A 51551-nucleotide genomic window follows, 5' to 3' on the forward strand; every position below is an offset into this window, starting at 1 on the left:
CCATGCCCTCATCCAACTGCACCAGCTTCTTCGACAGTTCGATCTGCGCGCGCTTTTCGATCAAGGTCTGACGGCGTTTGGGCTGCTTGATCTCTTCGGCCCGGTCCAGCAACACCTCGAGTGACCCGAATTCGTTGATCAGCAACGCCGCCGTCTTGATCCCGATCCCCGGCGCGCCCGGCACGTTATCGACGCTGTCGCCCGCCAAAGCCTGCACGTCCACCACACGCTCGGGTCCGACACCGAATTTCTCGATCACGCCCTCGCGGTCGATCAGCTTGTTCTTCATCGGGTCGAGCATCTCGACCCCGTCGCCCACCAACTGCATCAGGTCCTTGTCCGAGGACAGGATCGTCACCCGCCCCCCGGCCTCGCGCGCCTGACAGGCCAGCGTCGCCATGATGTCGTCGGCCTCGAAACCCTCGATCTCCTTGCAGGCGATGTTGAAGGCCTCGGTCGCCTCGCGCGTCAACGGGATCTGCGGGCGCAGGTCCTCTGGCATGGCCTCGCGATTGGCCTTGTACTGGTCATACAGATCGTTGCGGAAGGTGTGCGAGCCTTTGTCAAAGATCACCGCCACATGGGTCACATCGCCCCCGGCATTGCCCTCGACATAGCGTTGCAGCATGTTGCAAAACCCCGACACGGCGCCAATCGGCAACCCGTCGGATTTGCGCGTCAGCGGCGGCAGGGCATGGAACGCCCGAAAGATGAAGGCCGAGCCGTCGATCAGATGCAGATGGCATCCCTTGCCAAAGTTCCCCGCCATGTCCGGCCTCCCGCGCGTGTCGTTTCGCAACTATGTGCCACGATCCTGCGGCGCGTGCCAGTCGCAGTCTGTCAGCTTGAGTGATGGATGAGACGCGACACCGTCACCGCGTAGGGGGTTGGCGTCCACCTGCCAAAGCGCAGCCCCGCCGCGCGCAGGACCTCGGCCACCCAGACATTGCAGGTGCGCAAAAGATGAAACCGCCCCTCGGCCTCGAAAAACGCATCCCATTCTGAAAACCCTGCCCCCGGAATCGGCGTCGGATCGGGGGCGGTGGACAAGATCGCGGCACGCAACGCGCGATATTCCTGTGCGGTCAGGCTCAGCTGACGGTCGACATGCCCTGTCACGTCACCGGCGACAGACACGTGCAAGACAGACCGATCCCCGGTCGCAGGCCTCCAAACGGTTCCAAGGCTCAGGTCGCTGTAACCGCCGGTCGCCGTGTAAAAGGCCCGCGAGCCCCAGCCGACGACAACCCAATCCACGCCCGGCGCGTCCAATGGCACATGACCTTTCGCAAAGTGGAAGGCTTCAAGGGTTTCCGCATCGGCAGGCAGCAGGAAATCATAATGGATCGGGCCTGCGACGAGATACACCGTCACCTCTCCCGCCCCACCGCCAGTTTCGCCGTTGGGCCAGAGGGCGCCGATCAAGGCCGCGATCAAATAGGCGATGATCGCGCCGGGCAAAAGCCAAGCGGCACGCCAGACCGACCGGCGCAGATCCTCAGACCTTGCCTTCGAAATCCTTGTGCACGTATTTGGCGTCGCAATAGCCGCACTCGACGAACCCCTCGTCATGCGGAATGGCCAGCCAGACGCGCGGATGTCCCAACGCCCCCTCGCCGCCATCACAGGCGACGCGCCAGGTGTTGACGATCTTGGTCTCGGGGGCTTCGATGGTCATGGGATCATTCCCTTTTTGTGGCTGACGTCCTATGTGCCTTATGAGGCAAGCAACGGCACAGGGCAAGAGACGGCATGACACAGGACGCGATCCGCATCAACGGGCTGAAGAAAACCTACGAGGGTGGCAAACAGGCCCTCAAGGGGATCGACCTCTCCGTCCCCGCTGGATCGATCTTTGGCCTGCTCGGCCCCAATGGCGCGGGCAAGTCGACCCTGATCAACATCCTCGCCGGTCTGGTGACCAAGACCCACGGCAAGGTGCAGATCTGGGGCTGGGATCAGGACGAGAACCCCCGCCAAAGCCGCGCCGCCATCGGCGTCATGCCGCAGGAGCTGAACCTCGACCCGTTCTTCACCCCGCGCGGCGCGCTGGAGGTGCAGGCCGGTCTGTACGGCGTGCCGAAATCCCAGCGCCGCACGGCGGATATCCTTGAAATGGTGGGCCTCTCCGACAAGGCCGAGGCCTATGCCCGCACCCTCTCGGGTGGCATGCGCCGCCGCCTGCTGCTGGCCAAGGCGCTGGTCCATCACCCGCAGGTCCTCGTCCTCGACGAGCCCACCGCAGGCGTCGATATCGAACTCCGCCAGATGCTCTGGCGCAATGTCCGCCGCCTCAACGAGGAACGCGGCATGACGATCATCCTGACCACCCATTACCTCGAAGAGGCCGAGGAAATGTGCGACGAGATCGCCATCATCAACCACGGCGAACTGGTCGCTCACGACACCAAGACCAACCTGCTGGGCCAGATCACCGCGAAAACGATGGTCATCACCCCCGACAGTGCGCCCGCCTCGCTCCCGGATCAGCCGGGAATCACCGTCGAGCAGCGCCGCGACGGCACGCTGGCCTTCACCTACAACGCCTCCGACACCTCTGCCGAACAGGTGCTCGACCTTGCCAAGACAACCGGCTTGACCATCCGCGACGTCCGCACCGAACAGGCCGACCTTCAAGAAGTCTTCCTGTCTCTCACAAGTTCGCGCTGATCCCGGCTTCTTCGGTCCTCAAATACCTCGGGGTGAGGCCGCAGGCCGAGGGGCAGAGCCCCTGAAGGGGGTCCGGGGCACAGCCCCGGCGCACGCGGCGCGCAGCCGCAAACCAACCTGCGCGGCGCAGCCGCCCCGGCAGGTCAGGCGCGGGCCAGCATCCGGCCCAGTCCACGGCCCGCAAGGATGTGCACATGCAGATGCGGCACTTCCTGCACGCCGTCGCGCCCCGCATTGGCGATCAGACGAAACCCGTCCGCCTCCAGCCCGTTCAACTTGCAGACCTCGCCCACCGCGCGCACGTAATCGACGATTTCCGCATCCGATGCCTCCTGCGCGAAATGGTCGAAACACACATACGGCCCCTTGGGGATCACCAGCACATGCACCGGCGCCTGCGGCTGGATGTCCTCGAAAGCCAGCGTGTGCTCGGTCTCCAGCACGGTCTTGTTGGGAATCTCGCCGCGCAGGATCTTGGCGAAGATGTTCTGATCGTCGTAAGCGTAGGCCATGTCACTCTCCGAAAGGTCTTTGACGCCTGTTGTCACCCAATCCGCGCACAGGCTCAATCGGCAAAGAGATGATCCAGCGCCACGATCTCGCGCGCCTTCTCCTCCGGCACGGTCAGGAATTGCGACACCGCCCGCGCGTTGATCTCGACCCCGTCGATCTCGCGCATGTGCAGGTGATTGTCGAAATCCGCATCCCGGATGCGGTCGCTCTCATGGACCATGTCATTGCGCACCGTCGGCAACAGCCGCATCAGCGTCTCATACGGGGTGCGGTCCCCGGCCAGCCCGACGCGCATGGCGTGGCCGATCAGGTAGTCGTCCGAGAACTGGCACTCGATCTCCAAGATCCGCGTCAAGGACCGGTCATTGCCGAAATCCTCCAACAGGTCGAGGTTCGCAGGGTCCATGCAGACCACCAGCCGGTCGGTGTCGTAATAATCGAACAACATCCGCATCAGCGCCCGCCGATGCCGGTGCCGCTTGCCCATCGTCGACTGGATGCCGCCCAGATCAGGCAGGAAACAGCTTTCCTCGTTGAACAGGTACTCGATACACGGGATGTTGGTCATCGTGCGAATGCGATCCACCAACCGCTTGGCCACGTGCCATTTCTTGCACACCACGATCAGCAATTCGCGTTCGCGCCCGAGCGAGCTTTCCTTTTCCCAGAACCGCGGGGCAAAGCGCCGCCCGATCCGGCCCTTGGTCGACAGGAACTTGTACAGCGACCGCCCCTCGTTCGAGATCTGGAACTTCGTTCCGTCCGATGCGTATAGCACGCCCAGCCGCCGTTTCAGATCGGCCGCCTCGGGGCTGATCTTGCGCGCGAACAGGAAATCCTGAGACAGCAGCAAGTCATAGTGATCGTTGTAGAACGTCACCGGCAGGCCATAATCCGTGAACATCAGGAAGGTCAGCGTGCGCGACTGAATCTCATGCTCTGGCACCAGATGGCGCACCAAGGTCTGAAAGAACGTCTCGTCGGGAATCCATGTGGTCGCGAAGAACCGCATCACGTCGCGGCGCTGCTTGATGAAGTCGAGAATCCATTCGATCGTCCGCCGCCGCAGGCACCACCATTGGCTGCCGATCATCACCTCGATGTCCTGCGGGATCTCGCGGGTCAGGCCCAGCCGTTTCTGGATCTCGAACATCGCGTAAAACCGGCGTTTCTGCGTGCGTTCGTTGAACCAGTGGCGATAGATCAGCCGCTCTTCCTTCCAGCCGGTCTTGATCCAGTCGGACTGGAAATAGTCAAAGCTTTCAACATAGTCGCAATCGCGCCGGTCGAGGAACTCATGCGCGTATTCCGCCGACTTGATCGCCATGCAATCGCCCGAGAGCATGTAGAAATGCGTGGCGCGCGGGAAGGCCTCGACCGCCGATTGCACCGCGTAGATCGTCGCCTCGACCAGCGACCATTCCCCCCAGCCGCATTTGATGCGTTTATGGGCAAAGGTCACGTTGGGGTTGTCGTCCAGCGCGTTGCGGATCTTGCGATAGGCCTCGGGTTTGGCGCGCGCGTCGAAATGGATCGAAATGTAATCACCGACAGCCGTCAGGCTCTGCGCCTGCTTGATGATGGCGTCAGGGTCCTTATGACACAGCAGTATGAAGGCGATTTTTGCCATTCAGGAAACACGATCCCCAGAATTTTCCCGATTGTTTACCGTGATAAGCATGAACGAGCGTTGAATAAACCTGCTTTCTTTGGTTTTTTGTAACGAGTAAAGCGCCAAAAAGAACAAAGGCGCAGCAAGCCGGAGGCAACGGGCATGGGTTTTCCAGGCACTTGGATGACCGAGAGTGAGAGTATGGTGTATCGGGTCGTGCCGAAATGCGCCTGTTCGACCATCGGCCAGATCATGTATTACAGCGATCATGGCGAATTCTTCGACGGCGACATTCACGACGCCACGGGGGGCCTGCACAAGTGGGCGCGCGAGGAAAGCCAAGCCGCGATCAAGGCCAACGTCAAGACGCGCACCTCGTACACCTTCACCTGCGTGCGCAATCCCTACACGCGCATCCTGTCATCCTTCTTCGACAAGATCTGCGGCATCCAGCGCAACGGCCGGCGCTATCGCGGCAACCTCGTGCCGCTTCTGATCCAGAAATACGGGATCGAGGTCGGCGGCGATGACGGCAAGCAGGAGTTCGACCAGATCCGCAGTTTCCGCCGATTCCTGCTGTTCACCCGCGACACCATCCGCTGGCGCCGCCCGATGGAGCCCGACATTCACTGGTCGGCCATGGCGGGCCATGTCTCGACCTTCATCGTCAATGGCGGGCGCTACAACAACATCTTCTGGACGGAGAAGTTCAACGAGGGCATGCAAAGCGTGCTCGACCATGTGAACACGCCCCAGACCATCGACTTGGCCAGCATCCCGCGCTTCAACGAATCCGAGGGGCACGGGCCGAAACGCGCCCACCCGGTCGAGGATTACTTTGACGACCTGTCGATGCACCTGATGAAGGAAATCTATCATCGGGATTTCGCGCTGTTCAAATACGACTTCGACGATCCGTCCAACAAGATGCCGATCGGCGAGATCGACTTGGACGAGGTCCACGCCAAGCTGGGCGATTAGGCCTTGCGCGTGTGCCGCTCGACAAGGCGGCGCACGTTTGGCGCGACGATCAGGACCGTCGGAAAGGCGATCAGCCAGCTCGACGCCCATGCGCTCATCCACAGGCCAAAGACGCCGTCGACCAGACCGACCGCGCGCACGGTCGCCACGCCGGACACGACAAGCGACATCAACCCGGACAGAAGCAGGCCGAAAACGACAGGGGCAAATCGGGGTGGAATCATCTTGGGGCTCCGGTTCAGCGCCCCTTAACTGCACCGATCACGTCACCCGGGCAACTCATCCGACGGAATGATCCGAAAGAATGCGCCCTGCGACCACAGCCCGAACCAACCATCGTGATGCGCACCGATCTCGACCAGCCGGTAAAAGGACTTGCGGTCGATCAACGCCTCCAGCCCGGCGCGCACATGCACATAGGGCGACGGCTCGCCGGTCTCGGGGTCACGCTCGACGCGAATGGGGTTGTCCGGCCCGGCCACGGTCTCGTCGCCCACATGGGTGGTGAAGGTCAGCACCTGCGCCGTGCCTTCGCCGCTCGCCGTGAAATCCACGGCGACGAACGGCGCGTCGTCCACGGTGATCCCGACCTTTTCGACCGGCGTGACAAGGAAATACTTGCCGTCTTCCATCTTGAGGATGGATGAGAACAGCTTGACCAGTTCGAACCGTCCAATCGGTGTGCCAAGGTAGAACCACGTCCCGTCCCTAGCGATGCGCATATCGAGGTCGCCGCAGAACGGCGGATTCCACAAATGCACAGGCGGCAGGCCCTTGCCCTTTTTCGCGGCACGGGCCGAGGCGGCGAGGCCTTCGGCGTCAACAGTCACATTCTTTTGTTCGGACATAGTTCTTTTGCCATTTCGACTCTGGGCGATACACTCCTACCTAATCACCTAGGGTGCAAACGGAGAAATGACATGGCCGAAGACCTGATTGCCGAGATCGAAGCGTTGGAAGACAAGCTGGCAAGTGCCAGAAAGTCGATCGAGGCGAGGTTCATCGGTCAGGAACGCGTCGTCGAGCTGGTGCTGGCGTCTTTGCTGTGCGGCGGGCACGCGCTGCTGATCGGCCTGCCCGGTCTGGGCAAGACACGACTGGTGGAAACGCTGAGCACCGTGATGGGGCTGAAGGGCAATCGCGTGCAGTTCACGCCCGACCTGATGCCCGCCGATATCCTCGGCTCCGAAGTGCTGGAAACCGGCGCGGACGGGCAGCGCACGTTCAAGTTCATCGGCGGCCCGATCTTCTGCCAATTGCTGATGGCGGACGAGATCAACCGCGCCTCGCCCCGGACTCAGTCGGCGCTGTTGCAGGCGATGCAGGAAAAGCAGGTGACCGTGGCCGGGGAAACCCGCGGTCTGGAGGCGCCGTTCCACGTTCTGGCCACCCAGAACCCGATCGAGCAGGAGGGCACTTACCCCCTGCCCGAGGCGCAGCTTGACCGCTTCCTTGTGCAGATCAACGTCGACTATCCCGACCGCGACACCGAACGCGCGATCATCATGGCCACCACCGGCACCGAAGAGGCCGAAAGCCACGGTGTCTTTACCGGCCACGAACTGATCGCCGCGCAACGCCTGCTGCGCCGGATGCCGGTGGGCGAGGCGGTGGTCGAACAGATTCTCGACCTTGTCCGCGCCTTCCGCCCCGACGATCCCAGCGCGCCGGATGCCGTGCGCGACATGGTCGCGTGGGGTCCCGGTCCGCGTGCCGCGCAGGCCCTGATGCTGACCGTGCGGGCACGGGCGCTGCTGCAAGGGCGGCTCGCGCCCTCGCCCGAGGACGTGCTGAACATGGCGAAGCCCGTACTGGTGCACCGCATGGCGCTGACCTTCTCGGCGCGCGCCCGGGGTGAGGATCTGGGCAAGCTGATCGATCAGGTCGCCGCGACGCTGAATACCCGCGAAGCCGCGGCATGAGCGACGTCGCCCAGCTTCGCGCCCGCGCTCAGGAGGAAGCCAGCCGGTTTCCCGCGCTGCTGGCCCGCGCCGAACAATTGGCCGGGACGGTGCTGCTGGGCGATCACGGGCGGCGCAGGGCGGGCTTGGGCGACGATTTCTGGCAATACCGTCCGCTGCGCGCGGGCGACAGCTATCGCCAGATCGACTGGCGCAGGTCCGCGCGCGGGGATGAGCAGTTCGTGCGCGAACGCGAATGGCAGATCGCGCAAAGCGTGCAGGTCTGGCTCGACCCCGGCGCCTCCATGCGGTTCGCCTCGCACAAGGACCTGCCCACCAAGGCCGACCGCGCCCGGCTGGTGACGCTGGCCACCGCGATCCTGCTGATCCGGGGCGGCGAGCGTGTCGGCCTGACCGGCTGGGCTTTGCCCCCGCGCCGGGGCGAGGAACAGATGCTTCGACTGGCCGAGACCTTTTCGACCGATGGCGAGGACGACTATGCCGAACCCGAGGCGCGCGGGATGCTGCCCCATGCCCGCGCGCTGTTCGTCTCGGATTTCCTTGGCGACATCGCGCCGGTCGAGGCCGCGCTGACCAAGGCTGCCGACCGGGGCGTGCGCGGCGTGCTTTTGCAGGTGCTCGACCCGTCCGAGGAAAGCTTCCCCTTCACCGGTCGCACCATCTTCGAAAGCGTCGGCGGCACGCTGCGTCACGAGACCTTGAAAGCCGGTGAGCTAAAAGAGCGCTACCTGCACCGTCTGGCCGAGCGCAAGGACCGGCTGGAGCAGCTGTCGCGATTGACCGGCTGGCAACACCTTGTGCATCACACCGATCACAGCGCGCAAAGCGCCCTTCTATGGGTCTATCGCGCGCTGGATGGAGGACATGGATGACCCTGTTTGGCGGTCTGCTTGGATTCACCGCGCCTTGGCTTTTGCTGGGGCTCTTGGCGCTGCCCGTATTGTGGGTGATCCTGCGCGCCGTGCCCCCTGCCCCGATCCGCCGGATGTTCCCGGGCGTGGCGCTGCTTCTGGGCCTCAAGGATGAGGAACAGGTCACCGACCGCACCCCGTGGTGGTTGCTGCTGTTGCGGATGCTGGCGGTGGCGGCGGTCATCATCGGCCTTGCCGGGCCGATCCTGAACCCGCGCGATCAGGACGAGGCGGAGGGCAACGGCCCGCTGTTGGTCGTCATGGATGCCAGCTGGGCCTCGGCCAGCGACTGGCGGTCGCGGATCACCGCGCTGGACGGCATTCTGGCTGAAGCGGGCCGCGATGGCCGCCCTGCCGCGATCCTGCGCCTGACCGAGCCGGAGCCGGTGCAATTCCTGTCGGCGGACGTGCTGCGCACCCGCCTGAGCGGGCTTGAACCGATGCCATGGCAACCCGAAGCGCTCGACCCGGCGATGCTGCCCGACGGCAATTTCGACAGCTACTGGATGAGCGACGGGTTGCAGCGGGACAGCCGCGCCGACCTGCTGGCCGAGTTGGACAGCCGGGGCGCTGTGACCGTGTTCGAAGCCCCGCGCATGCTGTATGCCCTCGCGCCTGCCCGTGTCGAGGATGGCAACCTGACCCTGCCCGCTCGCCGTCTGCGCGGCGGGGGCGAAACCGAACTGAGCCTCGCCGCCCAAGGCAAGGACCCGGCGGGCAACCCTGCCACCCTGCTGCGCGCGCCGCTGCGCTTTGCCAGCGGCGAGACCGAGGCCGAGGTCGAAATCGCCATGCCCGCCGAGTTGCGCGCCCGCGTCGAACGCTTTGAAATCGAGGGCCAGCGCAGCGCCGGCACCGTGACGCTCCCCGATGACAGCCTGCGCCGCCGCGAGGTCGCCCTGATTGCCGGGGCCACCGACCGCGAGGGGCTCGAACTGCTCTCGCCCCTGCACTACCTGCACAAGGCGTTGGAGCCGTCGGCGGATATCCTTGACGGCGCTTTGACCGATGTGCTGCCCGCGAACCCCGATGTGATCGTTCTGGCGGACGTCGCGACGCTTTCGGCGGCGGAGGCCGACGCAGTGACCGACTGGCTGGAAAACGGCGGGATGCTTTTGCGCTTTGCCGGGCCGCGCCTCGCCGCGTCCGACATTTCGCGGCGGGAGGAAGACCCGCTGATGCCCGTGCGCCTGCGCGCCGGGGGCCGCACCGTGGGCGGTGCCATGAGCTGGGGGGAACCCAAGGCGCTGGCCCCCTTCCCCGAGGAAAGCCCCTTTGCCGGGCTGCCGATCCCGGACGATGTGACGGTGAATTCCCAAGTCATGGCCCAACCCGATCCGAACCTTGCCGACCGCGTGATCGCGCAGCTGACCGATGGCACGCCGCTGGTCACGCGCAAGCGCGTCGGCCAGGGTCAGATCGTGCTGTTCCACGTCACGGCGAATGCCGAATGGTCGACCCTGCCGATCTCTGGCCTGTTCGTGCAGATGCTGGAACGTCTCGCGGTGTCCTCGACCATGGCCGCCCCCGAGATCGAGGATATGGAAGGCACAGTCTGGCAGCCGCTGATGGTGCTGGACGGCTTTGGCCGGTTGCGCGACGGCGACACCTTGCCCGGCATCGACGGCCCCGCGCTGATCGGTAACGCGCTCGGGCCGGACCTGCGCCCCGGTCTGTATCAGGGCGAGGACCGGACCTTGGCGCGCAACGTGATCCTCACCGATACCGAGTTGACCCCGGTCGCATGGCCCCAAGGCACCGTCGTCGAGGGCTTGACCCAGCCGCAGGAACGCCCCTTGGCCGGGTGGCTGCTGGCCGGGGCCTTGGCGCTGCTGGCGGCGGATGTGATCGCCTCGCTGGCGCTGTCGGGGCGGCTGGTCGGCGCGCGCGCGGCCTCCGTCCTGCTCGCGCTCGCCCTGATCCCGCGCGAAGGTTACGCGCAGGACGAGGATGCGCTGGCCATCGCCGCGACGTCGGAGGTCGTGCTGGCTCATGTCCTGACCGGGGACGAGGAACTCGACCGCATGGCTGCCGCAGGTCTGCGCGGGCTGTCAGATACGCTGTTCTTCCGCACCTCGGTCGAACCGGCGCAACCGATCGGCGTCGATCTGGAGACGGACGAACTGGCCTTCTACCCAATGCTCTATTGGCCCATCACGCCGGATCAGCCGACACCGTCCGCACAGGCTTATGCCAAGCTGAACACCTATCTGCGTACTGGCGGGATGATCCTGTTCGACACGCGCGATGCCGATATCGCCGGGTTCGGATCGAACACTGCCAACGGGCGCAAGCTGCAGGCGCTGGCCGCGCCGCTGGACATTCCGCCGCTGGAACCCGTGCCGCAGGACCACGTGCTGACCCGCACCTTCTACCTGCTTCAGGACTTCCCCGGGCGCTATGTCGGCCAGCAAGTCTGGGTCGAGGCCGCGCCGCCGGATGCGCAACTGATCGAGGGCATGCCGTTTCGCGACCTCAACGACAACGTCACACCCGTGGTGATCGGCGGCAATGACTGGGCGGCGGCTTGGGCTGTGGACCAGAACGGCAATCCGCTGGTGCCGCTGGGGCGCGGGTTCACCGGCGAACGGCAGCGCGAGATCGCCTATCGCTTTGGCGTGAACCTCGTGATGCATGTGCTGACGGGCAATTACAAAAGCGATCAGGTCCACGTGCCTGCATTGCTGGACAGGCTGGGCCAATGACCGGAGATATCGTTTTCGATCCCCTGCTGCCGTGGGGCTTGATCGTCGCGCTGGCGGTGCTTGCTGTGGCAGGCGTGGGGCTTGCGCTGTGGCGTGGCCTGTCGGGCTGGGCATTGCGCGGGCTGGCGGCCGTGGTGCTGCTGGCGGCGCTGGCGCAACCCTCGTGGCAAGTCGAGGACCGCGCGCCGCTGTCCGACATCGTTCTGATGGTCGTGGACCAAAGCGCCAGCCAACGGCTGGCCGAGCGCGCAGGCGTCACCGAAGACGCCGCTACTGAACTGGAGGCGATGATCAACGCCCGCCCCAACACGGAAATCCGCCGGATCGAGGTTGGCGATGCCGAGGGCGACGCGGGCACGCAACTGATGACCGCGCTGTCCGCCGCGATGGCCGAGGAACCGCGCGGGCGCATCGCGGGCATGTTCCTGCTGTCGGACGGGCGCTTGCACGATCTGGAACAGGCCCCCGACCTGCCCGCGCCCCTGCACCTGCTGATGACCGGGCAGGAGGACGACTGGGACCGCCGCCTGATCGTCCAGAACGCCCCGGCCTTTGCGATCCTTGGCGAGGAAGTCGAACTGACCCTGCGCATCGAGGATGACGGCGCGGCCCCCGGCGACACGCAGACCGAGATTCTGATTTCCGTCGATGGCGAGGAACCGCAAACCTTCGACGTCCCGATTGGCGAGGATCTGAGCCTGCCGATCACCCTGCCCCATGGCGGGCTGAACGTGATCCAGTTCACCGTGCCCGAAGCGACCGGCGAATTGACCGACCGCAACAACACCGCGCTGGTGCAGATCAACGGCGTGCGCGACCGGCTGCGCGTGCTGCTGGTCTCGGGCGAACCACATGCGGGCGGGCGGACTTGGCGGAACCTGCTGAAATCGGATTCCAGCGTCGATCTGGTGCATTTCACCATCCTCCGCCCCCCGGAAAAGCAAGACGGCGTGCCGGTGAACGAGCTGTCTCTGATCGCCTTTCCCACGCGCGAGCTGTTTCTTGAAAAGATCGACGATTTCGACCTGATCATCTTTGACCGTTACAAGCGCCGGGGCATCTTGCCGTCGATCTACCTCGACAACGTGCGCAATTATGTCGAACAGGGCGGCGCGGTGCTGGTCGCTGCCGGGCCGGATTTTGCCAGTGCAGATTCGATCTATCGCTCGCCCCTGTCGGAAATCCTGCCCGCCGAGCCGACTGCGCGGGTGCTGGACGAGGGCTATCAGCCCGTGGTCACCGATCTGGGCGAACGTCACCCGGTCACCGCCGGATTGACCGGGCCGGAGGCGTGGGGCCGCTGGCTGCGCCAGATCGAGGTCGAGCCCTTGCAGGGCGACGTGGTCATGTCCGGCATCGACGACCGCCCCCTGCTGGTGCTGGACCGTGTGGGCGAGGGGCGCGTGGCGCTGCTGGCCTCGGATCAGGCATGGCTGTGGTCGCGCGGGTTCGAGGGGGGCGGCCCGCAGCTGGAGCTGCTGCGCAGGCTGGCGCATTGGATGATGAAGGAACCGGAACTGGAGGAAGAGGCGCTTTGGGCGGAACCCACCGGCCAGACCATGCGGATCATCCGCCGCTCGCTGACGGATGATGTCGGCAGCGTCACGGTGACCGGGCCGCTGGGCGAAGAGGTGGAGGTGCCGCTGGAGGAGGTCACGCCGGGCCGGTTCGAAGGGGTCTACGAGGGGCCGGAAATCGGGCTCTATCGGCTGGAAGAGGGTGACCTGAACGCGGTCGTGGGCCTTGGCCCTGCGGCCCCGCGCGAGTTCGTCCAGACGATTGCGAGCGGCGATGCGCTGTCGCCGCTGATCGAAGGCACCCGTGGCGGCGTGATGCGGCTGCAAGACGGGGTGCCGGGGATTCGCGAAGTCCGCGCGGGCCGCCCTGCCGCCGGGCGTGGCTGGATCGGGATCACGCCGCGCGAGGCCTATGAGACGCTGGATGTGCGCCAGACTGCGCTCTTGCCGGCGTGGGCCGTGTTGCTGCTGGCGGCATCGCTGATCGTGGGTGCTTGGCTGCGCGAAGGGCGAAACTGAGGTAGGATGGGTGATCACCCATCCTACTTGAGGTCGACACCAAAGCTGTGCGCGTTCCAACCGTCCACGATGCACCGCGCACGAATGTGCACCTCTTCCACGTCTGACGGGATCGCGACACCGGAGAGCGATCGCGTGAACGGCTGTTCCTGCACGTGTGGGTGTACCAACTCCCGCGTGCCCAACACCGTCCCATCCGGCAGTTCCACGCGCCATCCATCGGCGTAGTGATCCCATCCCGTATCAGGATGCGACAGCGTCACGGACAGGCGCCACGTGTCGCCTGTGCGGGTCATCTCGACCCCTTCGATCACAGGCGCATCGGCAAAGGCGGGCGGGGCCAGAAAAAGCAGGACAATCCATCTCATGGGTCACAGCTTAGCGCAGCATGGCGGCGACCTGCCTCACGTCTGTGTGCGGTCCGTTGCCTCCATCAGGACCGCCCTCGAATTCGAGGCGAATTCCCGGCGCAGGATCACCCCCGTCGTAAACACGACCGCCACGATCAACGCCCACGCCCCCGCCAGCCAAGCCGCCGCTGCGATGCCGAAATACACGGAGCGCAACCCCCGGTTATAGCCGCGCGCGCCGGTGATGTTGATCTCGGCCGCCTTCATGGCGCGCGGCAGCGCCACCGGGTCCTCGGGATCGTTCGGCACCGCCGCCATCAGCACCGAGCAATAGCCGAACAGCCGGTGCGACCAGACAAATTTCAGGAACGCGTTCGCCGCAAAGAGCAGCATGACGATCACCTTGATCTCCCAGACGATCAGCGGCTCTGTCGTCTGGGTCAGGTCCTCGGCCACGACACGCAGCCGGTCCGTGTTGCCCAACAGCGCCAGCCCACCGCCGATGGCAATCATCGAGGCCGACGTGAAAAACGCCGTGCCCTGCCGCAGCTGAGAAATGATCTGGCTGTCGAAGATACGCGGCTGGCGCGTCAGGAACTGAACCATCCACATCCGCCGATACTGCGCCATCAGCCGAGAGGTCGAGGGCCAGCGCGCAGGGGCATGTTCGATCAGCAGGGTCGAGCCAATCCAGCACACCACCAAAAGCCCCAGCGCCGCGAAATCCATCGGCGCGAAGGCTCGCAGGATCTCGGCCCCGGTCATCAGAACGGCTGCACGACCACGGCCCAGAGCACCGCGATGGTCGCGATCACGCTGACCTCGTTGAAGATGCGCAGCCACAGGTCGCTTTCACGGAACTCGCCGCGCTGCGCCCGCCGCACCAGCACGCCCGTCCACAGGTAGTGCACGGCCAAGGCAGCAACCAGCGTCGCCTTCAGATGCAGCCATGCGGGCCAGCCCAGCCACGTGCCGTACCAGATGCCGGTGGCGATGCCGATCACGCCCAACCCGAAGGAGAATCGGTACAGCCGAAAGGTCAGATCGCCCAGCGGCCCGTTCTCTCCGGTCCTTGCAAAGTCGCGCTTCCAGTAGATCAGCGCGCGCGGCACCGCGAAAATGGAGGTCATCCACCCCATGACGCAGAGAATGTGTATGATCTTGACCCATGCCATGGGCGCAGATGGCCCAAGGCGGCGAGGATTTGCAAGATGTGACAGGATTGCCCCTCGCTTTATGGCGCGATTGGTTATATGACTTGACCAATTCGCCCGTTCTTGGAACACCGCCGGAGGACCCGACATGCAGATGCCCCAACCGAACCCCGTCATTCTGGCGAAGAAGGCGCGCATCGTCGAACGCCTGCTGTCGGTCCTGCCCGCCGACGCGGTGGTGCATGAACTGGCCGAAACGCGCGCCTATGAATGCGATGCGCTGACCGCCTATCGCTGCCCGCCGCTGGCCGCCGTGCTGCCCTCGACCACGCAAGAAGTTTCGGACGTGCTGCGCATCTGCTTTGAAGAGGGCGTGCCGGTGGTGCCGCGCGGGTCGGGCACCTCGCTGGCCGGGGGCGCTTTGCCGACCGGGGATTCGGTGATCCTTGGGGTGGCGCGGATGAACGCGGTGCTGGAAACCGACTATGACAACCGGTTCATCCGGGTGCAGAGCGGACGCACCAACCTGAGCGTCACAGGCGCGGTCGAGGAGACGGATTTTTTCTACGCGCCCGATCCGTCCAGCCAGCTGGCCTGCGCGATTGCTGGCAATATCGCGATGAATTCCGGCGGGGCGCATTGTCTGAAATATGGCGTGACGACCAACAACCTGCTGGGCGTGACGATGGTGCTGATGGACGGCACCGTGGTCGAACTGGGCGGCGCGCATCTGGATGCGGGCGGGCTTGACCTGCTGGGCGTAGTCTGCGGGTCCGAAGGTCAACTGGGCGTCGTGACCGAAGCGACCCTGCGCATCCTGCGCAAGCCCGAAGGCGCGCGGCCCGTGCTGATCGGCTATGACAGCAACGAGGTCGCCGGGGCCTGTGTCAGCGACATCATCAAGGCCGGGGTTCTGCCCGTAGCGATCGAGTTCATGGACGCCCCCTGCATCCGCGCAACGGATGACTTCAGCGGGGCCGGTTATCCGAAATGCGAGGCGCTGCTGATCGTCGAGGTCGAAGGCTCGGAGACCGAGATCGCCGAGCAGCTGGCCAAGATCACCGAGATCGCCCGCCGCCACAACCCCGTCGAATTGCGCGAGGCACAGAACGCCGACGAGGCCGCCCGCATCTGGCTGGGCCGCAAATCCGCCTTTGGCGCGATGGGCAATATCAACGATTACATGTGCCTCGACGGCACGATCCCGGTGACGGAACTGCCCTATGTGCTCAAACGCATCGGCGAGATGTCCAAGGAATACGGGCTGGAGGTCGCCAATGTCTTTCACGCGGGCGACGGCAACATGCACCCGCTGATCCTGTTCAACGCCAATCAGGACGGCCAGCTGGAGCTGTGCGAGGCGTTGGGTGCCGACATTCTGAAACTCTGCGTCGAGGTCGGCGGCTGCCTGACCGGCGAGCATGGCGTCGGGATCGAGAAACGCGACCTGATGAGCCACCAATACGCGCCTGCCGACCTTGAGGCGCAGATGGCGGTGAAGGATGTGTTCGACCCGGGCTGGCTGTTGAACCCGGCGAAGGTGTTCCCCTTGGGCGCGTCGGAAGGGCGGCGGAGCGCGGCGCTTGCGGCGGAGTGAGGGGGCTCTGCCCCCTCGGCGCTGGCGCGCCTCACCCCCGAGGTATTTTTGGACCAAAGAAGCATGGACGGTGGAATGAGACCTGAGAGCGAAGCGGAACTGGCCGAGGCCGTGGCGGGCGCGCAAGGGCCTTTGACCGTTCGTGGCGGTGGCACGCGCGGCGTGGTTTCGCAGGGCGATATGCTGGAAACCGGCGGTCTGTCTGGCATCACGCTCTACGAGCCCGGCGCGCTGACCATGGTGGCGCAGGCGGGCACGCCGCTGGCGGAGGTCGAGACGGCGCTGGAGGCCGAGGGGCAGCGGATGGCCTTTGAGCCGATGGATCATCGCGGGCTGTTGGGCACCACTGGAGAGCCGACCATTGGCGGGGTGTTCGCCGCCAATGTCTCTGGCCCGCGCCGGGTGCAGGCGGGCGCCGCGCGTGATTTCCTGCTGGGCGTGCGCTTTGTCGATGGCACGGGGGCCGTGGTCAAGAATGGTGGACGGGTTATGAAGAACGTCACCGGCTATGATCTGGTCAAGCTGATGGCGGGCGCGCATGGCACGCTGGGCGTTCTGAGCGAGGTCAGCCTAAAGGTCCTGCCACAGCCAGAGGCCGCTGCCTGTATCGTGATCAACGGGTTGTCCGATGAACAGGCCGTGGCGGCCATGGCGCGCGCGTTGGGCTCGCCCTTTGACGTGACGGGTGCGGCGCATGCGCCGGTTGGGGTCGACGGGCATCCGGTGACGATGATCCGGATCGAGGGCTTTGACGGGTCGGTCGCCTATCGCGCCGAGAAATTGCGCGCCCTGTTCGAGGGCGATGTCAGCATCGAGCGTGATCCGGCGCGGTTGCGGGCAGGCTGGGCTTGGGTCCGGGATGTCGAGATCATGCACGGCCAGCCGGGCGACATCTGGCGGCTGTCCTGCAAGCCCTCTGACGCGCCAAATCTGGTGGCAAAGGCCGGTGCCGCACAGGTCCTGTACGATTGGGGCGGCGGGCTTGTCTGGCTGCGCCTGACCGAGGGCACGGACCTGCGCGCGCGGCTGGGGGCGTTTGACGGGCACGCGACCTGCCTGCGCGGGGCGTTCCCGCGCTTTCACCCCGAAGCGGCGCCCGTCGCGGCGCTGACCCGTGGCATCCGCGCGAAATTCGACCCGAAGGGTATTCTGAACACGGGCCTGATGCCGTGACCGGGCCGACGCTGATCGCCTTTGTCCTGAGCTTCGTCGCGGGACCGCTGCTGTGCGCGGCGGCGTTGCGCCTGCCGGAAAGGGTCAGCACCGTCGCGGTGCTGGCGCTGGCGATGATCGGCATCACCGCCTTCGGACTGACCCGCCAAGGCGCGAACCCGGCGCTGTCGCTGACGGCGATGTGGCTGGGTTGGGTGCTGGCCGTCGCCATGGTCGCGCTCGCCCTGCGCCGCCGGATCCGCGACAGGCGGGCCCGGCGCCTGATCCTGATCCTTGCCCTACTGGCCACCACCCTGCCGTGGTTCGGGCTGGCCACCGCCCGGCTGATCGCCGGCTGAGACCTTTTGCGAAAGCGAGACGATGCAGACGAATTTCACCGAACAGCAGTTGCAAGACCCCGGCACCGAGCGCGCCAACCAGATCCTGCGCGCCTGCGTGCATTGCGGGTTCTGCACCGCCACCTGCCCCACCTATCAGGTTCTTGGCGACGAGTTGGACAGCCCCCGTGGCCGCATCTACCTGATCAAGGACATGCTCGAAAACGAGCGGGTGCCGGATGAGAAGACCGTCAAGCATATCGACCGCTGCCTGTCCTGCCTTGCTTGCATGACGACCTGCCCGTCGGGTGTGCATTACATGCACCTTGTCGATCATGCCCGCGAGTATATCGAAAAACACTATGACCGCCCGTGGTCGGACCGCGCGCTGCGCTGGCTGCTGGCGCGAATCCTGCCCTATCCCGGACGCTTCCGATTGGCGCTGCTCGGCGCCAAGCTCGGGCGTCCGCTGGCCCGGCTGATGCCCGATCCCCGCCTGCGTGCGATGCTGGAGATGGCGCCGAAACAGGTGCCGCCGGTGTCGCGCAACGACGATCCGCAAAGCTTTGCCCCCACCGGCCAGCGCCGCATGCGCGTGGCGCTGATGACCGGCTGTGCGCAAAAGGCGCTCAACACCGATATCAACGACGCCACCATCCGCCTGCTGCGCCGTCTGGGCTGCGAGGTCGTCGTGGCCAAGGGGGCGGGCTGCTGCGGGGCGCTGACCCATCACATGGGCAAAGCCGATGAAAGCCATGCCAGCGCCGGGGCCAACATCAAGGCATGGGTGGCAGAGATGGATGGCGACGGGCTGGATGCCATCGTCATCAACACCAGCGGTTGCGGCACCACCGTCAAGGATTACGGGCACATGTTCCGCAATGACGCCTTGGCCGATGACGCCGCGCGGGTGTCGGGCTTGGCGATGGACGTATCCGAACTGCTGACGAAACTGGAGATCCCCGAAGGCGCAGCGCAGGGCATCAAGGTTGCCTATCACGCCGCGTGTTCCCTGCAGCATGGGCAAAAGGTCAAGACCCTGCCCAAGGACCTGCTGAAACGCGCGGGCTTCGAGGTGGTGGAACCAGCGGATTCGCATCTGTGCTGTGGCTCTGCGGGCACCTACAACCTGATGCAGCCCGAGATTTCGGCACAGCTGAAGGCCCGCAAGGTGCGCACGCTGGAGGCAAAGCAGCCCGATGTGATCGCGGCGGGCAATATCGGCTGCATGATGCAAATCGGGTCTGGCACCGGCGTGCCCGTCGTCCATACGGTCGAACTGCTGGACTGGGCAACCGGCGGGCCGAAACCGACTGCGCTGACCCCTGCCGATTGACTGTGTCCCGGAAATGAGACACGCTCTCTGCCGTATTTCTGCCTTAATCTGATTTTACTCAGACGGCACTCTCGGGGGAGTTGCGTCTTGCGCTGCATTCTGGCGATCATTCTGACCATGCTCTGCGCACCTGTGTCTGCGCAGGGGCTGTTTTCGCTCAATTCGAACGAAGACGGACGAAAATGGGAGGCCGTGGGCCGGTTGGAAATCGCCGGAACCGCGTTCTGCACCGGCGCACTGATCGCGCCGGACCTCGTGCTGACCGCCGGGCATTGCCTCTATGACCCCGAGACGAAGTCTCGCGTTCCCGTCGACGAAATCCAGTTCCTCGCGGGTTGGCGCAATGGCCGGGCCGCCGCCTATCGACGGGTGCGCCGCGCCATCGCCCATCCCGACTACGATTATACCAGCCCCGTCGGCCCGGACCGGGTGCGCAACGACCTCGCGCTGGTGCAATTGCAGCACCCGGTCCGCAACACCACGATCGAACCGTTCGAAACGGACACCCGCCCGGCCAAGGGTGACCGCGTCGGGCTGGTGTCCTACGCCCATAACCGGTCCGAGGCGCCGTCCCTTCAGGAACTGTGCGGGGTTCTTGCGGTCCAAGACGGGATGCTGGTGCTGTCCTGCGAGGTCGATTTCGGCGCGTCGGGCTCGCCTGTCTTTACCTTTGGCGCGGATGGCACGCCACGCATCGTCTCGGTGGTGTCGGCCAAGGCGGAGGCGGACGGCGAAAAGGTGTCGCTTGCGACAGACCTTGCCGCGCCGCTGGAAACTCTGCGCGCGCTGATGGGCAGCGCCGAGAATGCCGGCGTCGGGCTGGAGCGCATGTCCGCCGGGCAACGACGCCAGACCGGCGCGAAATTCATCAAGCCCTGAGAGGGCTTGAAACCGCAAAAAGCGATACACACATCTCCTTCACCGGGGCGCCTGTGACAGGGCTCCGGCATGCAAAGACGCCTGTCCCGGACGGGAAGGCGCCGCCAAACAGGATCGCTTCGAAGGAGGATTCCATGCGACAGTTCGACTTTGCCCCCCTGTATCGTTCCACCGTGGGCTTTGACCAGATTGCCCAGATGCTGGACCGTGCGCTGACCAGCGACACGCCGCAGGCGGGCTACCCCCCGTACAATATCGAAAAGACCGCCGACGATGCCTATCGCATCTCGATCGCCGTGGCCGGTTTCTCGGATGACGACCTTTCGGTCGAGGTCAAGGAAGGCGCGCTGGTCGTGTCGGCCCGCAAGGCCGAAGAGGACGAAAACCGCACCTATCTGCATCGCGGCATTGCCACCCGCGCGTTCGAGCGGCGTTTCCAGCTGGCCGATCATGTGCGTGTGACCGGCGCCGTGCACGAGGACGGCATGCTGCATATCGACCTTGTGCGTGAGATCCCCGAGGCGCTGAAACCGCGCCGGATCGAGATCGCCAAGCCGCAGACCCGGCAGATCGCCAAGGATGTCGTCGACGCCGAAAGCGTCAACTGACCCTGAACCGGGCCGGGGTTCACCCCCGGCCTGCACAGTGTCGCGCGCGGCTCAGGCGGCCGCCTTGTGGCTGGTGCCGCGCGCGATTTCGACGATGACCGTTCCGGCGCTGTGGCGGGCTTCGACATGGGCATGCGCCTCGGCAATGCGGTCAAAGGGCCAGCGGCTGTCGATCACGGCGCGCACCTCGCCCTTGCCAATCATGTCGGTCAGGGCGCGCAGGTCATCCGCAGTGTCACCGCTGACCGCCAGCTTCACGCGGGTCTTGTCGAACCGCGCGCGGAGCGCGTGCAGCATGTCCTTTCCGGTGAAGTTCAACGGCACGAACAGCCCTCCCGGTTTCAGCGCCCTGCGCATCTCGGGCCACGTCGTAGCCCCGACCGTGTCCAACACGACATCATAGGCCTGCCGTGCGGCGGCGGGGTTTTCCTCGCGATAGTTCACGATCCGATCCGCGCCGAGCCCGCCCAGCAGGGTCTCGCGACCGGGGCCCGCCACGGCGGTGACCCTTGCCCCCAGCGCCTTGGCGATCTGCGTGGCATAGGCGCCGACGCCGCCGCTTGCACCCACGATCAGCACGTCCTGTCCCGGCTGGACCTGCGCCACATCGCGCAGAAAGACCAGCGCCGACAGCGCGCCAAAGGGCAGCGCAGCGGCCTCGGCATCCGTCAGGGCTTCCGGCGTTTCGACCAAGGCCCCGTCCTCGTCCACCGCGACGTATTCGGCGTGCGCGCCAGAACCGACAAAGCCAAAGACGCGCTGGCCGGTGCGGAACCGGGTGACCTGCGCGCCGGTGGCGACGATCTCGCCCGCCATGGACGTGCCCAGCACCGGCTGCTTGGGCTTGAACAGCCCGGTCATCAAGCGTCCGGGCAGCCAGAGGATGCCCGGATAGGCGGCGGCGCGCATGCGCCAATCCGCCGTGGTGACAGAGGCGGCGTGAACACGGACGAGCACTTGGCCCGGTCCGGGGGCGGGGGTCGGATGTTCGGCCAGATGGACGGTATCGGCGGACCCGTATCGGGTGTAGATGGCGGCTTTCATGGTGTCTCCTTTCGTTTGAAAGCAGATTACCCCATGCGGATGAATACGCATATTGACAGAATCCGGATAGTATCCATGCATATTCGCATGGATTGGACGTCTTTGAGATTCGACTGGAATCACGCGCGCGCGTTTCTCGTCACCGCCGAGGAAGGGTCGCTGTCTGCGGCCGCGCGGGCGCTTGGGATGACGCAACCGACGCTTGGCCGACAGGTCAGCGCTTTGGAAACCGAGCTGGGCGTGACCCTGTTCGAGCGGGTGGGGCGCGGACTAGTGCTGACCCAAGCCGGGACGCGCCTGCTGGAGCATATGCGCGCCATGGGCGAGGCGGCGGCGGCGGCGGGTCTGACGGCCAGCGGCCAGCAGCAGGACCTGACCGGGCATGTCGCCATCACCGCGTCGGAAATCTATTCGGCATGGCTTCTACCGCCGGTGCTGGCCCGCTTGCGCGAGACAGCGCCGGGCCTGTCCGTCGAACTGGTGGCGAGTAACGCGATCCGCGACCTGAAGCGCCGGGAGGCCGACATTGCCATCCGGAACGCCCGCCCGGATCAGCCCGACCTGATCGCGCGGCAGGTGGCCGAGGATGCGGGGACGTTTTATGGCACGCATGCCTATCTCGACGCGCTGGGGCCGATCGACGCCGCCGGTCTGGCGCGCGCGCGCATCATCGGCCTCGATGGGGCCGACGGGATGATCCAGGCGTTGAATGCTAAGGGCGTGCCTGTCACGCAGGACAATTTCGTGAACACAACCAACTCTCATGCGGTGCACTGGGCGTTGGGCTGCGCTGGCTTGGGCATATGTGTGGGACCCTGCGGGCTTGGCGATGCCGAGCCCCGCCTGCGACGCGCCGTGCCCGACCTGCTGTTCCGCTATCCGGTTTGGCTGGTCGCGCATCGCGAATTGCACACGAGCCCGCGTATCCGCCTTGTCTGGGACACGCTCGCCGAGATGATGCCGAAACTGCTGAAGTCCTAGCGGTCCTCTGGCAACCAAGACGCCGCCCAGCGCACCCGCGACATGAGGATGTGACGCGCGACCGGTGTGCCCCGGTCCAGTGCCACCAGCGACAGGTACAGCCGGTCCATGTGCAACCACGCAAACCCCAGCATCAGCGCCAGAAAGGGCAGGCCCATCGCCAGCGGCAAAAGCAGGCCCGCCGCCACGGCAAGACCCGTCAGAAGAGCGACCTGAAGCACCTGCGCCTCGGCCCGGTAGCGGGTGGCGAGCAACGCCGGATCGATCTGGTTCGGGTCCAGTCCCGGACGCAGCCCGAACAGCCGCCACGCCCAAACCTGCCGCCGCTTGACGGAATTGACGTAGCTGCCGGGCAGTGCCTTTGCGTCGACGAGATCGTTGGCGACGTTGTCATCGACCCAACCCAACCGGATCATCGCCACCATTCCGATCAACGCCAGCAAAGCCGGAGGCAGGTTCAGGGCAAAGAGCCCGGCGATCGCCATGGGCAGCGCCGCCCCCAAAACACATCCGAGATCACGTTCCATCATCGCATCCTCCGCTTTGACTCCAACGACGATACGGCTCAGAGGTTGCAAAAAGGTTGGCACGGGCAGCAAGGTTCCGCCCGCACCCCCTGATCACGCCGTCAGGATGTCGCCTGCGCGTTCACCGATGATGACACAGGGCGCCATGGTGTTGCCAGTGGTCACGCGCGGCATGATCGAGGCATCGGCGATGGTCAGCCCTTCGACACCGTATACGTTCAGGTTGGCATCCACGACCGACATGTCGTCCTGCCCCATCTTGCAGGTGCAGCTTTCGTGGAAATACGTCCCGGCGGCATTCTTCGCGAAATCGCGCATCTCGTCGGCGGACAGCGCACCGGGCATGACCTCGCGCTTGACGAAATCGCTCAGCGGCGCGGAATTGCCGATCTCGCGGCATTTCTCGATGCTGCGGATCACCGCCGTAAGGTCGTCCTCGTGGCTGAGGAACTGCGCGTCGACCTTGGCCATCGCCATGGGATCGTTGCTGGTCAGGTAGACGCGGCCACGCGATTTGGGTCGGACAAGGCCGGGCGAGATCGTCCACGCCGCAGCGGGCGGGTTGAACTGCGGACCGGTGACTTCGGTCGCATAGGGCACCTCGATCTGGAAGGGCTGGGTGTCCGGGCTGTCGAGATCGGGCGAGGATTTCCAGAAATAGGTCGCCTCGGCCAAGCTGTTTCTGGGCGCCTGTGGTTCATTGTACTCCCAGATGCAGCCCGCGACCAAAACGTGATCCTGAAAGCCCTGACCGACGCCCGGACGATCCACCACGGTTTCGACATTGATCCGGTCCAGTTCGGCCTTGGGGCCGATGCCCGACAGCATCAGGATTTTCGGCGTGTTGATCGCGCCCGCGGACAGCACGACACGACCCGCACTGACGGAGTGCGCCGCGCCATCCTTGACGAAGTCGACCCCGGTGACGCGGGTGCCCTCCAACGTCAGGCGGGTCACATGCGCGCCGGTCAGCAGGGTGACATTGCCTTGCCGCAGCACGGGATAGAGGTAGGTCTGAGCGATGTTCACCCGCCGCCCGTCCTTGATCCGGACGTTCGCCAAAGCCGCGCCACCGTCGCCTTCCATCATTTCGCCATTCATGTCGGCATAGGCCTTGATGCCTACGCTTTCACAGGCGTCGAGCATCGCGGGGGCGATGGGGCACGGGTTCTGGACCTGCTCGACCCAGACCTTGCCGCCGGTGCCACGGCGGGCGGCGTCGGGCGCGCCCTGCCAATCCTCGATCCGCTTGTAGATTTCCAGCACAGAGTCGTAATTCCACGCGTCGTCGCCAGCCTCGGCGGCCCACATGTCAAAGTCGCTTTTGTGCCCACGCGCCCAGATCTGGACATTGACCGATGAGCCACCGCCCACGACCTTGCCCATCGGCAGGATCAGGGAACGCCCGTTGACGCTGTCGGCGGGGTCGGCGGTGTGGCCCCAGTCGCGTTCGCTGCGCAGGTTGGTGGGCCACATGGCGGGGTTCAGCACGGCCTCGACCTGATCGGTCTCGCCCGCCTCCAGCACCAGCACCTGCGCGCCCGCCTCGGCCAGACGGGCTGCGACGACCGCGCCAGACGTCCCCGAGCCCACGACGATGGCATCGTAACTGTCCTTCAGAGCCTGCGCATTATAAAGCTGGGTGATCGCCGCATCGCCGCCCTCTTGCGCCATCGCGCGGACGGCAGACAGCGACGCCCCGGCCGCCAGAGCCAGTTGCATGAAGCGCCGCCGCCCGATCTTGCCGCGATAGAGCGCGGCCTCCAACGCGTTGACGATATCCCCCGCGGCAAGCGGGTGGTGCTGTTTGGTGAACATGTCTTTCCTCCCAAGAATGTCCGCCACGCGGGCTCCTCTTCCCGGTCTCGTGGCGAAGAGATGCAAAATAATGCGCCTCTCTTGGGAATTTTTGACGGATTCGGCATTTCGATCAAGAAAAGCCTGCGACATTTTGCACCAAAATGCACAGCCGCAGACTACAGGGACGGGGTGGAGGCCCCGGGTCAAGCCCGGGGCGCGTGGATTACCGTTGCAGGCTTTCCGCCAGACGCATCAGGGTGATTGCCTCTTGGCGATAGCCGTAGGGGTCGCTCCCCTTGGAGGCCTGCGCCAAGGCAATCGCATCACCCATCGACCAGTCGCCGATCACGTCAGAGCCTTGCAACAGTTGCCCGAAGCCCGCAATCGCGGTCGCCCAGTTCGCCTCGGCCAGCGGCGCGGCATCGGACAGGATCGGCGTTTCGATCAGCTGGCTGACCTCCTCACCGGGGGCCTTGTAGCGCAGGCGGAGGAAGCCGAGTTCGTCACTGTCGGACGCCACCGGGTTGGCACCATAGCGCAGAGGGTCGGTCATGCGGGCGTCGGACCCGACCGGGGTGATCTCGTAGATCGCGGTCACCTGATGGCCTGCGCCGATCTCGCCCGCATCGACCTTGTCGTTGTTGAAGTCCTCGCGGTTCAGCGCGCGGGTCTCGTAGCCGATCAGCCGGTATTCGGCGACCTGCGCCGGGTTCCATTCGACCTGTATCTTGACGTCATCGGCGATGGTGAAGAGCGTCCCGGTCAACTGGTCGACCAGCACTTTCTGCGCCTCGGGGAGCGTGTCGATATAGGCGGCCATGCCGTTGCCGGTCTGCGCCAGCGCCTGCATCGTCGCGTCGTCCAGATTGCCCCGGCCAAAGCCAAGGACCGACAGGTAGGTGCCGCTGTCGCGCTGGTCTGCGATGTAGTCCTTCAGGTCGTCGGGATCGCTGATGCCGATGTTGAAATCGCCATCGGTGGCGAGGATCACGCGGGAGACATCGCCCTCCTCAGCCATCTCGGCGGCGGTGGCATAGGCCTGCTGCAGCCCCGCCTGCCCCGCCGTGCCGCCGCCCGCTTGCAGGTTGTTCAAGGCGGCAAGGATCGTCTCGCGCTCGGACGCCGGGGTCGGGTCAAGCACGCGGCCCGCGCTGCCCGCATAGGTGACGATGGCGACGCTGTCCTCGGGTTGAAGCTGGCCCAGCATCAGGCGGAAGCTTTGCACCAGAAGCGGCAGCTTGGACGGCTCGTTCATCGACCCGGACGTGTCGATGAGGAAGACGAGGTTCAGCGGCTTGCGTTCCACCACCTCGGCGCCTTGCAGGCCGATATGCACCAGTTGCGTGCCCTCCCGCCACGGGCTGTCAGAGACACCCACATTGGTGGAAAACGGCTGACCTGCGGCGGGGGCCGGGTAGTCGTAATGGAAATAGTTCACCATCTCCTCGATCCGCACCGCACCGTCCGGGGGCAGCATGCCACGGTTCAGCGAGTTGCGGATCACCGACCACGACGCCGTATCCACGTCGATGGAGAAGGTCGAGACCGGGTCCTCGGCCGTGACCTTGATCGGGTTGGCATCGGCGTCGGGGAAGGCCTCGGTGTCGCTTTCGGGTGCCACGTAGCGGTCCGGCAACGGCATTGGCGCTGGCCCACGGGCCGTCAGGCTGGTGAGACCGCCGGAATAGCCCGATTGCGGCGCGGCGCTGAGCGTCTTGTTGCGCGGTTGGGCTTGCGGCTGCGGCGGTGCGGCGGCCTGCAGGTCGTCCAAGCTGAAGGCGGGCGCCTCTTCGACGATGACGGGTTCCATCACGGGGGCCTCCGGCTCTGGTGCGTCCGAAGTATAGGACACACCCGCGCCCGGCTGGATCAAGCTCGGCTGCTCCCGTAGGGCGGGCAGGACGGTGACCATGGCGATGGCCGCGAGGGCGGTGGAGGCGGTCAGGATTCCGCGGGTCGGCAGGTTGGCGATCATCTGTCTTACTCCTTTGAAAAGGCCCGTTTTCGGGCGCTCGGAAGTAGGACGGGCCGGAGCGGTGGATTCTTGGAGCCGGTCGAAATTTTTCATCGCCAGCGCCAGCGCCTCGGCCTTTTTCGATGCCTCGGGCGCGGGTGTTTCCACACCCTCGAAAAGGGATTTCAGATCGTCCAGATCGTCGTGCGTGTCACGGTCGCTCATGCCTCTGCCTCCTTTTCCTCTGCCTCGTTCATCGCTTTCAGTTTCTTCTTGGCCTCCGAGATCCGCCACGCCACGGTGCCTTCTGGCACATCGAGGATCGCGGCGGCCTCGGCCTGTGTGACCCCGTCGAGAACCAGCGCCAGCGTCTCGCGCAGGTCCTGCCCCAGCCGGGTCATGGCGGTGCGCAACCAGTCGGCGCGCTCGGCCCGCTCGGCCTCATCGGCGCGGCGGGCGATTTCCCAGCCCCCCCAGCCCTCGGCGGCCTTGGCATGGGTGGCGTTTCGGCGGAAGCGGTCGCGCGCGGCGTTGACGGTGATCTTGTAGAGCCAGGTCGTCACCCGGGCCTCGCCACGATAGTGCTGCAGCTTGACCGGCAGGGCCGCGCAGATGTCCTGCGCCAGATCCTCGGCCTCGGCCCGGCTGCCGGTGACCCGCCAAGCATAGGCAAAGACCTTGTCATAGACACGTTCGACCAGCAGCGAGAACGCCTGCCGGTCGCCGTCTGCGGCCGCGCGGGCCAGGGTTTCATCGCTTACATCCATCCGCATCTTGTGACTGAGACGCGGCAGGCCCCGCAATTCTTGGATACCTTACCGATTTTTTTCGCGCAGCCTGAGGTAGGATGGGTGATCACCCATCCTACTTGAGCCAACGCAGGGTCAAATCGCCGTCAGGGTCGGCCAGCGCGTCGATCACGTCGAAATGGTGTTTGGCCGGCTCGACAACGCAATCGCAGCCCCAAGCCTCGCCCAGCGCCTGTGCCTGTTCGACAAAGGCGGGCCGCTCATCGCCACCGACCCAGACCGTCACCTTGGCCTTGGGCGCAGCGCCCAGAACCGGGCTTTCGCGCTGCGCCTCGTCGTCGTCGATCTGCAATTCGGCATTCATCGACGTCCGCATCAGCGGGCGCAGATCGGCCACCGGCGAGATCGGCAGCACATGCGCCAGCCGCCCCGCAACATCGTCGGGCAGCACGCCATCCATGGCCAAGCGCGCCACAAGATGACCACCGGCGGAGTGACCCGCCAGATAGATCGGCCCGTCGATCTCGCGCGAGATCACGGTCACCGCCTGCGCCACCTGCCGGGTGATGTCGGTGATCCGGACCTTGGGGCACAGATCGTAGCTTGGCAGCGCCACGGCAAAGCCCTGCGCCCGGGCGCCCTCGGCCAGATGGCTCCAGTACGAACGATCGAATTTCAGCCAGTAGCCACCATGGACAAACACCGCCAGCCCACGGGGTGGGCCGTCGGGCAGGAACAGGTCCAGCGCCTCGCGCGTTCCGTGCCCGTACATCACCCCCAACCGCGCACGCCCGGCCACCGACATCCGCGCCCGGTACGCTTCGGCATCGGACACCCAGCGATCCGGGTAATCGGCCGCGCCGGGAATATACGCGGCGTTTGCGTAGGCATCATCGAGTTCCATGAAATTCCCTTCTCTGGCTCTATACTTTCACCCCAACAGATGATGAACCTTTCGACAAGACAAGACCCACGGAGACGACATGCTGGACCAGGCCACAAATCTCAAATCCTTGCTCAAGGATCCCACGTTGCTCGAACCGCGCGCCTATGTGAACGGCGCATGGATCGCGGGTGACACGTTCGAGGTGACGAACCCGGCGCGCGGCGATGTCATCGCCGAGGTCACCGACCTGTCGCGCGATCAGGTGGCCGAGGCCATCGACGCCGCCTACACCGCCCAAAAGGACTGGGCCACGTGGACCGGCAAGGAACGCGCCGCCGTGATGCGCAAATGGTTCGACCTGATGATGGAGAACCAGCACGATCTGGGCATCATCATGACCGCCGAACAGGGCAAGCCGCTGGCCGAGTCCAAGGGTGAGATCGCCTATGCCGCAGGCTTCATCGAGTTCTTCGGCGAAGAGGCCAAGCGGGTCTATGGCGAGATGATCCCCGGCCACCAGCGCGACAAGCGGATCATGGTGCTGAAACAGCCGATCGGCGTGGCGGCCTCGATCACACCTTGGAATTTCCCCGCCGCGATGATCACGCGCAAGGCCGGCCCGGCACTGGCCGCCGGCTGTGCCTTTGTCGCGCGTCCCGCCAAGGAAACGCCGCTATCGGCCACCGCGCTCGCCGTTCTGGCCGAACGTGCGGGCATCCCGGCGGGCGTGTTCAACGTCGTGACCTCGTCGAGTTCGTCCGAGGTTGGCAAGGAGTTCTGCGAGAACCCCAAGGTGCGCAAGCTGACCTTCACCGGCTCGACCGAAGTCGGGCGCATCCTGCTGAAGCAGGCCGCCGATCAGGTCATGAAATGCTCGATGGAGCTGGGCGGCAACGCGCCCTTCATCGTCTTTGACGATGCCGATCTGGATGCCGCCGTCGAGGGCGCCATCATGTGCAAGTTCCGCAACAACGGCCAGACCTGTGTCTGTGCGAACCGCATCTACGTGCAGGCGGGCGTGTACGACACCTTTGCCGAAAAACTGGCCGCCAAGGTGAAGGACATGAAGGTCGGAGACGGCCTAGAGGACGGCACCGACCTTGGCCCGCTGATCAATGGCGACGCCATCGAGAAGGTGCAGGAACACGTGGCCGACGCCAAGGCAAAGGGCGGCAAGGTCATCCTTGGCGGCGGCGAGCCGATGCAGGGGCCGGGTCATTTCCTGCCGCCGACCATCGTGACCGGCGCAACGCAAGAGATGGCCTTTGCCACCGAGGAAACCTTTGGCCCGCTGGCGCCGCTGTTCAAGTTCGAGGACGTGGATGACGTGATCGCCATGGCGAATGACACGATCTTTGGTCTGGCCTCCTACTTCTATGCCAAGGACCTGAGCCGCGTCTACAAGGTGGCCGAGGCGCTTGAATACGGCATCGTCGGGGTCAATACCGGGATCATCTCGACCGAGGTCGCGCCCTTTGGCGGGGTCAAGCAATCGGGTCTGGGCCGCGAGGGCAGCCATCACGGGATCGAGGATTACCTCGAAATGAAATACGTCTGCCTCAGCGTGTGACGATGGACCGGGAGTTGGCCGCGTGGTTCGACGCGGCCCATTCCGGCGCTGGGACACCGTGGCTATCTGCGGCGGATGCGGACCTGCTGGTTCGCTATGCCCTGACGCGCGGTGAGGGCGTGGCGATGATGGAGGCTGCGGCCTACACCTTTCACGAGCCCCCGCGAGAGGCGGGTTGGGAAATCCTTGGGGCCGATCCTGCGGGCTGGAACTGGGAGGAACACCGCGATCCGGCGCGGGCCTGCGCACTGTTCCGGCGCAAGCTGCGGCAGGCGGTTCAGGATGGCGCCCGGCTGCAATACAAGATCTGGCTGCGAAAGGGTGGCGGCGCATAGGCCCGCCTCGCAACCTGTCGCCCGGGCAAGTGGGAAAGGGTTTGCTGTGAGGGACGTGCGCGTTTTCCTGTATCCCGATTTGCTGCGGCGGGTGGAGGCCAGACGGCATGGCTTGCTTTGCCCCATGATCGACCTGTTGCGCGAGTCCGGGTTCGAGGTGTCCTTGCACGAGGACAGCCCAGAGAACCTGCACACGGGCCGGGACGGCTATTCCGTGGTGCGCATGATCGCACCGCTCGGGCCGCAGGGGGTGACCTTTCGCCGGACCTATCTCGAACCCTTCTACCATATCGAGACCACCGCCAATCGCTGGGACTGGCCCGTGGCCCGCGCCGCGTTCGACCCGGACCAACCCGCCCACAAGGCCGCGCGCTTCATGAAGACGCAAGCCGGTCGCCTGCTTGCCGACCGCCCCGTCACGCGCGAGGGCTTTGTCTTTGTGCCGCTACAGGGGCGGTTGCTGGAACAGCGATCCTTTCAATCCATGACGCCGGTCGCGATGATCGAGGCCCTTCTGGACCACGACCCCAAGCGCCGGATCGTCGCCACCCTGCACCCGCGCGAGACCTACACACCGGCAGAGATCACGGCGCTGGAACGGCTGGAGCGGATCGCCCCCCGCTTCGAGGTGGCCCGCGCCGCGTCCGCCGATCTGCTGACCGCCTGCGATTACGTGGCGACGATGAATTCGTCGGTGGCCTTGCAGGGGTACTTCATCGGAAAACCGGCGGTGCTGTTCGGCAAGGTCGACTTCCACCACATCGCCGCGAAGGTCCCAGAGACCGGCATGGACGCGATCCGCGCCGCCCCAGATCTGACCCCCGACTACGCCACCTACCTGTGGTGGTTCTTTCGGGTCATGGCGATCCGCGCCGCGGGCGATGATGCAAAACGCGGCATCCGCAGCGCGTTGTTGCGCGCTGGCTGGCCTTTGTAGACCCGTCCGCAGAATCCCTCTTGCCAAACGCCGCGACTTGGACAAATTGGCGACAAGCCTTGGCGATGGCGTCGCCGATATAGGGCCCAGTTCACCCATCCTGAACGCCGGGATCTTTCTGCACCTGGCCGGGGCGTGGACGAGATCCCCCGGTCGATAGGAGGGATCAATATGGACCGTCCCCAGTTCTACCGTTTTCATCAGGGCGACCGCGTGCTGCCCTTTGCCGCGTCGGAATACGATGCGCGTCTGGCCGGGCTGCGCGCCCGCATGGCCGAGGCCGGTGTCGAGGCGTGTATCTTCACCTCGATGCACAACATCGCCTATTACTCGGGCTTCCTGTACTGTTCGTTCGGGCGGCCTTACGGGTTGGTCGTCACCGCATCCGAAAGCGTCACGATCAGCGCGGGCATCGACGCCGCGCAGCCGTGGCGGCGCTGTCATGGCGACAACATCACCTATACCGACTGGGAGCGGAACAATTTCTGGCGCGCGATCGTGTCGGTGACCGGCACCGGCAAGCGTGCGGGCTATGAGGCCGACCATATGACCTTGGCCCAAAAGGCGCTGATGGACGCGTTTCTTGCGCCGTCCGAGGCGGTGGATGTCGCACCGATGACCATGCGCCAGCGCATGCACAAATCCCCCGCCGAGCTTGAGATCATCCGCGCCGGGGCGCAGGTCGCCGATGTGGGTGGCTATGCCATCCGCGAGGCGATCCGCGAAGGCGTGCGCGAGATCGACGTGGCCATGGCAGGCCGCGACGCGATGGAACTGGAAATCGCGAAACGCTTTCCCGAGGCCGAGTATCGCGACACATGGGTCTGGTTCCAGTCGGGCATCAACACCGATGGCGCGCATAACCCGGTCACGGCGCGCAAGTTGCAGCGCGGCGATATCCTGTCCCTGAACACCTTCCCGATGATCTCGGGCTATTACACCGCGCTCGAACGCACGCTGTTCGTGGGCGAGGTCGACGAGGCCAGCCTGAAGATATGGGAGGCCAACGTCGCCGCCCATGAATACGGCATGAGCCTGCTGAAGCCGGGGGCCTCCTGCGCCGAGGTGACGGAGGCGATCAATAGCTTCTTCGCCGAGCGCGACCTGCTGCAATACCGGACCTTTGGCTACGGGCATTCCTTTGGCGTGCTGTCGCATTACTACGGGCGCGAGGCCGGGCTGGAACTGCGCGAGGATATCGACACGGTGCTGGAACCCGGCATGGTGATCTCGATGGAGCCGATGCTGACCATTCCCGACGGCCAGCCCGGCACGGGCGGCTATCGCGAGCATGACATCCTGATCATCACCGAAGACGGAAACGAGAACATCACCGGCTATCCCTATGGGCCGGGGTTCAACGTGGTTTGATCCGGCCAGAGGGCGGGGAGAAATCCCGCCCTCCCCAGATCGCGCCTCTATGTGGACAGGACCCTTGCGCAGGCCGCGTAAGCCGACCATCTTTCATCCATGTTTTCGCTCATCCTGCCTGCGCTTGGACTGGTTGTCCTTGCCATCGCCATCCCCCGCCTTATCGAGCGGGTCGTGCCCGAAACGCTGACCGGCGTGCTGGTGGGCGGCGTGGTGGCGGCCTTGCTCGTCTGGCTGGGCAGCGCGGGGCTGTTTGCGTGGCTCTATCATCTGCAAGGCCCGCAGGTCTGGACCGTGTTTCAACTGGCCCCCGGCGCGGGCCTGCGGCATTTCCTGACACTCGGGGCGCAGGCGGCGCTGGTCTGGGCACCGATCCTGATCCTCGTCGTGGGCACCTCGCCCCGGCGGTGGAAAGAGGCGGTGTGGTAGGCCCACCGCCGGACCGCCCCTATACTTCACTTCAACCGGTTCTGAGGTGACGCACTTCGCGCAGGACCAGCACCAGCGCCAGGATCACCACCACGAACATCGTCAATCCCAAGGCGAGGAACAATTCCAAGCGCCCGGGGGCCGCCAAAAGGGTCTCGATATGGACCCAGATCGAACTGGTTTCGGTCGACATGTCACATCCTTTCTCTGCTACACGGGTGCAGTCGCGCAGGAGATGCGAGCAAGGTGATCGGCCCCGCTTCGGTCTGTTGCACCATGCGGCGAGCTTGGCACCGGCGAGATTCATCCGAATGACATGGGGGAGTCGCGGAAATGACACTTGGGATTCAGGAATGTGACATCTGCGCCGTGCGAGAATGGCGCGACACCTTTTCCCGTTGCGTTTACCACCCTATCTGATCACCTGAGCGAAAGGAGACCCGGATGCTGGCCTTTCTGCGCTTTGCCCTGATCGGTGCCCTCGTTCTGGGGGCGTTGTATGGCATCCTCTGGTACGTCCTGCGCGCACGCCGCCGCGAGATTCTGGAAGACGATTGGGAGGACGACGGCAAAGGCGCACCCCGAGACACATGGGTCCGGCGACGGCTGGCGCGCTTCGATCAAAGGCGGTCGCGATTGCTGCCGCTGGTCGTATTCGGCTTGCCGGTTTTCCTTGTCGCCTTCATCGTTTATATGACCAACTTCCGGTAACAAAGGCCCGCCCCCATGAAATACGTCAAATGGACCCTCATCGTGTTGTTCTGGCTGATCGTGGGCGCGTTCCTGCACTACACCCTGCCGCAGACCGACATCGCGCGGATCACCGGCACCTACGAGGATCGGATCGACATTTCCGACCAAAGCTGGGCTTGGGCCGGGTCACCTTCGACCACGCCGGGGGTCAGCTCGGAACGGCTGATCTTCTTCATCCAGACGCGGCGGGCGGATGGCGATGTCATGGTCTATCGCAACGAGGATACCGGCTGGGGCTGGCCGCCTTTCTTCAAGTTCGACACCGCGAACCTGCAGGCCGAAGCCGCCGATCTGGTCTCGACCGCCGAGGCCCCGCGCTGGGTGGCGATCCGGCATTACGGCTGGCGGAACGAATTCATCTCGATCTTTCCCAACGCGGTGTCGCTGCGTCCCGTCGACGGGCCGGACGTGACGCTGATCCCTTGGATGAACATCGTGATCCTGCTGGTGCTGGCGGCGCTGGTCTGGGCCTTCTACGTGCGGTGGAAGCGGTTTTGGGAACGGCGCGTGGCGCCGACGCTGGACCGGGTCTTTTAACGTTTGCCGTAATAGAGGCCGACCACATGCTCGGCCTCGGCAAAGAAGAGCCAGCGGGCGGTCAGCACGCCCGCCACATGGCTGAGGACGGCGAGCGCTGCCAGCCAATGTCCGAAGGGCATCAGCAGCAGGACCACAGGCAGGGCGGCGCCCAGCACGAGCGCGATGATGCGCAATTTCAGTGCGTGCTTGCGCCCGACGACAAAGACCATCTCGCGCAGCAAGTAGTTGCTGCCGGTATGCGGCGGCTCGAACGCGCGGACTTGGCCCGACAGGCCGGTGGCCGTGTTCATGTCCGTGCCGGACCGCGCAAGACGGCGGTCGCCGTCCCACCAGACCCAGACCTGCAACGCGCCGGTAACGAGCAGCAGCGGAATCGCCACGGTGACGCGTCCTGACATGAGCGCGCCGCCAGCCAGCGCATAGGCAAGGAACAGCGCCGGGGTCGAGGCGTGATGCCAGCGCGGGACGGTCTTGAGCTGCGTGTAGATCATCGAGGTCGTGCCGATGGTCGCGAGGGCCAGCAAGCCTGTGACCCAGCCGAGTGGCAAGAAGGTCGTTCCGACGAACACCAGCGGCGCCGCGTAAAGACCGGCCATGATCAAGGTCGCGGCTGCCGCCCAAGCCTCGCGCGACAGCCACGAGCTGCGCCATTGGGTGAACGCCTTGAGCGCCCGTTCCGGGCGGCCCAAGTGGCCCGCAGAGAAGGCCAGCCCGCCAAGCGACAAGGCAAACGCGATGGCAAAGAAGGCGAAAGCGACCCAACCGGTCGGCGGCGTCGGGTCGATACCCAGCCAGAACAGCAGGCCAAAGCCTAGACCCGAAAGCGTGGTGAACAGGATGATCGAAGGGGCTGGGTGCATCGTGGGGTCCTTGGGGTAGGATGGGTGATCACCCATCCTACTTTGGGTCAAAGCTTGTCTAAGGCGCGGTCGAGCCAGCCGAGAAAGCCCTTGGGCTCTTCTGCAACCGGCGTCAGCAACGGCGCGAGTATGTCGACCTGTTCATCGATCTGGTCCTTGGGCCGGGGGGGAAGATACTTGTTCACGGGCCGTGTCCCCTGCTCCGGCATCAGATCCATCCCGCCCCGCTCGGCCACGAGGGCCGAAACGGCGCTGTCCGGGTCGCCCAAGTCGCCAAAATGCCGCGCCCCGGCCGGGCAGGTGCGCACGCAGGCGGGTTCACGGTCCCGCTCGGGAAGATTTTCGTTGTAGATCCGGTCCACGCAGAGCGTGCATTTCTTCATGACGCCTTCCGCAAGGTCCAGCTCTCGCGCGCCGTAGGGGCAGGCCCAAGCACACAGCCCACAGCCGATACAGTCGGATTCGTTGACCAGAACGATCCCGTCCTCGACCCGCTTGTAGCTGGCTCCGGTCGGGCAGACGGTGACACAGGGCGCATCGGCGCAATGCAGGCAGGATTTCGGGAAATGCACCAGCTGCGCCGGACCGGTCTCGGGCGTCAGTTCGTAGCTGTGGACGCGGTTCAGGAAGGTCCCCGAAGGGTCGGCGCCATAGGGCTGCTGATCCGACAAGGGGGCACCGTAATTCTCGGTGTTCCACCCTTTGCAGGAGACAACGCAGGCATGACACCCGACGCAGGTGTCGAGGTCGATGACCAGCCCGAGCTGGCGTTGGGTCTGTTGCGGTAAGTCCGTCATGGCGCACCTGTGGAAAGGGCGGACCGGGGTTCTGCCCCGGACCCCGCGGTATTTTGCGCCAGAAGAAGCAGGGAGTCGCTCAGCTGGCGACGACGGGGCGCGAGATGGCGAAGTAGTGATAATTGCTGTCGTTCACCTTGGCACGGTAGACCATCGGCCAGCCGGCAAGGTCTGCCGCGAGGTCGGCCATGTGCCAACTGTCGGGCTCGCCAAGATACAGAAGCGGCTCGGTCAGGGGCTGCCAGCCCCATTGTGCACCATGCTCTCGCAGTCGCCGGACCAGCGTCAGCTCGGTCTCGGGCGGGCGGTGCGTGTCGAAGAAGTCCGGCATGTGCCAAGCCCAGAGCCAGCTGCATGTTTCCGGGTTCCACGAGCCGATCAGCCCGTAATCCGCAAAGCACTTTTCGCCACCCGGCCGGGTGAAGACGAAGGTCGCCTCCTGCGGGGCGATGTTCCACCGCCCGCCCTCGCCGGGGATCTGGAGCGCGCGATAGAGGTCTTGCGTCGATGCGCTGATCGTTGCGCTGCACCGGGCCACCTTGTCGAGGAAATCGTCGGGCTGGTCCGCCTCGTGGATGCCGCCGCAGAGCTGGCACCGATAAAAAATGCCCGCGCCCGGATAGGTCCATGTTTCGGTGTTCGGCGTGTCGGATGCGACCTTCGGCCGCATGGCGTCGCGCTTGCCTGCACGCCGGAGCATCCGCCGAAGCTTGTCCCAGAACGACATACCAATAACCCTGAAAGATTCGATGCGAATTGGCGTCAATTAACATCGACCGGTGTGACGGGAAAAGGGCTTCACCGGGAAAAAGGTTAATCATTTTCCGACCTTCCATCGCAATTCTGTCGGTGGCGCGGGAACGGGGCTGGCCTGTGCGTCGGTATCGGGTTTGCTGATCTCCTGCGGCGGGGCCTTTTCGATGCGCACCTTGAGGTCGAACCACGCCGCCTGCCCGGTGATCGGGTCGGAGTTGGACCAGCGCAACCCGTCGCCCTTGGGCGGCAGAAGTTCGTGGATCAGATGGTTGAGGAGAAAGCCCTTGGTCGCCTCGGGCGCGTCCGTGTCCAGCGCCCACGCCCCCTTGCGCTTGCCGATGGCGTTCCATGTCCAGACGGTGTGCTCATTGAGCGCCGCCATTTCAGCCACGGGCACGGTGATGCGGCCATGGGGCGAGGTGACATGCGCCCAGTCGCCGTCTTTCAGGTCGTTCTGGCGCATCAGTTTCGTCGGCAGGTAAAGCGGATTGTGGCCATGCAATTGCCGCAGCCACGCGTTTTGACTGCCCCAGCTGTGATACATCGCCATCGGGCGTTGGGTCAGCGCGTGGGTGGGGAAGTCGTCGCTGGCGGTGTCGTACCATGTCGGCAGAGGGGTGAACTTTTCGACCACCTGCTGGCGCAGGTATTCCGGGGGCTGGTGGGGGCCGATGCCCTCGCCTGCACGCTGAAAGCGGCGCAGGGGTTCGGACCAAAGCTGGAACAGGTAGGGCTGCGGGCTGTCGTAAAAGCCCATGCCGACCGCGTAATCCTGATAGGCGCTGTTCCACGGTTTGTAATATTGCGCGGCCTCGGGGATGGGAAAGGTCTTGAAACCGCCATTCGCGATATAGCTGTCAAGCTGCGCCTCGTTCGGGGCGCCGCGCCCGTCGGTCAGGCCGGTTTCCCCCATGCGCCACCCCGCCAGCGGGCCGATGCCCGGCTTGCGCTGGTGGTTGGTGATGTAGTCGGCGTAGTCGCGATAGAGCGGCTGCCCATCTTTGACGAAGCCGGGCAAGTCCAGCCGGTTGGCCAGATCGACCAGCACCGATTGAAAACCGCGCACGTCGCGGTCGGGTTCGACAACCGGCCAGCGGATGGCGTCGGCGGCAGCCTCGGGCTCGCTGATCGGGCGATCCAGCAGCGAAATGCAGTCGTGGCGCTCCAGATAGGTCGTGTCGGGCAGGATCAGGTCGGCATAGGCGACCATTTCCGAACTGTAGGCATCCGAATAGATGATGCGCGGGATGATGTAGTCGCCGTTCTGATCCGTGTCGGTCAGCATCTCCATCACGGCGCGGGTGTTCATCGAGGAATTCCACGCCATGTTCGCCATATACAGCATCAGCGTGTCGATGGTGTAGGGGTCGCCCGCATGGGCGTTGGAAATGACCATGTGCATCAAGCCATGGGCGCTGAGCGGGTTTTCCCATGTAAACGCCTTGTCGATGCGTTGTGGCTGGCCGTTGTCGGACAGACACAGATCCTCCGGCCCCATGGGAAAGCCCAGATGCGGCCCCTCCAAGGGCGACATGGGCGTGGCCTTGGCGTGGGGCTTGGGGTGCGCATGGGCGGGCTTGGGGTATGGCGGTTTGAAGCGCATGCCGCCCGGCGTTTCCACCGCGCCCAGCAGAATTTGCAGCAGATGCAGCGCGCGGCAGGTCTGGAACCCGTTGGCATGGGCGGAAATCCCGCGCATGGCATGAAAGGAGACGGGCCGCCCGATCATCTGCTCATGCCGCTCACCCCGGAAATCCGTCCAAGGCTGGTCGATCACGATGGCCTCGTCGAACGCGGTTTTCGCCAGTAGCCCCGCGATCGCGCGGATGCGTGTCGGGGTCAGACCACAGCGCGTCGCCACCGCTTCGGGGGCGTAATCGTCGGACAGGTAGGTCTCGGCGATCTTGTGCATGACGCTGGCATGCGTGACCCCGGCGCGGCGGATATGGCCGCGCAGATCGGGCTTGATGCCGGGCGCATCCCAAGCCGCCAGCTTGCCCGTCGCGCGGTCGACGACCTGCGGCTTGCCGTCCTCGTCCCGCAGGGCCAGCCCGTAATCGGGTGACTTGGGATCACCGTCCAGAAGCACCGGCGCATTGGTGTAGCGCGCGAGGTAATCCAAATCGATCTTGCCCGCCTTGAGCAGGCAATGGATCAGCGACAGGATGAAAAGCCCGTCGGTGCCCGGCGTGATCCCCACCCATTCATCGGCTACGGCGTTGTAGCCGGACCGGATCGGGTTCACGCCGATCACCGTCGCCCCGCGCGCCTTGAGCTTGCCAATCCCCATCTTGATCGGATTGCTATCATGATCCTCGGCCACGCCGAACAGCATGAACAGCTTGGTATGTTCCCAATCGGGCGAGCCGAACTCCCAGAAGGCACCGCCCATCGTGTAGATGCCCGCCGTCGCCATGTTGACGGAACAAAACCCCCCATGCGCGGCGTAATTCGGCGTGCCGTAATTCTGCGCCCAGAAACTGGTGAAGGACTGCGACTGGTCGCGCCCGGTGAAAAAGGCCAGCTTTTCCGGCGCGCTTTCCCTGAGCGGGCGCAGCCACGACTCGGCCATGTCCAAGGCCTCGTCCCAGCTGATCTCCTCGAATTCCCCCGACCCGCGCGGCCCGACCCGCTTCAACGGCGCGCGCAGGCGCGAGGGCGCGTTGTGCTGCATGATGCCCGCGCTGCCCTTGGCACACAGGACGCCCTTGTTCACCGGGTGATCGCGGTTGCCCTCGATATAGGCGACCTTGCCGGACGTCATATGCACGTTGATCCCGCAGCGGCAGGCGCACATGTAGCACGTCGTCTTGCGCACCTCGTCGGAGACGGGCGGCGAGAGATCCAGTTGCGGCTGGGTCATGTGGTCTCCTTCACAGGTGAAACCCGTCCCGGGCTTGACCCGGGACCTCTACCCCAATCCGCCCAGAGGCCCCGGGTCAAGCCCGGGACGGGAGATTCATCGATCTGCAAGGGGCACATAAGGGCGGGCTTCCGGTCCGTTATACAAGGTCAGAGGGCGGATCAGGATGTTCGACCGCTGCTGTTCGAGGCATTGCACCAGCCAGCCGGGCATCCGCCCGATGGCAAAGATTGGCACGTAGAGGTCCATCGGGATGCCGTGCAGCTGGTAGATCACGCCGGAATAGAAATCGACATTCACGTTCAGGCCGTGGCGGGCGTAGGGCTTCATCGCCTCGACGACCGCTTGCAGGATCTCGTACCATTCCGGCGCGCCCATTTCCTGCCCCAGCTTGCGGACCCCTTCGCGCATGTGGCGCGCGCGCGGGTCCTCGGCCCGGTAGACACGGTGGCCAAAGCCCGTCACCGCCTCGCGGTTGGCGCGCTTGGCTTTCACGTAGGCGCTCGCGTTGTCGGGCGAGCCGATCTCGTGGACCATCTTCATCACGTCCTCGGCGGCGCCCCCATGGGCGGGCCCGGCCAACGTGCTGAGCGCCGTGACCATCGCACCGTGCAGGTTCGCCTCTGTCCCCACGGTCACGCGCGCGGCGAAGCTCGACGCATTGGCACCGTGTTCCGCGTGCAGGATGAAATCCACATCGGCCAGCCGCGCCGCGTCGTCAGAGGGCTTTTCGCCCTTCAGCATCCACAGCCAATTCGCGGCATGGGACAGGGTCGGATCGGCGGGCACCGGCTCGCGCCCGTTGCGGATCGCCTCATGCGCGGCAATGATCATCGGCACTTGCGAGGTCAGGCGAATGCCGTTCTTGAGGAACCCGTCCTCACCCTTCTCGACACTGGCCGGTTCGAGCGCGGCCAGCGCGCTGACGGCAGTGCGCAGCACGTCCATCGGGTGGCCATCCTTGCAGGCGCGGATGATGTCGTAGACCTGCGCAGGCAGCTCGCGGCCCGCCTTCATCTGCGCGTCGAACACCGCCAGTTGGCGCGCGTTGGGCAACTCGCCATGGATCAACAGGTAGCAGACTTCTTCAAAGGTGGCGTGTTCGGCCAGATCGTGAATGGTGTATCCGCGATACAAAAGCTCGCCCTTGGCCCCGTCGATATGGCTGACACCAGAGCGTTCGAAATAGATGCCCTTGAGGCCGCGGTTGATCTTTACGTCATCGCTCATCATGGTTTCCTTCGAGCAGGAGGCACGGTCATGGCAGTTCTGGAACAGGCGTTCGAGGTCGCGCGGGCGCGACAGGCGCGGGTGGTTTTCCCCGAGATCGACGAGCCCCGCGTGGCCGAGGCCTGTGCGCGGCTGGACGCCGAAGGGCTGTGCCAGCCCTTGGCCCTGTTCGAGGTCAGCGATGCGCAGGTCGCGGCGCTGGTCGAGGGGCGCGGCATGAAGGAGGGCGTGGCGCGGCGGATGCTGGGCAGGCCATTGTACCGCGCGGCAGCGATGGTGGCAGCGGGCGAGGCCGATTGCATGGTCGCCGGGGCTGACAGCCCGACCCGCCGGGTGATCGAGGCGGCCAGCATCGGTATCGGGCTGGCGGAGGGCGTCGACGTGGCGTCGAGCTTTTTCCTGATGGTCTTCCCGGATGGGCGAGAGATGGTCTGGGCCGATTGCGCGGTGAACGTTGCCCCGGATGCGGGCGCGCTGGCCAGCATCGCGCGGGCGTCCGAGGCCTCGGCCAAGGCCCTGCTGGGGCAGGCACGGGTGGCGTTGCTCAGCTTTTCCACCGGCACCAGCGGCGCGGGCGGCAGCGTCGAGACCGTGCGTGCGGCCTGCGAGGCAACCGGCTTTCTCGGCCCGATCCAGGCGGATGCGGCACTGAATGCGCGCATCGCAGGGACCAAGGGGATGGGGGCCGGGGATGCCAATGTGCTGGTCTTTCCTTCGTTGGACGCGGGGAACATCGCCTACAAGCTGGCGCAGGAACTGGCGGGCGCGCAGGCGCTGGGGCCGATCCTGCAAGGGTTCCGCCGCCCCGTCTGCGACCTGTCGCGCGGGGCAACGGTAGAGGATATCGTCGCAGCGACCGCCGTCACGGTCGCGCTGGGGTAGAGGCCCCGGGTCAAGCCCGGGGCGCGATGCTCTCAGACCGACTGCTTCACCATGTCCGAAGCGTCGATCCCGGCCACGACGTTGGGTTTCTTCATCGCGTCACGGCGGAAGGGCTCGCCCAGTTCCTGATTGATGAGCGCCTCGATCAGCGTGGTCTTGCCCTCTTTCTGGTCGGCGATGGCCTGCGTCAGCGCATCGCGCAGCTCGTCCATGGTGCGGGCGACGACGCCTTGCAACCCGCAGGCCTTGGCGATGGCGGCGTAGCTGACTTGCTCATCCAGTTCGGTGCCGACGAAGTTGTCGTCATACCACAGGGTCGAGTTGCGCTTTTCCGCGCCCCACTGGTAGTTGCGGAAGACGACTTGAGTGATCGCGGGCCATTCCTTGCGCCCGATGGCGGTCAGTTCCGTCACCGAAATGCCGAACGCCCCGTCCCCGGCAAAGCCCACAACCGGCACATCCGGGCACCCGATCTTGGCGCCGATGATGGCGGGCAGGCCATAGCCGCACGGCCCGAACAGGCCCGGCGCCAGATATTTGCGCCCCTCGTCAAAAGACGGATAGGCGTTGCCGATCGCACAGTTGTTGCCGATATCCGAGCTGATGATCGCCTCGCGCGGCAGGGCGCTCTGGATCGCGCGCCACGCCATGCGGGGGCTCATCCAGTCGGGCTTGTCGTCGCGGGCGCGCTGGTTCCATGTGGTGCCGGGATCGTCGTCCTCGTGGGTCATCTCGGTCAATTGTTGCGCCCAGCGCGATTTCGTCTCGGCGATGCGGGCCTTGCGGTCGTCGCGACCTTCGTCACCCGCACCGGGCGAGAGTTGCCGCAAGATGCCGTTCGCCACCTTTGCCGCGTCACCGACGATACCCACGGTAACCTTCTTGGTCAGGCCGATGCGGTCGGGGTTGATGTCGACCTGAATGATCTTGGCATTGGCGGGCCAGTATTCCATCCCGTAGCCCGGCAGGGTCGAGAACGGGTTCAGGCGGGTGCCAAGGCACAGCACCACGTCCGCCTCCTTGATCAGCTCCATCCCGGCCTTCGACCCGTTATAGCCCAAGGGCCCCGCGAACAGCGGATGCGAACCGGGGAAGGCATCGTTGTGCTGGTAGCCGACGCAGACCGGCGCATCCAGACGCTCGGCCAAGGCCATGCTGGCGGCGATCCCGCCCTTGGACAGGACCACGCCCGCGCCATTCAGGATCACCGGGTTCTTTGCGTCCGACAGCAGCGCCGCCGCCTCGGCCACGGAATTTTCACCGCCCGGGGACCGTTCGAAGATGATCGGCTCGGGGATGTCGATGTCGATGATCTGCGTCCAGAAATCGCGCGGCATGTTGATCTGCGCCGGGGCGCTGGCCTGTTTCGCCTTGGAAATCACCCGGGTCAGCACCTCGGCCACGCGGGAGGGGTCGCGCACCTCTTCCTGATAGGCGACCATGTCCTTGAACAGGGCCATCTGCTCGACCTCTTGGAAACCACCCTGCCCGATGGTCTTGTTCGCGGCCTGCGGCGTGACCAGCAGCAGCGGCGTGTGGTTCCAATACGCGGTCTTTACAGCGGTGACGAAGTTGGTGATGCCCGGGCCGTTCTGCGCGATCATCATGCTCATCTTGCCCGACGCGCGGGTATAGCCATCGGCCATCATCCCGCCCGATCCCTCGTGCGCGCAATCCCAGAACATGATGCCCGCCTTGGGAAAGAGGTCCGAAATCGGCATGAAGGCCGAGCCGATGATGCCAAAGGCATGCTCGATCCCGTGGCGTTGCAAGACCTTCACAAAGGCTTCTTCGGTGGTCATTTTCATAGAAGGCGCTCCACAGCTGAGGCACGGCCCGGGGGCCGCTTTGCTGCCACGTTAAGGCCAGTATGCAAGGTGGGATAGGACCAGTTGAACGACTGCCTTAGGGCCAGCGCGGGAACGCTTGGTTAATCCTAGCGGGTTAGGGTCAGCCCAACTCCGGAGGCCCCCGTGCTGCGCACCCTGTCGCTGTTATTGCCCGCACTGATCCCGTCATGGCGCTTCTTCAAGACCGTCGCGCCAAGCCCGCGCCTATGGTGGCGGTTGGAGGGTGGCGACTGGGCGCCGGTGCGACCGCGGCCCGAGCGGGTTGCGTTCGCGACGATGCTGCGACGACTGGTCTGGAACCCCGACTGGAACGAGGACCTGTATTTGGTGACCCTGTCGGAGCGGCTGGTCGAAACCGGCTCCGCCCACAGCCTGCACGAATTGAACACGAGGATCGCCCGCATCACCGGCGCGCCGCCGGGCGCGCGGCTGCAATTCCGGCTGACATTCGTCACCCGGAGCGGCGCGACCATCTTGACCGAGGAGCTGTATCGCAGCGACCCCGTCGAGGTGCCGGGATGAGCTTTGACCTTGCCCTTCGTCTGACCGAGATCCTGCTGGCGCTGGCCCTGCTCCAGCACAGCGCCGAGCATATGACCCGCCCCGAGGATCGCCGCCTGTTCGCGCCCCGCATCGCGCTGGCGCTGCTGATGCTGGCCGGGATCGCGACGGCGTGGGTCACATGGGCGCTGTGGGGAATCGGCCTGCTGATCCTGCGCCGCTTCGACGGGCCGTATAATGGCGGCTCGGACAAGATGACCCTGCTGGTGCTGACCTGCCTCGCCTGCGCGCACCTGCCGTTGGACATCTACTGGCGTGAACTGGCGCTGGCCTACCTCGCCGTGCAATTGGCGCTGTCCTATTTCGTCTCGGGCTGGATCAAGGTCATCAACCCCGACTGGCGCAGCGGCATTGCCCTGTCGGATGTGTTCCGCTTTTCCGCCTATCCGGTCAGCGTGCGCCTGCGCCGCATCGCCGACTGGCGCGGGGCAACCTTTGCCGCGTCATGGGCTGTCATGGGGCTGGAACTGGCCTTCCCCTTGGCGGTGCTGCACCCCTTGGCTTTGGCGGTGGCTTTATTGGCCTGCGCCGTGTTTCACCTGTCGAATGCCTGCTTTTTCGGGTTGAACCGGTTCGTCTGGGCATGGTTCAGCGCCTTTCCGGCGCTGCTGTGGTTGCAGGCCAGAGTGGTCTGACGCTTCTCTGTGACCGCCTCGTTCAGCAGCTCCGCCACGGACTTGCCCCACGCATCCCAGTTCAGCCGCGTCTCAAAGGTCTCACGCGCGGAACGTGACAGCACGGCATAACGCGCAGGCGCGTCGAGATAGGACTGGATGACGGCGGCAAAGGCATCGGCGCCCGACCCGACCGGAAGCGCCTCGCCATTGACGCCATTCCAGACCGGCACCCCGCCAACGTTCAGGCACAGCGCAGGGAGGCCGTAAGCGGATGCCTCGCAGAATGCGAATCCGTAGCTTTCGTAAGACGGCTGCACAAGGAAATGCGCCCGCGCGAGCGCCGCGTCGAAGATGGCAAGCTCCGCGCTTTTGCCCTTGTCGAGTTGCGGATGCACCGTGACATGGCCGTTGCGATGACAGTCGGGCGGCGTGCAGCCGATCACGGTCAAATGCGCATCCACCCCGGCATCCCGCAACCGCTGCATCGTCTCGAAGGCGACCGGGCCGCCCTTGGCGAACCAGTCGCGTCCGATCAAGAGCAGTTCCAGCCGACCGGTCAATTGACGCGACAGGCCTTCTGGCGGGGTGTCGATATTCGCGCCCCACGACACCAGCTGCCCGCGAATGCCATAGCGATCCGCCACCGCCTCCTGCAACCAGTTCGAGGGCCAGAGGAGCAGGTCGACATTGCGCAGCGCCCGCGCCTCGCAGCTCTCGACCCAACCGTCCAGAAGATGGCCGAACGGGAAATGCCGGTCATGCGCCTTGCCGACCTCGGAGCAGCGATAGACCGTCTGCGTCGCGTCCGAGGTGAAGGCAGACAACATGCCGTCGGGCACGCGCAGACCACACATCGAATGCAGCGAATAAGCGCCGAACACCACGTCATATTGCCCGCGCCGCAATGTCCGCGTCACGCGCCGACCGATGATGCGCCGCAAGGCCAGATGGGCCCTCCAGCGCACCCGCAGATTGACCCGCTCCGGTGTCGACAGGATCAGCCGCCGGAGCGGCTCTGCCGTGCCCCAGTCACTGGGCAGGATCGTCACGTCGCCAGCATGTTTTTGCAGGGCCTCGAAGATCCGGGCGTTGCCGCCGGAATACAGATTGCGATCCAAAGGCGACATGTCGCACAGATAGGCAATACGTAATCTATCCCGACCCATCGGATCCCTCACTCGTACCTCGGGCAGAAGGCTTGGCCGGATAATGCGGCAATTTTAGGGACCTTCCGTGAAACCGTTGCCGCAAACCATGATTTTCTCCAAGCTGCACGCGCAATCGTTTCCAAATCCTTTGTTTCGGCCCAAAGTTGCCGCGACTTTGCCCCCTGCGCTTGGTAAAGTCATCGCGTTCGAACGCTAATCCACAGGCCCATGCCCAACCCGATCGCCTATCTTGCCCTGGCGCTGACGCCCTTGCTCGTTCTGGCGATGTTCGGCCGGATGAAGCCCGACCGCGCGCTGATCTGGTCGCTGATGTGGTGCTACCTGTTCCTGCCGGAACCGCCCGCGGTCTTCGATCCGCCGCTCTTCCCACCGCTGAACAAACACAACCTGCCGGCTTTCGCGGCCTTCCTGTTCGTCATCTGGCGCACGCGGGATACCGGGTCGTGGCTGCCGCAATCGGGCATGGGCAAGATCCTGTTGGGCGTGTTCGTCCTGTCCCCGCTTGCCACGGTTGCGACCAATGACGAGCCCGTCTTCTACGGGCAGGTCGGACTGCCCGGGCTTGGCATCAAAGATGCCGTGGCCCTGCTGCTGCAACAGGTCCTGCTGGTCCTGCCCTTCCTTCTGGCGCGCAAGCTGTTGCGCGACGCGGACTCCTTGCGCACCCTGATGATCGCGCTGATGACCGGCGGGCTGGTCTATTCGCTGTTGATGCTGATCGAAATGCGCCTGTCCCCGCAATTGAACCTGTGGGTCTACGGCTATTACCAGCACTTCTTCGGGCAAAGCATCCGCTTTGGCGGCTATCGCCCGGTGGTCTTCCTGTACCACGGATTGTGGGTGGCCTTCTTTGCCTTCATGGCGGTGACGGCGGCTTGGGCGCTGTGGCGATCCGAGGAAGACGCGCATCGCGTGAAACTGTTGCTGGTGGCGCTCTACCTGACCGCCATCCTCGTGCTGGCCAAGTCGCTCGGCGCATTGATCTTTGGCCTCGTCGTGCTGCCACTGGTCATCCTGCTCAGCCAGAAACTGCAATTGCGCGTGGCGCTGGTGATCGGTGCCTTGGCGCTGGCCTATCCGACGCTGAAAGGCGCAGAGCTGGTCCCCGAGAAATGGCTGATCGCGCAGGCCGCATCGATCGACCCAGATCGCGCCGGCAGCATCGAGTTCCGCTTTGACAACGAGAACACGCTGCTGGACCGCGCCAAGCTGAAGCCGATCTTCGGCTGGGGCAGTTGGGGCCGAAACCATATCCTCGACCCGTATTCCGGCCAGATCCTGACGGTGACGGACGGGCGCTGGATCATCACCATCGGCACCTATGGATGGATCGGCTTCTTCGCCGAGTTCGGCCTGCTCTTGCTGCCTTTGGTCCTGATCGCGCGCGAGGTGATGGCCCGGTCGGGCGGCGATGTGTCCCGGCTTGTGGGGCCGCTGTCGCTTATGCTGGCGATCAACGTGGCGGACATGATCCCCAACGGCACGATCACGCCGCTGACATGGCTGATGGTCGGGGCGCTGACGGGGTATGCGGAAAAACTGCGGGCCGAACGTCTGCATCTTGCGAGTATGGCGACCGGCCTGAAATGGCGTTCGGTGATGTGAGGGTACATGAAGGTTTTGGTGCTGGCAGATGAGTGCAACCCCGAATGGCCCTCGCTGCCGATCGTGGGATGGAAATACGCCAAGGCGATTGCCGAGGGCGCACAGGTCGTGCTGGCGACCCATGTGCGCAACCGCGAGAATATCGAGAAAGAGCCCCACGGGCTCGACATCCGCTATATCGACACGGAATGGCTGGCCGGGCCGATGTTCCGCCTTGCCCGCTGGTTGCGCGGCGGAGAGGAGGTCGCGTGGTCGACCTCTATGATGATGAATTACCTGCCCTACTTGGCGTTCGAGCATGGGGTCTACCGGCATTTCGGCGGTGATCTGTCGGGCTTCGACGTGGTTCACCGGATCACGCCCATGTCGCCCACGCTGCCCTCATGGATCGCGCATAAATGCCGCCAGCCCTTCGTCATCGGGCCGCTCAATGGCAATCTCGACTGGCCCAAGGCCTTTACCGCCGAGCAGGCCCGCGAAAAGGAAAAGCTGCGCAAGCTGCGCAACCTCTACAAATACCTGCCCTATGCGCGGTCCACCTATGACCGGGCCTCGGCGGTGCTGTCTGCCTTTTCCCATACCCGCGCCGATCTGACCCGCGTGCCCGATGCGCGCATCGTGTCCATGCCCGAGATCGGCTTTGACCCCGCGATCTTCCACGACGGAGATGCCCCTGCCGGTCGGCGTGGCGGTGACAAGGTGCAATTCCTCTATGCCGGGCGGTTGGTGCCCTACAAGCTGCCCGAACTGCCGATCCGTGCCTTTGCCGCCTCGCCCGCCTTGCGCCAGCACCACCTGCACGTGGTCGGCGACGGGCCGGAGCGCGCGCGGATGGAGGCGGTGATCGCAGAGCACGGCCTGTCGGACTGCATCACGATGCATGGCCGTAAATCCCAAGCCGAAGTGGCGCAGATGATGCGCATCACCGACGCGTTTGTCTTCCCTTCGATCCGTGAACTAGGGGCCGGCGTGGTGATCGAGGCGATGGCCTGCGGGCAGACCCTGCTGGTCAGCGACTATGGCGCGCCTGGCGATCTGGTGGCCGAGGGTCGCGGTCACGCAGTCCCGATGGCTCCGTTCGACACGCTGGTCAAAGGTTTTGCCGCGCAGATGGAGGCGTGCTTGCTGGACCGAGACGCCATGGCAGACACCGCCGCGCGTGGTCGCACCTATGCCGAGGATTACTTCCCCTGGGCCGAAAAGGGCCGCCGCACCATCGCCGTCTACGACGCGCTTTTGTCAGGACACGGGCTGGACGGGCTGGGCTATTGAGGCCCGCCGCCCCCGGAACAGGATCACCGCGATCAGCGCCATGTTCAGCAGGTTCCATCCGATCCCGTTGATGAAGGCCCATTCGTAGCTGCCGGTCAGGTCGTAGATCACCCCCGACAGCCAGCCGCCCAAGGCCATGCCGATGATCGTCATCATCATGACGAAGCCAACCCGTGCCCCCGCCTCGCGCGCGGGCAGGTATTCGCGCACGATCACCGCGTAGCTGGGCACGATGCCGCCTTGGCTCAGGCCAAAGATCAGGCTGACCACATAGAGGCTGACGATGCCCCCGGCGGGCAGGTACAGGAACAAGGCGATGCATTGCAGGGTCGAGCCGATTAGCAGCGTCCGCACCCCGCCAATCCGGTCCGCCAGCACGCCGGAAACCAGCCGCGAGGCAACGCCGCCCAGCAGCATCAGCGACAGCATCTCCGCGCCCACCGCCGCGCCAAAGCCCATATCGACGCAGAGCGCCACGATATGCACCTGCGGCATCGACATCGCCACGCAGCAGCCGATCCCGGCAAGGCCCAGCATCCATTGCAACTGTCGCGGGCTGAAGCCGGTCGCCTTGGCCCGGGCGCTGGATGCGGCATCGGCCCGCGCCATGTCCTCCACCGGCAAGCGTCGGCGCAGGACCTGCGCCAGCGGCAACACGATGCACACCGTCAGCCCCGCCAAGGCCATGTAGATCCAGCGCCAGCCCTCGTCCCCGGCCATCCAGCCCAGCACCACGGGCCAGATCGCGCCGGACAGGTAATTGCCCGACGCCGCGACCGCCACGGCAATGCCGCGCCAGCGTTGAAACCATTGCGAGATGTCGGCGATCAGGGGACCAAACCCCGCCGCCGTGCCGAACCCGATCAGCAATTGCACCGCGCTCAGCACCGCGATCGACGGCGCGAAGGAAGCCAGTGCATAGCCCGCCGCCATCAGCAGACCGGCCCCGGTCATGGCCCAAGCCATGCCCCAGCGATCCACTGCCCGCCCGATGAACATATTGCCCAGCGCAAAGCCGATCATCGTCGTCGTATACGGCAAGGAGGCTTCGGCCCGGCCCGCCCCGAACTCGGTCCCGACATCCGGCAGGATCACGATGATCGACCACATGCCGACATTCGCCATGATGGCGATCAGCAAGGTCAGGCCGAGGCGGATCCACGAATATCGACTGTCAAGAAAGCTCATGCGCGCAACACTATGCGCCCCGCCCGCGCTCTGATAGAGCCAAAAGCGACATCAGGAGCAGACCAATGACCGATCAGATCAAATCCGCCATCCTGCGCGACGGCGATACCCAAGTGACCGTGCTCAACATCGGCTGTGCCGTACAGGATTGGCAGGTGGCCGGGCGGCGCGTGGTTCTGGGCCATTCCGACGTCGAACAGTACCGCGAAAACATCGGCTCGATGGGCATCATCGCCGGACGGCTGGCCAATCGCACGGGCTTTGGCCGCTTTGCGCTGGAGGGCGTCACGTACCAATTGCCGATCAATCCCGGCGGCATCCATCACCTGCATGGCGGGCCGATGGGGCTTGGCAAACAAATATGGGAGATGGAGCAGACCGACGACCGCGCGGTGACGCTGCGGTTGCACTCCCCCGATGGCGATCAGGGCTATCCCGGTGCGGTCGATTTCACCGTCAGGATCAGCCTCGACGGGTCGGCCCTGACATGGGAGATGACCGGAACGCCGGACCGCGTGACGCCCATCGCCTTGTGCCAACACCTCTATTTCAACCTCGCCGGTCAGGGCACGATCCGCGATCATGTGGTGCGGCTGGACGCGCCCACCTATACGCCGGTCGATGACAGCCTGCTGCCCACCGGGGAAATTCTACCAGTCGAGGGCACGCGCTACGATTTTCGCGAGGGCGCGAAACTGTCCGAAATCGACCCCGACGGCCAAGGCTACGATCTCAACCTGATGCTGAACGAGGGCAATTGCACCAAGGCAGAGGTCACCAGCGACGGGCTGCGCCTGCAACTGTGGACCGATCAACCGGGGGTGCAGATGTATACATCGAACATGCTGACCGCCCATGGCGCGCCTTGGCCGGGTCAAAGCTTTGGCCCCTTTGCAGGCCTGTGTCTGGAGGCGCAGGCCGCGCCAAACACGGTGAACATGCCGCAATTCGGCTCAGTGCTGTGCAGCCCGGACGCGCCGTATCACCAGACCACAACAATCGCCATAAGCCCGGTTTGACGTCGGTTGTACGCATCTCGTGGTCGGTCCGGGCCTTTCGGACCGTGCCCGCTGCGCCTATGCTGCGCGCAAATCCAACCCGCAGGAGATGACATGCTGCCCAACGACCAGCTTTCGCAATGGGATCGCGAGACGTTCTTTCACCCTTCGACGCATCTGGCCGAGTTCGCGCGCGGCAACCTGCCCAATCGCGTCATCACCGGCGGCTCCGGCTGCCATATCGAGGATCGTGACGGCAATCG

General features: G+C 64.9%; 51 protein-coding genes and 1 pseudogene (1 of these 52 running past the window's edge). 27 read left to right on the top strand and 25 right to left on the bottom strand.

Annotation, left to right across the window (positions count from 1 at the left end; all coding sequences use genetic code 11):
* From polA to D8Z78_RS17575, 3 genes are all read right to left on the bottom strand, one after another.
* On the bottom strand, positions 1-769 hold the start of the coding sequence (gene polA, locus D8Z78_RS17565; protein WP_121630386.1) for a DNA polymerase I. 2030 nt of this gene lie to the left of the window's left edge; the window shows 769 of its 2799 coding nt (coding positions 1-769); the start codon lies at positions 767-769; the stop codon falls past the left edge of the window.
* A gap of 71 nt (positions 770-840) precedes the next feature.
* Positions 841-1461, bottom strand: a complete 621-nt coding sequence (locus D8Z78_RS17570; protein ID WP_255446357.1) for a TIGR02117 family protein — start codon at positions 1459-1461, stop codon at positions 841-843.
* Positions 1462-1498: 37 nt separating this feature from the next.
* A complete protein-coding gene (locus D8Z78_RS17575) occupies positions 1499-1678 on the bottom strand; it encodes a zinc-finger domain-containing protein (protein ID WP_121630385.1) in 180 nt (59 codons plus the stop codon).
* A gap of 74 nt (positions 1679-1752) precedes the next feature.
* On the opposite strand from D8Z78_RS17575, the gene D8Z78_RS17580 reads away from it, so the two are divergent.
* Positions 1753-2670 (top strand): ABC transporter ATP-binding protein, encoded by a 918-nt coding sequence (locus tag D8Z78_RS17580; protein ID WP_121630384.1) that lies wholly within the window; start codon positions 1753-1755, stop codon positions 2668-2670.
* A 143-nt stretch (positions 2671-2813) separates the two neighbouring features.
* On the opposite strand, the gene D8Z78_RS17585 is transcribed toward D8Z78_RS17580, so the two are convergent.
* Both D8Z78_RS17585 and D8Z78_RS17590 read right to left on the bottom strand, forming a co-directional pair.
* The gene (locus D8Z78_RS17585) at positions 2814-3182 is read right to left on the bottom strand and encodes a histidine triad nucleotide-binding protein (RefSeq protein WP_121630383.1); all 369 of its coding nucleotides are present in this window, start codon (positions 3180-3182) and stop codon (positions 2814-2816) included.
* Between the two features lie 53 nt (positions 3183-3235).
* A complete protein-coding gene (locus tag D8Z78_RS17590) occupies positions 3236-4813 on the bottom strand; it encodes a DUF5928 domain-containing protein (protein WP_121630382.1) in 1578 nt (525 codons plus the stop codon).
* Between the two features lie 144 nt (positions 4814-4957).
* Between D8Z78_RS17590 and D8Z78_RS17595 the strand changes: the two genes are divergently transcribed.
* Positions 4958-5776: a sulfotransferase family protein gene (locus D8Z78_RS17595; RefSeq protein WP_121630381.1), complete on the top strand. Its 819-nt coding sequence runs from the start codon at positions 4958-4960 to the stop codon at positions 5774-5776.
* Here D8Z78_RS17595 and D8Z78_RS17600 read toward each other — a convergent pair.
* Both D8Z78_RS17600 and D8Z78_RS17605 read right to left on the bottom strand, forming a co-directional pair.
* Positions 5773-6000 (bottom strand): DUF2798 domain-containing protein, encoded by a 228-nt coding sequence (locus tag D8Z78_RS17600; RefSeq protein WP_121630380.1) that lies wholly within the window; start codon positions 5998-6000, stop codon positions 5773-5775. The two genes, D8Z78_RS17595 and D8Z78_RS17600, sit on opposite strands and share 4 nt — an antisense overlap.
* 42 nt (positions 6001-6042) lie before the next feature.
* Positions 6043-6624: a DUF1285 domain-containing protein gene (locus D8Z78_RS17605; protein WP_121630379.1), complete on the bottom strand. Its 582-nt coding sequence runs from the start codon at positions 6622-6624 to the stop codon at positions 6043-6045.
* 72 nt (positions 6625-6696) lie between these two features.
* On the opposite strand from D8Z78_RS17605, the gene D8Z78_RS17610 reads away from it, so the two are divergent.
* The 4 genes from D8Z78_RS17610 to D8Z78_RS17625 are packed head-to-tail and all read left to right on the top strand — an operon-like array spanning position 6697 to position 13350.
* Positions 6697-7698 carry an AAA family ATPase gene (locus D8Z78_RS17610; RefSeq protein ID WP_121630378.1) on the top strand — a complete coding sequence of 334 codons (1002 nt, stop codon included), beginning with the start codon at positions 6697-6699 and terminating at the stop codon, positions 7696-7698.
* The gene (locus D8Z78_RS17615) at positions 7695-8570 is read left to right on the top strand and encodes a DUF58 domain-containing protein (RefSeq protein ID WP_121630377.1); all 876 of its coding nucleotides are present in this window, start codon (positions 7695-7697) and stop codon (positions 8568-8570) included. Before D8Z78_RS17610 ends, D8Z78_RS17615 begins: the two co-directional genes overlap by 4 nt.
* Complete coding sequence (locus D8Z78_RS17620) at positions 8567-11314, top strand: DUF4159 domain-containing protein (RefSeq protein WP_121630376.1); 2748 nt, start codon at positions 8567-8569, stop codon at positions 11312-11314. The genes D8Z78_RS17615 and D8Z78_RS17620 overlap by 4 nt, the downstream gene beginning before the upstream one ends.
* The gene (locus D8Z78_RS17625; protein WP_121630375.1) at positions 11311-13350 is read left to right on the top strand and encodes a glutamine amidotransferase; all 2040 of its coding nucleotides are present in this window, start codon (positions 11311-11313) and stop codon (positions 13348-13350) included. The genes D8Z78_RS17620 and D8Z78_RS17625 overlap by 4 nt, the downstream gene beginning before the upstream one ends.
* 23 nt (positions 13351-13373) lie before the next feature.
* On the opposite strand, the gene D8Z78_RS17630 is transcribed toward D8Z78_RS17625, so the two are convergent.
* The 3 genes from D8Z78_RS17630 to D8Z78_RS17640 are packed head-to-tail and all read right to left on the bottom strand — an operon-like array spanning position 13374 to position 14875.
* Positions 13374-13718 (bottom strand): hypothetical protein, encoded by a 345-nt coding sequence (locus D8Z78_RS17630; RefSeq protein WP_121630374.1) that lies wholly within the window; start codon positions 13716-13718, stop codon positions 13374-13376.
* Between the two features lie 36 nt (positions 13719-13754).
* A complete protein-coding gene (locus D8Z78_RS17635; protein ID WP_121630373.1) occupies positions 13755-14465 on the bottom strand; it encodes a DUF599 domain-containing protein in 711 nt (236 codons plus the stop codon).
* Positions 14465-14875: a CopD family protein gene (locus D8Z78_RS17640; RefSeq protein WP_121630372.1), complete on the bottom strand. Its 411-nt coding sequence runs from the start codon at positions 14873-14875 to the stop codon at positions 14465-14467. The genes D8Z78_RS17635 and D8Z78_RS17640 overlap by 1 nt, the downstream gene beginning before the upstream one ends.
* 127 nt (positions 14876-15002) lie before the next feature.
* Between D8Z78_RS17640 and D8Z78_RS17645 the strand changes: the two genes are divergently transcribed.
* The 6 genes from D8Z78_RS17645 to D8Z78_RS17670 all read left to right on the top strand — a co-directional run bounded on the left by D8Z78_RS17645 (position 15003) and on the right by D8Z78_RS17670 (position 20764).
* On the top strand, positions 15003-16451 hold the full coding sequence (locus tag D8Z78_RS17645; RefSeq protein ID WP_121630371.1) for an FAD-linked oxidase C-terminal domain-containing protein: 1449 nt from the start codon (positions 15003-15005) through the stop codon (positions 16449-16451).
* 75 nt (positions 16452-16526) lie between these two features.
* Positions 16527-17624 carry an FAD-binding protein gene (locus D8Z78_RS17650; RefSeq protein ID WP_121630370.1) on the top strand — a complete coding sequence of 366 codons (1098 nt, stop codon included), beginning with the start codon at positions 16527-16529 and terminating at the stop codon, positions 17622-17624.
* Positions 17621-17962, top strand: a complete 342-nt coding sequence (locus D8Z78_RS17655) for a hypothetical protein (protein WP_121630369.1) — start codon at positions 17621-17623, stop codon at positions 17960-17962. Before D8Z78_RS17650 ends, D8Z78_RS17655 begins: the two co-directional genes overlap by 4 nt.
* Before the next feature lie 22 nt (positions 17963-17984).
* On the top strand, positions 17985-19277 hold the full coding sequence (glcF, locus tag D8Z78_RS17660) for a glycolate oxidase subunit GlcF (RefSeq protein ID WP_121630368.1): 1293 nt from the start codon (positions 17985-17987) through the stop codon (positions 19275-19277).
* A 117-nt stretch (positions 19278-19394) separates the two neighbouring features.
* Positions 19395-20156: a trypsin-like serine peptidase gene (locus D8Z78_RS17665; protein WP_121630496.1), complete on the top strand. Its 762-nt coding sequence runs from the start codon at positions 19395-19397 to the stop codon at positions 20154-20156.
* 134 nt (positions 20157-20290) lie between these two features.
* Entirely contained in the window at positions 20291-20764 is a 474-nt protein-coding gene (locus tag D8Z78_RS17670) for an Hsp20 family protein (RefSeq protein ID WP_121630367.1), read from the top strand.
* A gap of 51 nt (positions 20765-20815) precedes the next feature.
* On the opposite strand, the gene D8Z78_RS17675 is transcribed toward D8Z78_RS17670, so the two are convergent.
* Entirely contained in the window at positions 20816-21808 is a 993-nt protein-coding gene (locus D8Z78_RS17675; protein WP_164933001.1) for an NAD(P)-dependent alcohol dehydrogenase, read from the bottom strand.
* Positions 21809-21895: 87 nt separating this feature from the next.
* Between D8Z78_RS17675 and D8Z78_RS17680 the strand changes: the two genes are divergently transcribed.
* On the top strand, positions 21896-22789 hold the full coding sequence (locus D8Z78_RS17680; protein ID WP_206169700.1) for a LysR family transcriptional regulator: 894 nt from the start codon (positions 21896-21898) through the stop codon (positions 22787-22789).
* Here D8Z78_RS17680 and D8Z78_RS17685 read toward each other — a convergent pair.
* The 5 genes from D8Z78_RS17685 to D8Z78_RS17705 form a co-directional block, all read right to left on the bottom strand.
* Positions 22786-23316, bottom strand: coding sequence for a hypothetical protein (locus D8Z78_RS17685; RefSeq protein WP_128910839.1), 531 nt, complete (start codon positions 23314-23316; stop codon positions 22786-22788). The genes D8Z78_RS17680 and D8Z78_RS17685 overlap by 4 nt on opposite strands.
* A 93-nt stretch (positions 23317-23409) precedes the next feature.
* Positions 23410-25134, bottom strand: coding sequence for a GMC family oxidoreductase (locus D8Z78_RS17690; protein WP_121630363.1), 1725 nt, complete (start codon positions 25132-25134; stop codon positions 23410-23412).
* Between the two features lie 205 nt (positions 25135-25339).
* On the bottom strand, positions 25340-27295 hold the full coding sequence (locus D8Z78_RS17695; protein ID WP_121630362.1) for a vWA domain-containing protein: 1956 nt from the start codon (positions 27293-27295) through the stop codon (positions 25340-25342).
* Complete coding sequence (locus D8Z78_RS17700; RefSeq protein ID WP_121630361.1) at positions 27292-27837, bottom strand: RNA polymerase sigma factor; 546 nt, start codon at positions 27835-27837, stop codon at positions 27292-27294. The genes D8Z78_RS17695 and D8Z78_RS17700 overlap by 4 nt, the downstream gene beginning before the upstream one ends.
* A gap of 97 nt (positions 27838-27934) precedes the next feature.
* Complete coding sequence (locus D8Z78_RS17705) at positions 27935-28723, bottom strand: alpha/beta hydrolase (protein WP_121630360.1); 789 nt, start codon at positions 28721-28723, stop codon at positions 27935-27937.
* 79 nt (positions 28724-28802) lie between these two features.
* Between D8Z78_RS17705 and D8Z78_RS17710 the strand changes: the two genes are divergently transcribed.
* From D8Z78_RS17710 to D8Z78_RS17730, 5 genes are all read left to right on the top strand, one after another.
* The gene (locus D8Z78_RS17710) at positions 28803-30275 is read left to right on the top strand and encodes an NAD-dependent succinate-semialdehyde dehydrogenase (RefSeq protein ID WP_121630359.1); all 1473 of its coding nucleotides are present in this window, start codon (positions 28803-28805) and stop codon (positions 30273-30275) included.
* Positions 30276-30277: 2 nt separating this feature from the next.
* Complete coding sequence (locus D8Z78_RS17715; RefSeq protein ID WP_121630358.1) at positions 30278-30610, top strand: hypothetical protein; 333 nt, start codon at positions 30278-30280, stop codon at positions 30608-30610.
* Positions 30611-30734: 124 nt separating this feature from the next.
* Positions 30735-31547 carry a hypothetical protein gene (locus D8Z78_RS17720; protein WP_128910840.1) on the top strand — a complete coding sequence of 271 codons (813 nt, stop codon included), beginning with the start codon at positions 30735-30737 and terminating at the stop codon, positions 31545-31547.
* 171 nt (positions 31548-31718) lie between these two features.
* Positions 31719-32918, top strand: coding sequence for an aminopeptidase P family protein (locus D8Z78_RS17725; protein ID WP_121630356.1), 1200 nt, complete (start codon positions 31719-31721; stop codon positions 32916-32918).
* A gap of 99 nt (positions 32919-33017) precedes the next feature.
* Positions 33018-33347: a hypothetical protein gene (locus D8Z78_RS17730; RefSeq protein ID WP_121630355.1), complete on the top strand. Its 330-nt coding sequence runs from the start codon at positions 33018-33020 to the stop codon at positions 33345-33347.
* A 31-nt stretch (positions 33348-33378) separates the two neighbouring features.
* Here D8Z78_RS17730 and D8Z78_RS24710 read toward each other — a convergent pair whose 3' ends face one another.
* Positions 33379-33540, bottom strand: coding sequence for a hypothetical protein (locus D8Z78_RS24710; RefSeq protein ID WP_164933002.1), 162 nt, complete (start codon positions 33538-33540; stop codon positions 33379-33381).
* Positions 33541-33791: 251 nt separating this feature from the next.
* Here D8Z78_RS24710 and D8Z78_RS17735 point away from each other — a divergent pair, with 251 nt between their 5' ends.
* Entirely contained in the window at positions 33792-34058 is a 267-nt protein-coding gene (locus D8Z78_RS17735; RefSeq protein WP_121630354.1) for a hypothetical protein, read from the top strand.
* A gap of 15 nt (positions 34059-34073) precedes the next feature.
* Entirely contained in the window at positions 34074-34637 is a 564-nt protein-coding gene (locus D8Z78_RS17740) for a DUF1523 family protein (RefSeq protein ID WP_121630353.1), read from the top strand.
* On the opposite strand, the gene D8Z78_RS17745 is transcribed toward D8Z78_RS17740, so the two are convergent.
* The 5 genes from D8Z78_RS17745 to D8Z78_RS17765 form a co-directional block, all read right to left on the bottom strand.
* Positions 34634-35500 (bottom strand): dimethyl sulfoxide reductase anchor subunit family protein, encoded by an 867-nt coding sequence (locus tag D8Z78_RS17745; protein WP_121630352.1) that lies wholly within the window; start codon positions 35498-35500, stop codon positions 34634-34636. The two genes, D8Z78_RS17740 and D8Z78_RS17745, sit on opposite strands and share 4 nt — an antisense overlap.
* Positions 35501-35547: 47 nt before the next feature.
* On the bottom strand, positions 35548-36297 hold the full coding sequence (locus D8Z78_RS17750) for a 4Fe-4S dicluster domain-containing protein (RefSeq protein WP_121630351.1): 750 nt from the start codon (positions 36295-36297) through the stop codon (positions 35548-35550).
* Between the two features lie 79 nt (positions 36298-36376).
* Entirely contained in the window at positions 36377-36997 is a 621-nt protein-coding gene (locus D8Z78_RS17755; RefSeq protein WP_128910841.1) for a DUF6882 domain-containing protein, read from the bottom strand.
* A 117-nt stretch (positions 36998-37114) separates the two neighbouring features.
* Entirely contained in the window at positions 37115-39916 is a 2802-nt protein-coding gene (locus tag D8Z78_RS17760; protein ID WP_121630349.1) for a molybdopterin oxidoreductase family protein, read from the bottom strand.
* Positions 39917-40012: 96 nt separating this feature from the next.
* The gene (locus D8Z78_RS17765; protein ID WP_121630348.1) at positions 40013-41146 is read right to left on the bottom strand and encodes a citrate/2-methylcitrate synthase; all 1134 of its coding nucleotides are present in this window, start codon (positions 41144-41146) and stop codon (positions 40013-40015) included.
* Between the two features lie 30 nt (positions 41147-41176).
* Here D8Z78_RS17765 and D8Z78_RS17770 point away from each other — a divergent pair, with 30 nt between their 5' ends.
* The gene (locus D8Z78_RS17770; protein ID WP_121630347.1) at positions 41177-42028 is read left to right on the top strand and encodes a phosphate acyltransferase; all 852 of its coding nucleotides are present in this window, start codon (positions 41177-41179) and stop codon (positions 42026-42028) included.
* 32 nt (positions 42029-42060) lie between these two features.
* Here D8Z78_RS17770 and xsc read toward each other — a convergent pair whose 3' ends face one another.
* Positions 42061-43836: a sulfoacetaldehyde acetyltransferase gene (xsc, locus tag D8Z78_RS17775; RefSeq protein ID WP_121630346.1), complete on the bottom strand. Its 1776-nt coding sequence runs from the start codon at positions 43834-43836 to the stop codon at positions 42061-42063.
* A 165-nt stretch (positions 43837-44001) separates the two neighbouring features.
* On the opposite strand from xsc, the gene D8Z78_RS17780 reads away from it, so the two are divergent.
* Together D8Z78_RS17780 and D8Z78_RS17785 are read left to right on the top strand one after the other, a co-directional pair.
* On the top strand, positions 44002-44400 hold the full coding sequence (locus D8Z78_RS17780; RefSeq protein ID WP_121630345.1) for a hypothetical protein: 399 nt from the start codon (positions 44002-44004) through the stop codon (positions 44398-44400).
* Positions 44397-45074, top strand: a complete 678-nt coding sequence (locus D8Z78_RS17785; protein WP_121630344.1) for an HTTM domain-containing protein — start codon at positions 44397-44399, stop codon at positions 45072-45074. Before D8Z78_RS17780 ends, D8Z78_RS17785 begins: the two co-directional genes overlap by 4 nt.
* Here D8Z78_RS17785 and D8Z78_RS17790 read toward each other — a convergent pair.
* Positions 44975-46183, bottom strand: a complete 1209-nt coding sequence (locus tag D8Z78_RS17790) for a glycosyltransferase family 4 protein (protein ID WP_240672172.1) — start codon at positions 46181-46183, stop codon at positions 44975-44977. The genes D8Z78_RS17785 and D8Z78_RS17790 overlap by 100 nt on opposite strands.
* A 249-nt stretch (positions 46184-46432) precedes the next feature.
* Here D8Z78_RS17790 and D8Z78_RS17795 point away from each other — a divergent pair, with 249 nt between their 5' ends.
* Together D8Z78_RS17795 and D8Z78_RS17800 are read left to right on the top strand one after the other, a co-directional pair.
* Positions 46433-47830 carry a hypothetical protein gene (locus D8Z78_RS17795; protein ID WP_121630342.1) on the top strand — a complete coding sequence of 466 codons (1398 nt, stop codon included), beginning with the start codon at positions 46433-46435 and terminating at the stop codon, positions 47828-47830.
* Between the two features lie 6 nt (positions 47831-47836).
* Entirely contained in the window at positions 47837-49102 is a 1266-nt protein-coding gene (locus D8Z78_RS17800) for a glycosyltransferase family 4 protein (RefSeq protein WP_121630341.1), read from the top strand.
* Here D8Z78_RS17800 and D8Z78_RS17805 read toward each other — a convergent pair.
* Positions 49070-50290: an MFS transporter gene (locus tag D8Z78_RS17805; RefSeq protein WP_121630340.1), complete on the bottom strand. Its 1221-nt coding sequence runs from the start codon at positions 50288-50290 to the stop codon at positions 49070-49072. The genes D8Z78_RS17800 and D8Z78_RS17805 overlap by 33 nt on opposite strands.
* A 65-nt stretch (positions 50291-50355) precedes the next feature.
* On the opposite strand from D8Z78_RS17805, the gene D8Z78_RS17810 reads away from it, so the two are divergent.
* Together D8Z78_RS17810 and D8Z78_RS25035 are read left to right on the top strand one after the other, a co-directional pair.
* Positions 50356-51309 carry an aldose epimerase family protein gene (locus D8Z78_RS17810; protein ID WP_121630339.1) on the top strand — a complete coding sequence of 318 codons (954 nt, stop codon included), beginning with the start codon at positions 50356-50358 and terminating at the stop codon, positions 51307-51309.
* Positions 51310-51402: 93 nt separating this feature from the next.
* Positions 51403-51551, top strand: a pseudogene (locus D8Z78_RS25035) (aspartate aminotransferase family protein); the annotation flags it as partial.

The sequence above is a fragment of the Tropicibacter alexandrii genome (genome assembly GCF_003667315.2).
Lineage (GTDB): Bacteria > Pseudomonadota > Alphaproteobacteria > Rhodobacterales > Rhodobacteraceae > Tropicibacter > Tropicibacter alexandrii.

Coding starts and splice junctions, on each gene's coding strand:
- D8Z78_RS17575 (WP_121630385.1), bottom strand. CDS start 1,678: ATGACCATCGAAGCCCCCGAGACCAAGATCGTCAACACCTGGCGCGTC.
- D8Z78_RS17580 (WP_121630384.1), top strand. CDS start 1,753: ATGACACAGGACGCGATCCGCATCAACGGGCTGAAGAAAACCTACGAG.
- D8Z78_RS17585 (WP_121630383.1), bottom strand. CDS start 3,182: ATGGCCTACGCTTACGACGATCAGAACATCTTCGCCAAGATCCTGCGC.
- D8Z78_RS17590 (WP_121630382.1), bottom strand. CDS start 4,813: ATGGCAAAAATCGCCTTCATACTGCTGTGTCATAAGGACCCTGACGCC.
- D8Z78_RS17595 (WP_121630381.1), top strand. CDS start 4,958: ATGGGTTTTCCAGGCACTTGGATGACCGAGAGTGAGAGTATGGTGTAT.
- D8Z78_RS17600 (WP_121630380.1), bottom strand. CDS start 6,000: ATGATTCCACCCCGATTTGCCCCTGTCGTTTTCGGCCTGCTTCTGTCC.
- D8Z78_RS17605 (WP_121630379.1), bottom strand. CDS start 6,624: ATGTCCGAACAAAAGAATGTGACTGTTGACGCCGAAGGCCTCGCCGCC.
- D8Z78_RS17610 (WP_121630378.1), top strand. CDS start 6,697: ATGGCCGAAGACCTGATTGCCGAGATCGAAGCGTTGGAAGACAAGCTG.
- D8Z78_RS17615 (WP_121630377.1), top strand. CDS start 7,695: ATGAGCGACGTCGCCCAGCTTCGCGCCCGCGCTCAGGAGGAAGCCAGC.
- D8Z78_RS17620 (WP_121630376.1), top strand. CDS start 8,567: ATGACCCTGTTTGGCGGTCTGCTTGGATTCACCGCGCCTTGGCTTTTG.
- D8Z78_RS17625 (WP_121630375.1), top strand. CDS start 11,311: ATGACCGGAGATATCGTTTTCGATCCCCTGCTGCCGTGGGGCTTGATC.
- D8Z78_RS17630 (WP_121630374.1), bottom strand. CDS start 13,718: ATGAGATGGATTGTCCTGCTTTTTCTGGCCCCGCCCGCCTTTGCCGAT.
- D8Z78_RS17635 (WP_121630373.1), bottom strand. CDS start 14,465: ATGACCGGGGCCGAGATCCTGCGAGCCTTCGCGCCGATGGATTTCGCG.
- D8Z78_RS17640 (WP_121630372.1), bottom strand. CDS start 14,875: ATGGCATGGGTCAAGATCATACACATTCTCTGCGTCATGGGGTGGATG.
- D8Z78_RS17645 (WP_121630371.1), top strand. CDS start 15,003: ATGCAGATGCCCCAACCGAACCCCGTCATTCTGGCGAAGAAGGCGCGC.
- D8Z78_RS17650 (WP_121630370.1), top strand. CDS start 16,527: ATGAGACCTGAGAGCGAAGCGGAACTGGCCGAGGCCGTGGCGGGCGCG.
- glcF (WP_121630368.1), top strand. CDS start 17,985: ATGCAGACGAATTTCACCGAACAGCAGTTGCAAGACCCCGGCACCGAG.
- D8Z78_RS17665 (WP_121630496.1), top strand. CDS start 19,395: ATGCTCTGCGCACCTGTGTCTGCGCAGGGGCTGTTTTCGCTCAATTCG.
- D8Z78_RS17670 (WP_121630367.1), top strand. CDS start 20,291: ATGCGACAGTTCGACTTTGCCCCCCTGTATCGTTCCACCGTGGGCTTT.
- D8Z78_RS17675 (WP_164933001.1), bottom strand. CDS start 21,808: ATGAAAGCCGCCATCTACACCCGATACGGGTCCGCCGATACCGTCCAT.
- D8Z78_RS17680 (WP_206169700.1), top strand. CDS start 21,896: ATGGATTGGACGTCTTTGAGATTCGACTGGAATCACGCGCGCGCGTTT.
- D8Z78_RS17685 (WP_128910839.1), bottom strand. CDS start 23,316: ATGGAACGTGATCTCGGATGTGTTTTGGGGGCGGCGCTGCCCATGGCG.
- D8Z78_RS17690 (WP_121630363.1), bottom strand. CDS start 25,134: ATGTTCACCAAACAGCACCACCCGCTTGCCGCGGGGGATATCGTCAAC.
- D8Z78_RS17695 (WP_121630362.1), bottom strand. CDS start 27,295: ATGAGCGACCGTGACACGCACGACGATCTGGACGATCTGAAATCCCTT.
- D8Z78_RS17700 (WP_121630361.1), bottom strand. CDS start 27,837: ATGGATGTAAGCGATGAAACCCTGGCCCGCGCGGCCGCAGACGGCGAC.
- D8Z78_RS17705 (WP_121630360.1), bottom strand. CDS start 28,723: ATGGAACTCGATGATGCCTACGCAAACGCCGCGTATATTCCCGGCGCG.
- D8Z78_RS17710 (WP_121630359.1), top strand. CDS start 28,803: ATGCTGGACCAGGCCACAAATCTCAAATCCTTGCTCAAGGATCCCACG.
- D8Z78_RS17715 (WP_121630358.1), top strand. CDS start 30,278: ATGGACCGGGAGTTGGCCGCGTGGTTCGACGCGGCCCATTCCGGCGCT.
- D8Z78_RS17720 (WP_128910840.1), top strand. CDS start 30,735: ATGATCGACCTGTTGCGCGAGTCCGGGTTCGAGGTGTCCTTGCACGAG.
- D8Z78_RS17725 (WP_121630356.1), top strand. CDS start 31,719: ATGGACCGTCCCCAGTTCTACCGTTTTCATCAGGGCGACCGCGTGCTG.
- D8Z78_RS17730 (WP_121630355.1), top strand. CDS start 33,018: ATGTTTTCGCTCATCCTGCCTGCGCTTGGACTGGTTGTCCTTGCCATC.
- D8Z78_RS24710 (WP_164933002.1), bottom strand. CDS start 33,540: ATGTCGACCGAAACCAGTTCGATCTGGGTCCATATCGAGACCCTTTTG.
- D8Z78_RS17735 (WP_121630354.1), top strand. CDS start 33,792: ATGCTGGCCTTTCTGCGCTTTGCCCTGATCGGTGCCCTCGTTCTGGGG.
- D8Z78_RS17740 (WP_121630353.1), top strand. CDS start 34,074: ATGAAATACGTCAAATGGACCCTCATCGTGTTGTTCTGGCTGATCGTG.
- D8Z78_RS17745 (WP_121630352.1), bottom strand. CDS start 35,500: ATGCACCCAGCCCCTTCGATCATCCTGTTCACCACGCTTTCGGGTCTA.
- D8Z78_RS17750 (WP_121630351.1), bottom strand. CDS start 36,297: ATGACGGACTTACCGCAACAGACCCAACGCCAGCTCGGGCTGGTCATC.
- D8Z78_RS17755 (WP_128910841.1), bottom strand. CDS start 36,997: ATGCTCCGGCGTGCAGGCAAGCGCGACGCCATGCGGCCGAAGGTCGCA.
- D8Z78_RS17760 (WP_121630349.1), bottom strand. CDS start 39,916: ATGACCCAGCCGCAACTGGATCTCTCGCCGCCCGTCTCCGACGAGGTG.
- D8Z78_RS17765 (WP_121630348.1), bottom strand. CDS start 41,146: ATGAGCGATGACGTAAAGATCAACCGCGGCCTCAAGGGCATCTATTTC.
- D8Z78_RS17770 (WP_121630347.1), top strand. CDS start 41,177: ATGGCAGTTCTGGAACAGGCGTTCGAGGTCGCGCGGGCGCGACAGGCG.
- xsc (WP_121630346.1), bottom strand. CDS start 43,836: ATGAAAATGACCACCGAAGAAGCCTTTGTGAAGGTCTTGCAACGCCAC.
- D8Z78_RS17785 (WP_121630344.1), top strand. CDS start 44,397: ATGAGCTTTGACCTTGCCCTTCGTCTGACCGAGATCCTGCTGGCGCTG.
- D8Z78_RS17790 (WP_240672172.1), bottom strand. CDS start 46,183: ATGTCGCCTTTGGATCGCAATCTGTATTCCGGCGGCAACGCCCGGATC.
- D8Z78_RS17795 (WP_121630342.1), top strand. CDS start 46,433: ATGCCCAACCCGATCGCCTATCTTGCCCTGGCGCTGACGCCCTTGCTC.
- D8Z78_RS17800 (WP_121630341.1), top strand. CDS start 47,837: ATGAAGGTTTTGGTGCTGGCAGATGAGTGCAACCCCGAATGGCCCTCG.
- D8Z78_RS17805 (WP_121630340.1), bottom strand. CDS start 50,290: ATGAGCTTTCTTGACAGTCGATATTCGTGGATCCGCCTCGGCCTGACC.
- D8Z78_RS17810 (WP_121630339.1), top strand. CDS start 50,356: ATGACCGATCAGATCAAATCCGCCATCCTGCGCGACGGCGATACCCAA.